This is a genomic window from Mammaliicoccus fleurettii, from assembly GCF_003970575.1.
GTDB classification, from domain to species: domain Bacteria; phylum Bacillota; class Bacilli; order Staphylococcales; family Staphylococcaceae; genus Mammaliicoccus; species Mammaliicoccus fleurettii.
On record NZ_RXWZ01000134.1, the window covers coordinates 1 to 47,052 of the forward strand.

Genomic DNA, 47,052 nt, shown 5'->3' on the forward strand with positions numbered 1-47,052 from the left:
CTATTTCTGATTGACTATATTTGTACGCATTATCTAAGAAAATTGTTATTAACTGATTAAAACTTTCTTTATTAATTTTACCAATTAAAACATTTTCATTTGTGTGTACATTAATTTTTCTTTTATATACTTGTGAAAGTTTTTTAGTTAAATTCGAAACTTGTGAAACAATATCAACATTTGAAAAAACAATATCATGAAATGCACGTTCTATTTTAGCCAAATCTAACATTTGTTCAGTTAAATATTTTAACCTTTTAGCTTCTTCATTTATTGTATCTATTCCCTCATCTAATAAATCGGGTCTTGTTTTGCCAAATCTTTTTAACATTTCGCTATAAGAAGTCATAACAGTAATTGGCGTTTTTAATTCATGAGAAGCATTAAGTATAAATGCTTGTTGCTTTTCGTCATGGTCTTTTAAATTAAGCATCATTTCATTGAAAGTATTTGAAAGTTCTTTCAATTCTTTCATATCGTTATTATTTATATTTATTTTACTGTAATGTTTTGTTTCTCTCGTTTTATTCATTTGTTCAATAAGCTCATTGATAGGCTTCAAAATAATTTGCGTAATGATTCGATTCAATAGAAATATCACGATTAGTATAATGAATGTTGAAACAATTAATATCCACTTTAATATTGAAAAAGTTTCGTACTTAAAATCAATATTTTCAAATATTTGAAGATTATTTACTTCACCATTTTTCAAAATAATCGGTAAAGATACCATTGCAAAATGATTTCCATTTTTATCAACCACTTTTTTATATTGTCTATTTTTGTATGATTCTGCTAAATTTTTATATTTAATGTCAGTTGATATTTGCACAATATTTTTATTTTTTGGATTTACTACAGTAATATATCCATCTGAGAGTAAATAAGATTGAAGAACTGCCTCCGTATTTACATCACTATCTGAAGTGTTTTGGAATTCTTTCATTATATTTATCCCCCTGCTTTCTAACTGGGTCACTTCAGATTCTAGTGAAATCTTTTGGTAGACAAAGTAAACAAATAAATTAATGCAAATAACAACAATAACTATCATAACAGTGGTATAGAGTTGTATTTTCGTCCCAAGTTTCATTGATTTAATCCTTTATCATATATCCAATACCTCTTACGCTAGATATTAAGGATATTTCATTTTGATCTAGTTTTTTTCTTAAATATCTTACATAAACATCGATGACATTTGTATCACCATAATATTCGTATCCCCAAACTTTTTCAATAATCTGTTCTCTAGTCAAGGCTTGGTTTTTATTCTCAACAAAATATAACAATAAATCATATTCTTTCTGCGTTAAGTTTATTAATACTTTATCCATGTATACTTCTCGACTTAATGGATGAATAACTATATGTTTAAAGTGAATTTCACTATTATTCTCATTTGTGACTTCATTATTTTGTTTTAAATGAACTCTAATTCTAGCTAGCAGTTCTTCTATTTCAAATGGTTTTGTCATATAATCATTTGCCCCAGAATCTAAGCCACTTACTTTATCCATAACTGCATCTCTTGCAGTTAACATAATTATTTTAATGTTATTATCTACTTCTCGAATCCTTCTCAGAACCTCTAACCCATTTAATTCAGGAATCATAACGTCTAATAAGACTAGGTCAAAGTCTTTTGATTCAAATAAATCTAAAGCTCGCTTACCAGTATTCGCAATACTAATTTCGTAATTTGCATACTCTAACTCTATTTGTATAACTCTTGCAATTTTCACTTCATCTTCGACTATTAATATTTTTTTCATTTTAGTACTCCTTTATCTAAGCGATAAGCCAGTAAATTGCCACCAAAAATAATAACATGCAATCATCATTAACATATATATTGGCATCAAAATACTGCTAATTTTTGCTAAATCTTTATTTTCAAAAGGCTTATTTTCTTGCTCATAAAATAAAAGTAGTGCTTTCGAACTTACTGGAAAAGTAACACAATAGTTAGTTCCAATCAAAGTTATAAAAACGACCGCAACTGGATTTAAATTAAACATATCACTAAACAATAAAAATAATGGAACAAACACGACAGCTCTAGTAGTATGACTTGTTACATATAAATGTGACGTTACAGTTATTATAACAATAATCAATAATATAACTTGTACATTTATATTTTCGAATCGAGATAGATAACCAAATAAATGTTCTTGTATATATTGAACAACTTTATATGAAACGAGTAATTTTCCAAGTGATGTTGCTCCAGCTACAAAAAATATTAAACTCCATGAAATACTTTGTAATCCTTCTTTCCATGATATGACACCTACATTAGGCGTTACTATAACAATACTCATAACAATTGTTATAAATGCAATATCAAATCCATGTATTGATTCTGTTATCCACAAACTAATAGTAATTAACAAATATAACAAAGTCTTTTGCTCTTTAACACTAAATGCTGAACGATTTCTTTTTAAATAGTTTAAAGTTGTTTGGGTATTGATTTCATTTGTATTAAAATTCATTTTATTTATAATAATTAAGCTTATAATGCCTATCATGATGCCAAAAGGCCCACCCCATAAAAGAAATTCAACATAAGAAATATTTTCATTTGTTTGACCTTTTAACAATCCAATACCTACAATATGACTACCAGCACCTATTAATGTCAGGTTTGCACCCATTAAAATAAGTACAGGTATCAATAATGCAAAATATTTTTGATTGTCTTGAAATCTAATAGCAAAAGCTTTATATATAGGCAACATAGCTGCAGCTCTCCCAGAAGTCGATGGAACCAATATTGATATTACTTGAACTATTATAAATAGAAATAAATTCATTTTATTTTTTGTACGACATTTATCATTTATCCAATAAATTAATCTATCTAACAAACCACTTTTCTCAACAGCAGCTCCAATAATAAATGCCCCAATCATGAGCCACACAACTTGTTCATTTAAAGATTCAAATAATACTTTTTCTGGTAATCCAAGTACAATACCTATTATTAATGCCATAAATGCAGAAAGTCCTGCAGGCATGTTCGTTAATAGAAACAATCCTAAAGATAATACAAATACTATTAAACTAAGTTGTCCTAAATAAGGTAAATCAGTACTTAAAAATACTATTATAGAAAACACAAAATAAATACACAGATATATTAATTGTTTATTACTCATTGTACAGCATCTTTTATTTTATACATTTGATTGCCTAAATTTATACCAATCAAAATATGTCTCAATGCATTTTCAGAACAATTTTCTAACCATTTATCTGCGTCTAAAATTGAATTTTCTAATGTCGTTGGTTCCGGAATAATACTACTAAACGCATCAATACCACTTTGATAATTTATCTTTGCATTATGCCCGATTGTACCTGCAAATGCGATGACAGGTTTTCCATGTATTTTTGCTATTCTCGCAACTTCTGATGGAATTTTTCCATTAGGTGTTTGAAAGTCAATACATCCTTCTGCAGTAATTACTAAATCTGCATTTTTTATAGCATCAGAAATTTCAATATACTTCATGATGATTTCAAATCTAGGGTATAAACGCGCATTAAGAAATCCATATAATCCAGCACCTAAACCACCCGAAGCACCACCACCACTCATTAATGAAACATCCTTGTTTTTAAAGCTTTTTATGAGTCTTGCAAGGTGTTCTAGATTATTAGACAACTTTTCAACATCACGAGGAGATGCACCTTTTTGTGGCCCATACACTCTTGCTACTCCTTTATTACCACATAATAAATTTGTCCAATTTACTGCTACATCTATATTTACTAAGTGAATTCTAGCATCTATATATCTCATATCAACACCATGAATTCGATCGATTTCACCGCCGCCATTTATGAATATTTCATTACCGTGTTTATTTAAGAATTTAACACCTAATGCTTGCGCCATCCCAACGCCACCATCAGAAGTTCCTGAATCCCCACATCCAATTAAAATTCGTTCAGCACCGCTATCTAATGCTTTAATTATAGTTTCACCTACGCCAAATGTAGTTGTATTTATTGGATTTCTCATATCCTTAGGTACTTGTCTTAACCCTGCAATTGCTGCCATTTCTATCACTGCTGTTTTAATACCATTTTCTACAAAAATTCCAAAAAAAGATTCTGTAGGTATACCAACTGGCCCCATCACATGAGTCTTGATTTTGCTTCCTTCTTTCAATTTTATAATCGTATCTACAAAACCTTCACCGCCATCTACCATCGGAATAGTTGTTACTTGATGTGAAGAATCTACTTTTTTTATACCCTTTGTAATTGAATGACCCACTTCCTCTGCACTTAAACTTTCTTTAAATCCTGAAGGTACAACAACAATTCTCATTTTTATTTCCCCCTTATTTATTCTTTGCTATTTTTTAACTTGATTTAACTATACCTTTGCAAAGTTCATAAATAATTAGAGAAAAATTAAAACTTGATTAAAAAGAAAAAACGAAGCTAGGACAAATTAATTGTCTTAGCTTCGCTTTATTCTATTTGCAGTAGATGATTGGTCCACTACATATAAATTCAATCAAATATTCAAACTTTAGTCATTACGATTTAAATCTTGAATCATACGTTCTATCTTATTACCATAATCGATTGATTCATCATATTTAAAATGTAATTCAGGTAGAATACGTAATTTCATACGACTTCCAATCTCAGATTTAATGAAACCTTTACCTTTTTCTAAACCTTTAAATGTATCTTCTTTTTCTTTATCTGTTCCTAATACTGTTAAATAAACAGTAGCATGAGATAAATCACCAGGAAGTTCTACATCTGTAATCGTTAAAAATCCAACTCTTGGATCTTTAAGTTTATTGTTTATAATATCCATTAATTCTTTTTTCATTTGTTCGCCAACGCGTTCAGAACGAATACTCATTTCTTTCACCTCTTAATATTCAAATCTCTATTTATACATTATTAAATTATAACACATGCTTGTTGGCTTAAAAAGACAATCATATCAAAGTTTAGGTAGTTTAAATATTATGATAAATGCGACATTATTTAAACATCATTAATCCTTCTTATCTTTATAAGCATTGATCGTATTATAAATAATACTTCTTGCTTCTTTAGCTTCTGGTATAGGCTCTAATGGAAACACATGATTTTGATTTATATACTCATGATATGCCACGTTATTATTAAATGCTTGTAACTTGTCATTAAACAATTGAATATCCGGTAATAAAATTTCTCTAGAACCTACGAATAATGTAATTGGTGGTAAATCTTGCAAGTCTCCATAAGTTGGTGATAATAGATGATGTTTTTTATCAGTATGTCCACTCCATAATTCACCGACAAATTTTAATGATTCAACTGTTAACATTGGATCACTTTCTTGAAGGAATTCAGTAATATTTTCATTATCCATATTAATATCAATCCATGGAGAAATTAAAAAGACATGAAGCGGTTGTTTAATCTCTTGTTCTTTCAATAACTGAACTAAACCTGTCGCTAATCCACCACCAGCAGAATCACCAATTATCACTATGTCATCGTAGGTTTCAATCATTCTACGATACAAATCAATAATAAGTTCATAAGACCTTAAAAACATTTCATTTGGAGCTTTAGGATATATTGGCAACTCAACAGTAGCATCTACTTTCGTCGCTAATTCTTCTAAAAAATAATGATGAAAAATAGACGGTTGATGAATATATGCACCACCATGTAGGTATAATATACCAATATTTGATTTTGCTTTCACATTATAATTAATTACTTTCATTTCATCAATAAAATAATCATCCATTTCAGTCTTTGGCTTATACATTTTAGGAAGTTGATATTCTTCCTTATTAACTTTATACAACGCATTAACAAAATCACATTTAGAATCATAATCGTCATAACTAGGACGTTGCGTTTTTGAAGCAATAATCCATTCAGCAATTTGACTTCTCATACTTCTTTTAGAAAGTTTCTTGATTACAACTTGGCTAAGTGCTAAAGTACCTCCGACAGTAGCTACACCTTTAAATAATGTTTTCATATCTATCTACCCCATATTTCTTAATACAAATATATTCCCGTTTTTTGGTAGAAGTACACATAAGAAATTACATTTTGTTATTCATCATTTCTATAAATCAACTGTATTACACCTGAATGAAATGTTCTAGTATTGATGAGTTTTAGTTCTTGTCTATCTTCAATATCTATAAATAGCGGTTTTCCTTTTCCGAGAACGATGGGATGTACTGATAATCTAAATTCATCAACTAAGCCGTAATTTACAAATGATGTAATTAAGCTTGATCCACCGTACAACCAAATATCTTTTCCAGGTACTCTTTTTATTTCATTTACCCTTGTAACAATATCATCTCTAATAATATTTACATGATAATCATCAAAATTAAACTTTTTGGAAAAGACATATTTTTCTTTAGAATGTACCTTACTCCACATCGCTTTATCATCTTCAGAATCCGATAAACTTGGTTGAAAATCTCCCCACATTTCATAACTTTTTCTACCATAGAAAATAGTATCTATTTGATCTAGAAAATCATCGAAATTCATTTCAGGATCCATAATACACCAATCAATTTCACCATTTTCACCTTCTATAAATCCATCAAGCGTAACAGCTAAATCTAGAATAATTTTCCTACTATTGTCTTTTTCTATCATAGTCTAACCTCCCAAATGGTCTTTCTCTCATCATACAGGATAAAATAAAACCTTCATATATATCCAATTATATGAAGATTTTTATGTTTATTTATTTGTCGTTTCTTCTTTAAATATTTTGATTTTCAATCCTATTTCATCTCTAACTCGTTGGAATTCAGACCATTCTTTTCCTGCTGGATCGTCAAAACCCCAATGTTCTTTTTGTACATGTGCTGGAATTGTTGTGCAGTTTTGATCTGCATGACTGCATAAAGTCACAACTAAATCAGCTTGGTTAAATATATTTGTATGAATTAAATCAGAAGTTTGGTCAGTAATATCAATGTTAACTTCTTTCATTGCATCTATTGCTTTTGGATTTACGCCATGTGTTTCTATACCAGCTGAATATACATTCCATTCGTCACCTAGTAATTGCTTACCCCATCCTTCAGCAATTTGACTTCTACATGAATTACCTGTGCATATAAAGTAAATTATTTTTTTATTCAAATATAAATGCCTATTTTTCTTTAAAATATTATCAACGTTATATATAAGCCTAATAATGTAATAAATAGTACTGGGATTGTAATGATTATACCTGTTTTAAAATATTTTCCCCATGGTATTTTTACGCCTTTTTGAGAAAGTACGTGTAACCATAGCAAAGTAGCTAATGAACCTATAGGTGTTATTTTAGGTCCTAAATCTGAACCTATAACATTAACATATATCATGCCTTCTTTTAATGTCCCAATTACATTTGATTGATCTATTGCTAATGCATCAATTAGAACGGTGGGCATGTTATTCATAATAGACGATAGAAATGCTGCGATAAATCCCATTCCCATAATACTTGCAAACAGGCCATGTTGAGAAATTGATGTAAGGATATCTCCTAGGATTGTTGTAATACCTACGTTTTAAGTCCAAACACTACGAGGTACATTCCTATTGAGAATATTACAATATTCCATGGCGCACCTTTAATTACTGCTTTTGTATTTACAGCTTTTGATTTTCGTGCAAGTAATATAAATATTATTGCAATTATACCAGCAATAATCGATACAGGTATATGAACAAATTCGCTAATTAAATATCCTATTAATAATATCGCTAACACTACCCAAGAAATATAAAAGAGTCTTTCATCTTTAATTGCAGTTCTAGGATTTTTAATATGACTTGCATCAAAAGTTCTTGGAATTGATGATTTGAACAACAACCATAATACAAGAATACTTGCAACTAAAGAAAATATGTTAGGAATAATCATACGCGTGAAGTATTCTACAAAGCCAATATTAAAATAATCGGCTGAAACGATATTAACTAAATTACTTACGATTAATGGTAGTGAAGTCGTATCTGCTATAAATCCACTCGCAATGATAAACGGGAATATAATCTTTTTATTAAACTCTAAATTACGGACCATCGCTAATACAATCGGTGTTAATATAAGTGCAGCCCCATCGTTAGCGAAAAATGCTGCAACAACAGAACCTAATAACATAATATATAAACATTTTCAATCCATTACCATTAGATGCTTTTACCATATGTATAGCTGACCATTCAAAGAAGCCAATTTCATCTAGAATAAGAGAAATTAGAATAACTGCCACAAATGTTAATGTTGCATTCCATACAATGCCGGTCACTTCTATTACATCAGAAAAACTAACCACTCCCGTTATAATGGAGATGATAGCTCCTATTAGTGCTGTTATACCGATATCCAAGCCTTTAGGTTGCCATATAACAAATATTAGAGTTATTACAAAAATCAATATCGCTAATATAGTCATGCTTTGCACACTCCTGGCTCCATAGAGTTACAAATACAAGATTCACTATTGTGATAAATGCTTTGAAGTTGATTGTTTAATTCATTAAATAATTCTGTATTTAAGCGATACATTCTTTTATTACCTTCTTTTCTAGTAAAGATCAAATTACTGTTAACAAGAGACTTCATATGATGGCTTAAAGTTGGTTAAGAAAACTGAAAATGTTCTAATAAATCACAAGCACAAAGTTCACCACATGATAGTAAATCTATAATTTCTAAACGATTTGAGTCAGATATTGTCTTTAATAATGTTGATAGTGCTTTATAATCCATAAACTCTCCCCATTCCTCTTAATAGATTAGCATCTATATAGATTTTAGATTAAAATCAAGTCAAAACGCACGAAGACTTCAGAGATATCGGGCGATTCAGCTCATATCCAATAAAAAAATGAGGCTGGGACAAATTAATTGTCTCAGCCTCAACTTAATATTAAATATTATTTTCTTTCGATTTCAACCATTTTGAAAGCTTCAAATATGTCGCCTTCTTTAATATCGTTGAATTTCTCAATTGTGATACCACATTCGTATCCTGTTGCTACTTCTTTAGCGTCATCTTTGAAACGTTTTAATGTATCTAATTCACCTTCAAAGATAACGATACCGTCACGTATTATACGGACACTTGAATCTCTCGTAATTTTACCTTCAGTTACGTAACTACCTGCAATTGTACCTACTTTAGATACTTTGAAAGTTTGACGCACTTCTGCTTGTCCAATTACTTGTTCTTCATATTCAGGATCTAATAATCCTTTCATTGCTGATTCAATTTCTTCGATTACTTTATAAATAATACGGTGTAATCTCATATCTACGTTTTCTTCTTCAGCGGCACGTTTTGCACCTGCATCAGGTCTTACGTTAAATCCAATTATTATACCGTTTGATGCTGCTGCAAGTGTAACGTCTGATGCATTGATAGCACCAACTGCTGTATGAATTATACGTACGTTAACACCTTCTACATCAATTTTCATTAATGATGCTGCTAAAGCTTCTACTGAACCTTGTACATCACCTTTAATAATAATATTTAAGTCTTTCATTTCACCTTGTTTCATTTGTTCAAACAAGTTATCTAAAGAAACACTCTTACTATCTTGACGTTGTTTTAGAATATTTTCTTGTTGACGTCTTTCACCGATTTGACGAGCTTCTTTTTCGTTTTTAAATACTACAAAACGATCTCCAGCTTGAGGTACATCATGTAAACCAGTAATTTCAACAGGCGTAGATGGGCCAGCTGTTTTAATACGTTTACCTAAATCACTTACCATAGCACGTACACGACCATATGTGTTACCTACTACTAATGAATCTCCAACTTCTAAAGTACCATTTTGTACTAATAGAGACGCTGCAGGTCCACGTGATTTATCTAACTCTGCTTCAATAACTGTACCAACTGCTGCACGGTCAGTTTTGGCTTTTAATTCTTCGACTTCAGAAACAAGTCCGATCATTTCTAGTAAATCGTCGATTCCATCACCTTGAATTGCAGATAGTTGAACAAAGATTGTATCGCCACCCCAATCTTCAGGGTATAAACCATACTCTCCTAATTCTTGCATAACACGATCAGGATTTGCTGTTGGTTTGTCAACTTTGTTTACAGCTACAATAATAGGTACTTCAGCAGCTTTTGCATGGTTAATCGCTTCAATTGTTTGAGGCATAACACCATCATCAGCAGCTACTACAAGTACTGTAATATCAGTTACTTGAGCTCCACGTGCTCTCATTGTTGTAAATGCAGCATGTCCTGGAGTATCTAAGAAAGTAATTTTTTTGTTATTATTTTCTATTTGATAAGCACCAATATGTTGAGTAATACCGCCAGCTTCTCCAGCTGTTACACGAGTATGACGAATTGAGTCTAATAGCGTTGTTTTACCGTGGTCAACGTGTCCCATGATTGTAACAACTGCTGGTCTTTCAATTAAACTTTCATCATTTTCGTCTTCAGTTTCAAAGTAATTTTCTAAGTCAGTTTCATCAACATGAATTTCTAACTCTGCTTCGATTTCATAATCAGCACAGATCAATTCAACTGTTTCAGTATCTAAACCTTGGTTAATATTAGCTACTACACCAAGTAAGAATAATTTTTTAATAATTTCAGAAGCATCTTTATTAATTTTATCAGCTAATTCACCAACAGTGATGCCTTCTTCATAAGTAATTAAAGATGGTGATTCTTGAACTACTTCTTTAGGTTGTTGCTGTTGTTGATTATTTTGCTTTTTGTTATTTTGCTTCTTATTTTTATTATTCTTTTGTTGATTATTATTTGGTTTGTTGTTGTTTGGTTTGTTATTTGTTTTGCTAGTATTTGCGTGAGTAGTTGGTTGTTCTTTTTTAGCTGTTTCTTGCTTTTTGAATGCTTTATCTAAAATTTTAATGTCGTTCTCCTCTAATGCTTGCATGTGATTTGATACTTCTATATTATTTTTCTTTAACTCATCAATTATATCTTTACTCTTTAAATTGATTTCTTTTGCATACTCATATATTCTTTTTTTACTCATATACTCACTCCTCATGAAAATCATGAATCATCGTTTTTAGCTTTTTGCTAAATCCAATGTCAGTTATGCCCAACACCACTCTGCTTTCTTTTCCAATTGCGTAGCCTAATTCAAAGCGTGTAGCAAAAGTTAAAAGTGTTACATGATAAGTTGCACATTTATTTTTTATTGTTTTTGTAACATTTGCTGCAGCATCTTCTGATAGTATGACAAGTTTTACGTTGCCTCTTCTCATTTCACTTATAACAATTTCTTCCCCTGTTTTAATCTTTCTAGCTCTTGTTGCTAGACCGAGAAGGTTCAAAATTTGGTCTTTCTTATCTATACTCATTTAGGTATACGCTCACGATATATTAAACGAATAATTTCTTTATATACAGGTTCGAGTGTTTCTTTATCGCTGCCGAAATATCGTTCTAATTTACCTTGTTGCTGTGCAGTTTCAACAACGTCTAGATCTTTAGAAACATATGCGCCACGTCCTGGTGCTTTACCAGTTGCGTCAGCTTTAATTTCGTCAGCTTTATTTTTAACTACTCGAATCATATCATTTTTTGGTTTCATTTCATTTGAAAGTATACATTTACGCATTGGTATCTTTTTCTGTTTCATGATAAAAGCACCTACCTTATGATTCTTCAGTTGAAATAATGCCTGCTTCTTTTGCATCAGTTTCTGATTTGATGTCAATCTTCCAACCAGTTAATTTTGCTGCAAGACGAGCATTTTGACCACGTTTACCAATCGCTAATGACAATTGATAATCTGGTACAACTACAGTAGTTGATTGATTAGCTTCATCAACAATAACTTCTACAACTTGAGAAGGGCTCAATGCATTTCTTACAAATACTTTTGGATCTTCGTCCCATTCGACAATATCGATTTTTTCTCCGCCTAATTCATTAACTACAGCTTCAACACGAACACCTTTAGCACCAACACAAGCACCAACTGCATCGATATCTCCGTTTTCAGAAGTAACACTTATTTTAGAACGGTCACCCGCTTCACGTGCTACTGATTTAACAATAACTGTACCATCATAAATTTCAGGTACTTCTTGCTCAAACAAACGTTTTAATAAGCCAGGATGTGTACGTGAAACAAAGATTTGAGGTCCTTTAGTAGTTTGCTCAACTTTATTTACATAAACTTTAATACGTTCATTTGGTAAGTATTGTTCATTTGGACTTCTTTCAGCTTCTGAAAGAACTGCTTCAGTACGACCTAAATTAACATATACATAACGATGATCGACTCTATCAATAACACCTGTTACGATATCATCTTCTTTATCAATAAATTCATCATAAAGAATGCCTCGTTCTGCGTCTCTTAAACGTTGCATTACTGCTTGTTTAGCAGCTTGTGCACCAACACGGCCAAAATCTTTAGGTGTAACATCTTCTTCAAAGACATCACCAATTTCGTATGCTGGGTTCGTTAAAAGAGCTGTATCTAAAGCTACTTGGTCTCTATAATCTTCAACATCTTCGACAACGTCTTTTCTAGAAATAACTCTATAAGTTCCTTCGTCAAGATTTAATTCTATTCTAACATTTTTAGCACTGTCATAATTTTTTTTATAAGCAGTAATCAATGCTGCTTCAATTGCATCTATTAATACCTCACGTGGTATTCTTTTTTCCTTCTCAAGGTATTCAATTGCAAGTAATAATTCATTACCTTTCACAATGTATCCTCCTTTATATTATAAAATTACTGATCGACGTGCTTTTGCTATTTTTTTGCGAGGCAACGTGACATTTTTAGTTCTTGTTTTTATTTTCACTTCAAGCAAAATCGATTCTTCAGTAACTTCTTTTAAAACACCTAACCATTCTTTATCCCCTTCAATAGGTTCATATAATGAAATAAATACAGGTTGATCAATTGCATTCAGATAGTCTTTTTCTTTTTTTAATGGACGTTCCGCTCCTGGAGATGATACATCCATGAAATACGGTTCTTTAATTGGATCTTCTTTGTCCATAACTTCACTAATCTTTTCAGAGGCAATTGTGCAGTCGTTTAAATCAACGCCACCGTCTTTATCAATTGCAATACGTAGATAATAGTCTGGTCCTTCTTTAACATATTCGACATCTACAAGTTCATAATTTAATTCTTCAAGTATTGGTTGAATGATTTCCTCAACGTTTGCTGCAACTTTACTCATAATGACCTCCCTCTTAATACAAACAGAAAAGAGCGGGAAATGTCCCACTCTTTCAACGTCAGAGTATTATTTTAAGCAATAATAGTATATCACATAATGGCGCTATGCTCAAGGATATACGTTACAAATCAAAAATAGAAAGCTGAGCTTTATCTGGCATATTTGGAAGTGAACCAAGTTCATCCAAATAATCTATGATTTTTTGCGAAACTCCAGCCTTTTTATTAAGATCTTCTTTAGCTAAAAATGGCCCTTCTTGTCTCGTTTCAACGATACGTTTAGCTACATTCTCACCCAGTCCTGGAACTGCGATAAATGGAGGGATTAAAGTGTCACCTTCAATTTTGAATTCAAATGCATCACTTTTTTCTAAACTTACCGGTAATAATTTAAATCCACGATGAGCCATTTCATTCGCAATTTCTAATACTGTTAATACATCTTTTTCTTTTTTAGCTAATTCATGGAATCTACTGTAATACTCTTTAATTGCAGATTTAATAGATTCTTTATCTTTAGTCATGACTTTTAAATCAAAGTCTGTTGCACGTACTGTAAAGTAACTTGCGTAATAATACAATGGATAGTGAACTTTGAAGTAAGCAATTCTTAATGCCATTAATACGTATGCTGCAGCATGTGCTTTAGGGAACATGTATTTAATTTTCTTACATGAATCTAAATACCAATCCGGCACTTCATTTTCTTTCATTGCTTCTTCAAATTCATCAGTTAAACCTTTACCTTTACGTACCGCTTCCATGATTTTAAAGGCAAGTGAAGGTTCTAAACCGTTATACATTAAATAAACCATAATATCATCACGACAACCAATAACACTTGATAAGTCACACATACCAGTTTTAATTAATTCTTGCGCGTTTCCTAACCATACGTCCGTACCATGTGATAATCCTGATATTTGAACGAGTTCTGAAAACGTCGTTGGTTTAGTATCTTCAAGCATTTGTCTTACGAAACCAGTACCAAATTCTGGTACACCGAATGTTCCAGTCTTACATAAAATATCTTCTTCTGTAACACCTAATGATTCTGGTGTACTAAATATTTTCATAGTTTCTTTATCATCTACTGGAATAGTCTTTGGATCAATTCCTGATAAATCTTGAAGCATTCTGATCATAGTAGGATCATCATGTCCTAAAATATCAAGCTTCAGAATATTATCGTGAATTGAATGGAAATCAAAGTGAGTCGTTTTCCATGCTGATTTCTGATCATCTGCTGGAAATTGTATCGGTGTAAAGTCGTATATATCCATGTAATCAGGTACAACAATAATACCACCTGGATGTTGTCCGGTTGTTCGTTTAACACCGGTACAGCCTTTCACCAATCTATCAACTTCAGCTGCACGCTTATGAATACCTTGATCATTCAAATATCCTTTCACATAACCGAATGCTGTTTTTTCAGCTACAGTACCAATTGTTCCTGCTCTAAATACTTTATCTTCACCGAAAAGTTCTTTCGTATAATTATGTGCAATAGGTTGATACTCACCACTAAAGTTCAAGTCAATATCTGGTACTTTATCACCTTTAAAGCCTAAGAATGTTTCGAAAGGAATATCTTGTCCTTCTTTTATCATATCTACATGACATTTTTCACATTGTTTATCAGGCAAGTCAAATCCAGAACCGACAGAACCATCATTAAAGAAGTGACTTTCTTTACAAGATGGACAGATGTAGTGAGGTGGCAATGGATTAACCTCTGTAATTTCGGTCATTGTAGCAACAAAACTAGAACCGACAGAACCACGTGATCCTACTAAATATCCATCATTAAGAGATTTCTTAACCAATCTTTGTGAAATTAAATAAATAACTGCAAATCCATTACCAATAATACTTTCAAGTTCTTTTTCTAGTCTATCAATAACAATTTGAGGCAGTTCTTCACCGTATAAATTTTTAGCATTAACATAACTCATTTCACGAATTTCTTCGTTTGCACCTTCCATGTTAGGCGTATATAATTCATCCCTAATTGGAACGACTGTTTCTAGTCGGTCAGCAAGTTCGTTTGTATTTTTTACTACGATTTCATATGCTTTTTCTTCACCTAAAAAGTGGAATTCATCTAACATTTCATCTGTCGTTCTAAAGTGTGCTTTTGGTAACGTTTGTCTATTAAGTGGATTACCAGGTTGAGCTGCAATCAGTATTTTTCTAGCTACAGCATCATGCTCATTTAAATAATGTGCATTTCCTGTTGCGATAACTGGGATATCCAGTTTTTCACCAACGCTCAATATACGAGAATAAATTTCTTCCATTGTTTCATTGTCTTTAATAAGTTCTCTATCAATTAAATCTTGATATAAACTCTTAGGTTGAACTTCTATATAATCATAATATTTGGCAACTTTTTCAACTTCATCTTGGTCTTTCTGCATGACAGTTGTAAATACTTCACCTTCATCACATGCGCTTCCAACTAGAATACCTTCACGGTGCTTATTTAACAATGAACGTGGTATACGCGGCGTACGATAGTAGTAATCAACTAATGATGCACTTACAATTTTAAATAGATTTTTTAATCCTACTTGATTTTGAACAATCAATGTAACATGAGACGGTCTTGCTCGTTTATAAGCTTCATCGTTAGATAAATGTTCATTAATTTGATTGTGATTATGTACACCTAATTCTTCTAATTGTTTCAGCATTTTAATGAATATATGAGCTGTAGTTTCAGCATCATATATCGCTCTATGGTGTTGAGTAAGTTCTACTCCATATTTTTTCGCTAAGAAATTCAAGCCATGCTTACCATATTCAGTATTAACTGTACGAGATAATTCTAATGTATCGATTACAGCATTTGTAGTAGCACCAATACCTATTCTTTCAAAGCCCGTGTCTATAAAGCCCATATCGAATGAAGCGTTATGTGCAATATATATTGCATCTCCAACCCACTCATGAAATTCACTTAATACTGTTTTAATATCCGGCTGTCCTTGTAACATTTCATCCGTGATACCTGTTAAGTTTTTAATTATTTCTGATAAACGTACACCCGGATCAGAAAAGCGTTCGAAAGTATCAATGACTTCTCCATTCCTTACTTTTACAGCTGCTAATTCTATGATTTGGTCATATTGACTTGATAGTCCTGTTGTCTCCACGTCAAATACGATATATGTAGCTGTTTTAAGAGGTATATCCTGTGGTTTATATGCAATTGGAACACCATCATCCACTAACATACCTTCCATTCCATAAATCATTTTAATATCATTTTTCATAGCAGCAGCATGAGCATCAGGATACCCTTGTACACCGTTATGATCAGTTATCGCAATAGCTTTATGTCCCCACTTTGCAGCTTGTTCAACATACTTTCCAATATGACTAATACCATCCATTTGACTCATTGATGTATGCAGATGAAATTCTACCCTTTTATCTGGGGCTTTATCTAGTTTCGGTGATTTCTTAATTTCGTGAATATCAGTCATCATCATTACTAAATCACGAATAAATTGGTCTTGTTCAATTCTTCCTTGTGCTCTAACCCAAGTCCCAACTTTTAAAGCTTTAAAATGTTCTAAATCATCTTTACCTTTTCTAGTGAACATTTTAAGAATCAGTGAATCCGTATAGTCAGTAATTTTAAGTGTAACAATATGTCTACCACTTTTTAATTCTTTCATTTCAATATCAAAAATAACACCTTCTAGTGCTACTTTGTATTCTTCTTCTATAATTTCTTCAATTTTACGGATTGAATCAACTGGAATATCTTTACCAATTTGACAACGTGACACTGCATTTTCATTATCACCAGATTCAGCTTTTTCTTTTTTCATTTTTTCCATTTTCTCAGATGCAATTCGAGCTGCTTCTTCATCTTCTTGTTGTATATGAGCTTCGAATGACTCTAGCTCTCTCTTCATTTGTTCTTCATTATCCATTGTTTCAAAAATGACACGATTTATTTGAAAACCACATTTTTGCAATGCTTTAACTAATGAACCGTTAACCCTTTTATCAAAATAGTCGCGCTCAATATCATTATTAACTTGAACTTTCACTACTTCTTCAGCAAAAATAATTGGTTTTTGTTTTAATTGATGTTTAACTTTATCACTTAAATCCGTACCATCGATACAATGTGGCATATATTTTAGAATATGCTCATCTAATTGTTCTTTATTAGCCACTTCAATTGTCCAATCAACTTCTGCAATACTTTGAAATGCAGATTTTAGTTGATTCGTAAAAACAAGATACATTTCGCTTGATAAGTATTGCGGTAATTTGATGTAGAAATGCCACAATCTTTTAGCTTGAGATACATCAATCCTTGTTAATTCACCTTGTTCAACAATACTATTATCAAGTTCATCTGTAATGTTCATCTGTGTGAGAAGCGTTTGGAATTTCTCTTTCCCTGTCATTGACACTTATACGACCACCTTCATCAAAATGAAAAAGAGGCTAATCTAAAAATAGCCTCTTTAAATATCTTATATTATATCAGAATTAATTGTTTTTATCAGTCTATTTCACTGCATTGTAAAATGATGATAATACATCATTTAATTCATCAATATGCACTTCTTGACTTTCTGAATTATCGCGACATTTTACCTCAACGATTCCTTCAGCTGCTTTTTTACCGACCATAACACGTACTGGCAAGCCAATTAAATCTGCATCGTTAAATTTAACCCCAGCACTTTCTTTACGATCATCATATAACACGTCATATTGATTTTTCAATTGACTATAAAGTTGTTCTGCAAGTTCTTTTTGATCATCTTTTTTAGGATTAATTGCAATTAAATGCACTTCATAAGGCGAGATTGCTTTTGGCCAAATAATCCCTTTATCATCATGATGTTGCTCTATAACAGCTGCTAATGTTCTTGAAATACCAACACCATAGCAACCCATAATTAAAGGTTTCGCTTTTCCTTGTTCATCTAAGAATGTAGCATTCATACTTTCAGAATATTTCGTTCCAAGTTTAAATACTTGTCCAACTTCAATACCTTCAGCAAATTTAGCTTTTCCTAAATTGTCAGGTAATGCTTCACCTTCTAAAATAAATCTAAAATCGCCATATGCTTCAATTTTAAAATCTCTGTCCACATTAGCATTTAAATAATGGAAGCCATTATCATTTGCTCCAACTGCTAAATTATTGATATCTTGAACAAAATTATCAGCATATATCTTAATTTGATCTACATTTACAGGTCCTAAACTACCAGGCTTTGCATTTAAAATATTTTCAATCTCATTATCATTAGCCATCTCGATATTTTCAGTTTTGAAATAAGATTTTAATTTAACATCATTTACTTCATGATGTCCTCTAATAAGTATCATGACATATTCATCTTCAACTTTTATGATCATAGATTTAATAATTTTATCAACTGTTACATTTAAGAAATCAGCTAAAGCTTGAGCTGTTGTAACATTTGGCGTTTCAATCTTTTCTAAATCTTTCAAAGAAGTATGTTCATGATTTGGAGTATAAGCCACTTCTGCTTTTTCTATATTTGCAGCAAAATCACTCGTTTCACTATAAACTATTGTATCTTCACCAATTTCTGCTAGCGCCATAAATTCATGTGTATGGTCTCCACCAATAGCACCTGAGTCTGCTAATACAGGTCTAAAGTTCAAACCAACTCTTGTGAAAATTTTATGATAAGCGTTATACATATCATGATAAGTCTCATCTAAAGAAGATTCATCAGCATGGAAAGAATACGCATCTTTCATAATAAATTCACGGCCACGTAATAGTCCGAATCTTGGACGCTGCTCATCTCTAAATTTAGTTTGTATTTGGAATAATGTTATTGGTAATCGTTTGTATGATTTTAATTCATCTCGTACAAGTGAAGTCACAACTTCTTCATGAGTAGGACCAAGACTAAAATCACGTTTGTTACGATCTTGTAGTCTCATTAGTTCAGGACCATAAGCATCCCATCTACCTGATTCTTTCCATAATTCTGCTTGTTGTAATACAGGCATTAATACTTCAACACCATCAATGACTTCCATTTCTTCACGAACGATTTGTTCAATTTTATTAAGTACACGCTTAGCTGTTGGTAAATAACTATAAATACCACGCGCATTTTGTTTAATCATACCTGACTTTAATAAAAGTTTATGACTAATAGATTCCGCTTCTGCAGGAACTTCTCTTAATGTTGGTATAAATATTTTAGACTGTTTCATAAGTTTCCTCCTATAAATTACATGAAGTAACGTTGAATATCATTCCATGTAACCATAATCATTACAAATATTAAAAATACAGCACCAATTGAAAGCATAACCATTTCTGCTTTCTTATTAATTGGTCTTCTAAATATCATTTCATAAATTACAAATAATAGTCTACCACCATCTAAAGCTGGAATTGGTAATAAATTCATAATACCTAAATTCACACTTAACAATGCAGTGAAGCCCATTAATGTTTCAAAACCTTGTTTCACCACTGTATCAACATTACTATATATACCAACTGGACCATTTAACATATCAAACGAGAAACCACCCGTAAAGATACTGCCAATTAAACTTAGTACAGCTTGGAAGATTACTTGACCAGCTACGATAGTCTTTTCAATTCCAGCTAATAATGGTCCAAATACTGTATGTTCTGTCGGTTGTGCTACACCAATAATGTATCTTGTTTCATATTTACCTTTACTTACTTCTTGTGTATCTTTCTTAGCCGCAACTTTGAAAGTCTTTTCTTTTCCATCTCGATCCACTTTTATTTCGACGGGTTCTGTTTTCTTCTCTTTAAAAATAGGCTGTATATCAGTGAATTCATTTATTTTTTTACCATCAACTGATTTAATTTCATCGCCTTTTTTAATACCTGCTGTTTGTGCTGGAGCACCATCTTGTAAATCTCCAAATACTGGATCATTTGTTGGTACGCCATTCCAATAAGCTAGTCCTACGAATATTACAAGTGCAAGAATAAAGTTAAACAGTGGCCCTGCAAATAAAGTAAGAAATCTTTGATAAGGCTTTTTAGACATTAATTGTCTATCCTTTGGTGCGATTTGAATTAAGTCTCCACCTTGAACAAAATAAGCCTCTCTCGCTAATTTGAAATGGTGTCTTTCATCATCACTGGCAGTAATGCCTTCGATGTAGATTTCATCTTCAAAATCACTATCTTTAATTTCTAAATGCTCAATTTGTTGAAATTTATGTTGATCATCCATAATTACATGTGTTATTTCATTATGGTCATTCAATTTAATTGCAATATGCATACCAGGTGTTAAAGGATTTTGTTCTAAACCATCGCCTGCCATTCTGACATATCCACCAACTGGCAGTAATCTAATTGTATAAAGTGTTTCATTTTTCTTATATGAGTAAATTTTCGGCCCCATACCTATAGCAAATTCCGGACACATAATACCAGCTCTTTTTGCAAAAAACATGTGTCCATACTCATGTACAGTAACTAAAAGACCAAAGACAAAGATAAATGCTAAAATTGTATAAATCACGCTTACACCCCGTAATCCTTAGATTTATAAGCTGCATCAATTTCTAGAATTGTTTCTAAATCTGGATGCTCTATAACTTCATGTTCTTTCATTGCTTCCTCAATCATATCTTCAATTTTTAAAAATGATATTTCATTATTCAAAAATTTGTGAACCGCCACTTCATTTACAGCATTTAATACAACAGGCATCGTGCCCCCAATTTTAATAGCTTCATAAGCAAAGTGTATACATTTAAATCGATTAAAATCCATTTCCTTAAAGTTCAATTGTCCTATTTGAGCTAATTTGAGTCTTTCAGCATCTCTAAATGCTCGTTTTGGGTATGTAAATGCATACTGTATTGGTGTTCTCATATCTGGAGTACCTAACTGTGCAATTACACTTGTGTCGTTAAATTCAACCATAGAATGAATAATACTCTCTTTATGTAAAACTGTTTCAATTTGATCAATATTCAAATCAAATAACCATTTAGCTTCAATCACTTCTAATCCTTTATTCATCATAGTTGCAGAATCAATCGTAATTTTTTGACCCATTGACCAATTAGGATGATTTAAAGCATCTTCAAGTGTTACATTTTTCAAATCTGCTCGTTTTAAGTCTCTAAATGAACCTCCACTAGCAGTGATAATTAACTTGTTTATATCTTTTTGGTGTTCACCATTTAAACATTGAAAAATTGCTGAGTGCTCAGAATCTACGGGCAATATCTTTACATTTTTTTCTTTAGCTTTTTCCATTACAAGCTCACCAGCGACTACTAATGTTTCTTTATTAGCTAAAGCAATATCTTTACCTGCATCAATTGCAGCCATAGTAGGTCGTAATCCAATACTTCCTAATATAGAATTCAATAGCAAATCAGCGTTAGAATATGTCGCAACAGCTAATAATCCCTCTTCGCCATGTACGAGATCTACATCTAGATGTTTAAGTTTATCCATGTCTTCTTCATGTTGTACAGATACGAGCTCTGGATGAAATTCTTCTATTATATTTTGAGCATATGCAATATTTTTCCCTACTGATAATGCCACTAAATTAAACTGTGAGTTGTGTTCTCTTATAACATCTAATGCTTGTTGTCCCACTGACCCACTTGCTCCTAAAATAGCAATATTCTTCATAGATTTCACCCCAATTTACAATTGAAATAAGAAAAGATTTAACAATGGTAACACAAAGATAAAACTATCAAACCTGTCTAGTATACCACCGTGTCCTGGCATTATATTCCCTGAATCTTTAACACCAAAATGTCTTTTTAATCCTGATTCTACAAGGTCACCTAATTGACCAAACATACTTAATAGCATTGTTAATGGAATTAATAACCATAATGATACATCCATATTAAATGATTGTCCAAAAATAACCGCTACTATTAAGCTCGAGAAAATACCACCAATAAAACCTTCTATCGTCTTATTAGGACTAATTAATGGCCATAATTTATGCTTACCAAATAATCTACCAAATATATATGCACCAGTATCAGTTAACCACACTAATAGTAATGCAAATAAGATAAATTGTAAGCCATGTTCTCTCGTTTCATAAAAATACATAAAACCTATACCAATATATGTAACTGACATAACGCAAAAAGATGCATCCATGAAGTTAAATCTATTTTTAGACATGACTGTATAACTCAACATTAAGAAACTCATAATGATTAATAATTGTAACTGTATACGTATATCGTTATTAATCAGTTCTTGAGGTAATAAAATAATGCATAGTGAAATAACAGACAAAAAACCTGGTATAGAAACAATCGATAAATTATTCATATTTAAAATTTCTTTTAATGCAATAATCGCAAGTAGATACGCTAATGCGATGACAGGTAATCCCCCATATATTACGATTGGAAGAAATACAGCCATTGCAACGATTGCAGATATTGTTCTCGTCTTCATTTTTATCTCCTTTACAGCCCACCAAATCTACGTTGTCTCGACTGATAAATTTTCAAACAGTCTATTAAAGATTGTTCATCAAAATCTGGCCACAATGTTTTAGTAAAGATAAATTCACTATATGATGATTGCCAAATTAAGAAATTACTCAATCTTTCTTCTCCTGAAGTACGTATAAGCAATTCAGGATCTGGTATATCAGAAGTAAATAAATGTTTTTTCAAATTATCTTCACATACTTCATCAATAGATAAATGACCCTGTTCGACTTCATGATAAAGTTCTTTAACTGCATTTAGAATTTCAGCTCTACCACCATAATTCAATGCAAATACAAGATTTAATCCTGTATTATCTTTAGTTTTTTCGATAGCTTCTTCAATAGCATTTTTAGTATGCTTCGGCAAAGCCTCTGTAAAACCAATTGTCGTAACTTTAACATTTTTCTCGATGAGTTCAGGCAAGAACGTTTTAAGGAAATCAACAGGAAGTTTCATTAAATATTTCACTTCATCTTTTGGTCTTGACCAATTTTCCGTAGAAAAAGCGTATAGAGTCAAATATTTCACACCTAAATCATTTGCTTTACGTGTGATTTTTTTAACTGTTTGCATACCCTCATAGTGCCCTTTAACTCGAGGCATTTTTCTATTCTTAGCCCATCTACCGTTACCATCCATAATTATTGCTATATGTTCAGGGACTGTTAATTCAATGTCTTGATTATTTATTTGTTGTTTTTGCTTTATAAACTTTTTTATCATAGCGTCCTCCATCAAACAAACGCGAATTTATATGTATAATTAATTAAACATATCGTAATACATTTTATCACAAAAAGAACGGTTCTGTGTACATAAAGAAAAAAACCGTACCAAAGTCTGATTTGGTACAGTTCTTATCTTTAAACTTCCAAAATGTCATTTTCTTTTTGTGCAGTTAAATCATCTATCTGTTTGATGAAATCGTTCGTAATATCTTGAACTTCATCTGTTTGACTTCTTAAGTCATCTTCAGTAATATCGCCATTCTTTTCTTGTTTCTTCAAATCTTCATTTGAGTCACGACGAACGTTACGAATTGCTACTTTAGCACTTTCTGCTTCTTTTTTAGCTTCTTTCACTAATTCTTTTCTACGTTCTTCTGTTAATGCTGGTACTGAAATTCTAATGATTGTACCATCACTTGTTGGATTAACACCAAGATTTGCTGCATTAATCGCTTTAAGAACATCTTCAACTGAAGATTTATCGTAAGGTTGCACGACAAGTAAACGAGCTTCTGGTACAGAAATACCAGCTAATTGTTGAATTGGTGTTGGTACACCATAATACTCAACATTAACTCTTTCTAAAAGATTCGCATTTGCATGACCAGTTCTTATTGAAGCTAAATCTCTACTAAAACTTTCAATTGTTTTTGTCATTTTTGACTTTGTTTCTTGAATAACATCTGCCATGGAATTACACCTCATGTTTATTTTGTAATAATCGTACCGATTTCTTCACCTTGAACAGCACGTTTAATATTTCCTTCTTCCATAATTGAGAATACAACAAGTGGGATATCATTGTCCATACAGAACGATGAAGCTGTTGAATCCATTACTTGTAATCCTTCTTGTAACATTTGAATATATGTTAATCTTTCATATTTTTCTGCATTAGGATCTACTTTCGGGTCAGCAGAATAAACGCCATCTACGTTATTTTTACCCATTAAGATAACATCAGCTTCTACTTCAGCTGCTCTTAAAGCTGCAGTTGTATCTGTAGAGAAATATGGATTACCAATTCCTGCTGCAAATATAACCACTCTATTTTTCTCTAAGTGACGAATTGCGCGTCTTCTAATATATGGTTCTGCAACTTGTTTCATTTCAATTGAAGTTAATACACGAGTATCACATTCTAATTGTTCTAAACTATCTTGTAATGCTAAAGCATTCATTACTGTGGCTAACATGCCCATATAATCTGCAGTACCACGATCCATACCTAAATCGCTTCCTGTTTTACCTCTCCAAATGTTTCCGCCACCAACGATAACTGCAACTTCACAGTCCATTTGAGCAACTTCCGACACTTGTTGTGCTATACTTTTTATCACTACTGGGTTGATACCAAAGCCTGAATCACCGGCTAAAGCTTCTCCGCTTAGTTTTAGAACGACGCGATTATATTTAGAATTCTTAGTCATCTTGATCCCTCTCTATGCTTATAATTAGGTCTTTATATATAACGAAAGAAGACACAAGACGTGTCTTCTTTCTAAAAAGCAAACTTAGTTGCCTTTCATTTGTCCTTTTACTTCATCAGCAAAGTTATCAGAACGTTTCTCGATACCTTCCCCAACTTCGTAACGAACGAAATCTACAAGCACGCCACCTTCTGTTTTTAAGAATTCAGCAACAGTTTGGTCTGGATTTTTAACGAATGCTTGGTCTACAGCACAGATTTCTTCTAAATATTTACGCATTCTACCTTCAACCATTTTTTCAACGATATTTTCAGGTTTACCTTCATTTAAAGCTTGTTGTTTAAGAATTTCTTTTTCGTGAGCTAATTCTTCTTCTGAAACTTGGTCACGAGAAACAAATTTAGGATTTAATGCAGCAATGTGCATAGCAACGTCTTTAGCTGCATCAGCATTAGTTGAACCTTCAACAACAGTTAACACACCGATACGTCCAGCCATGTGTAAGTACTCACCGAATGAATCGTTGTCAGTTTTAGTTTTTAAAGTGAATCTACGTAATGTTAATTTTTCACCAATAGTAGAAATTGCTTCGTTCATTCTTTCGTCAACAGTTTGTCCATTTGCTAATTTAGAAGCATTTAATTCTTCAACATCAGCTGGTTTAACTTCAAGAATATGATCTGCCATTTCTTTAACTAAGTTTTGGAAACCTTCGTTACGAGCAACGAAATCTGTTTCTGCGTTTAATTCAAGAATTACAGCATCGTTACCTTTAGAAGCAACATAAGTTGTACCTTCAGCAGCAATACGGTCTGCTTTTTTAGCAGCTTTAGCAATACCTTTTTCACGTAAGTAATCTACCGCTTTGTCGATGTCACCATCAGTTTCTGTTAAAGCTTTTTTACAGTCCATCATACCTGCGCCAGTTTTTTCACGTAGTTCTTTGACAAGTTTAGCTGAAATAGCCATAATCTAATTCCTCCATTTATATAAGTAATAAGTTGTTTATAGTAAATCTTTCTAAAAAAAGGTGATAAGTTATAGAACCTTATCACCTTTTTGAAATTATGCTTCAGTAGTTTCAGTTGATTCTTCTTTAGGTGCTTGTTCTGTTTCTTTTAAGTCGATGTTTTGCTCTTCAGCTACATCTTCATTTGAAACGCCTTGTTGACCTTCTAAAATAGCGTCAGCCATTTTACCAGTTAACAATTTAACAGCACGAATAGCATCATCGTTTGCAGGGATAACATAATCGATTTCATCTGGATCACAGTTTGTATCAACAATACCAACGATTGGAATGTGTAATTTACGTGCTTCAGCAATCGCGTTACGCTCTTTACGAGGGTCAACTACGAATAATGCTTGAGGCATTGATTTCATATCACGAATACCGCCTAAGAATTTGATTAAACGGTTGTATTCTTTTTTAAGTTCTACAACTTCTTTTTTAGGTAGTACATCAAATGTACCGTCTTCTTCCATTTTTTCGATTTCAGAAATACGTTTTACACGTTTAGAAATTGTTTTGTAGTTAGTTAAGATACCACCTAACCATCTTTGGTTAATGTAGTAATGTCCAGCACGTTCAGCTTCTTCTTTAACTGACTCTTGTGCTTGTTTTTTAGTACCTACGAATAATACTTTACCGCCTTCTTCTGAAACAGATTTAATAAAGTTGTATGCTTCGTCAACTTTTTTAACTGTTTTTTGTAAGTCGATAATATAGATACCGTTTCTTTCTGTGAAAATATATTTTTTCATTTTTGGGTTCCAACGGCGTGTTTGGTGACCGAAGTGAACACCTGCTTCAAGCAATTGTTTCATTGAGATAACTGCCATGATAATTCCTCCTAATTGGTTTTATTCCGCCATATACACTTTTTATAGAAACAACATGATATGTTGCACCACTCTATAATTTACGTGAATATGTGTGAATTTGGCTTTTATAGCCGTTGTTAAATATATCACATCTTATACTGTTCATCAAGTATTTTATTTATTTAAACCTAATTCATCTAAGAAACGTTCTTTTTTGATTCGAATGAATGTACCTTTCATCCCTAAAGAACGTGATTCAATAACGCCAGCACTTTCTAATTTTCTTAATGCATTTACTATTACAGATCTTGTAATACCAACTCTATCAGCAACTTTTGAAGCTACTAATAAACCTTCAGGTGCACCAAGTTCTTCGAAGATATGTTCAATTGCTTCTCTTTCTGAATAAGAAAGTGAATTAATTGCCATAGTAATAGCTGCTTTATCTCTTGCTTCTTGTTCAATTTCGTTATGTTTTTCTCTTAAAATTTCCATTCCGATTACAGTTGCTGCATATTCACCAAGAACAAGGTCATTGTCATTAAAGTCTTGAGAAACACGACCAACTACTAATGTTCCTAAACGTTCACCGCCACCTAAAATAGGGAAGATTGTTGTTTGGCTATCTACGAATAGTTCTTTGTTTTCTGGTGGAAATACAGTTAGAACGTTCTCAATATCAATGTTAGACATTGTTTGTTCAACATGCATTAATTGATCAGTATATTCTTTAGGTATGTGTCTGTCTTCTAACATTTTAATAATACGCTCGTTACTTAATAATTCATTTAAGCTTGAACCTAGAATTTTACCTCTTCTTGACACAATAAATACATTTGTAACTGTTACATCACTTATAGTTTTTGCCATATCTTTAAAATCTACAGCAATACCTTTATGCTTTTGTAGTAATGTATTTAATTCTCTTGTTTTTGTTAATAAACTCATTTAATTTTTCCTCCTTTTTTATAGAATAAATGCACTTAAATCTTTATTTGTTGCAATCGATTCTAATTTTTGATTAACGTATTCTGGTGTAATATCTACTACTGCATTTGGCATATTTGAAGCTTCGAAAGAAAGATCTTCTAACATTTTTTCAAGTATTGTATGCAGTCTTCTTGCGCCAATATTATCTGTTTCTTGGTTCACTTGAAAAGCAATTTCAGCTAATCTATTGATAGCTTCATCAGTAAAGTTGATTGTTACTAATTCAGTTTGTAACATCGCTTTGTACTGTTCAAGTAATGATTGTTTTGGTTCTTTTAAAATTTTAACAAAATCTTCAGTAGTCAAACTGTCTAATTCAACACGAATTGGAAATCTACCTTGTAGTTCAGGTATTAAATCACTAGGTTTAGACATATGGAATGCCCCAGCCCCAATAAATAAAATATGCTCTGTATTGATAGAACCATATTTTGTTTGTACTACGCTACCTTCTACTATAGGAAGAATATCCCTTTGAACGCCTTGTCTTGAAACATCTTGCCCACCATTATTATTACTAACTGCTATTTTGTCTATTTCATCAATAAACACCATGCCCATTTGTTCAGTTAACTGGATGGCTTCTTCATTTACTGATTCTTGATCAATTAATTCGTTAGCAATTTCATCAGTTAAAATTTTTCTTGCAGTTTTAACTGGTAGTTTACGTTCTATTTTTTTCTTAGGCATCATTTGACTTAACATATCTTGCATTTGTGGATTATTTTCCATGCCCATCATGCCTAAAGATTGTTGCTCTTGTTCTACTTTGATTTTAACAATTTCTTCTTCTAATTCACCGTTAGATAATTGATTCTTTATATCTTCACGTTTCGTTTTAATTTCTTCAGTTGGTGCTTCTTCAACTTCTTCTTGTTGGTTAAAGTTTGGAAATTGGCCGCCAAATAAAGATTCAAGTGGGTTGTTACCATTACTTTGTGCTTTTTTCTTCATACTTGGTACAAGTAATTTAATTAATTTTTCATTCGCTTTCTTAGTAGCGTCATCATGTACTTCTTTTTTCTTTTCCTCTTTGACTATACGACGACCTACTTCAACTAAATCTCGAATCATACTTTCAACATCGCGTCCTACGTAACCTACTTCAGTAAATTTCGTAGCTTCGACTTTTACAAACGGTGCTCCAACTAACTTAGCCATTCTTCTAGCTATTTCAGTCTTACCTACACCAGTAGGGCCAATCATAAGAATATTTTTAGGTATAATTTCACTTCTTAGTTGATCGTCTAACAAACTACGTCTATAACGGTTTCTTAGTGCAATAGCAACTTTACGTTTTGCATCTTGTTGACCAATGATATGATCATTTAATCGATCAACAATGTCGTGCGGTGTCATTTTCAATTGATTTTGTGACAACCTTAAACCCTCCATTTATATTTCTTCTACTTTTATTTCATGATTTGTAAACACACAAATATCTGCAGCAGTATTCAATGAAGCTTCCGCTATCTCTTTAGCTGATAAATGTGGTGCATATGACTTAAGCGCTCTTCCAGCACTTAATGCATAGTTACCGCCAGAACCAATAGCGATTATACCATCATCTGGTTCGATAACTTCGCCTGTACCACTTACAACTAATAAATCTGTCTCATTCATAACGATTAACATCGCTTCAAGTTGGCGTAGCATTTTATCTCCTCGCCATTCTTGAGCAAGCTCTACAGCAGCTCTCGTCAAATTCCCACTGTATTCTTGTAATTTGACTTCGAACTTTTCAAATAATGTAAAAGCATCTGCAACACTACCAGCAAAGCCAGCGACTACTTTATCATGATACAGTCTTCTAACTTTTCTTGCAGTTTGTTTCATGATGACTTGTTCACCTAATGTAACTTGGCCATCACCTGCCATTGCAGAATGTCCATTATGTCTAATAGCAAAAATTGTTGTTGCATGTAATGATGAACTCATTATAAATTCTCCTTTACGCACGTGGATGTGCAGATAGATATACTTTTCTTAACTGATCTTTCGTTACGTGTGTATATTGACTAGTCGTCGATAAACTTTCATGTCCTAATAAACTTTGAACACTTCTCATATCAGCACCTTGATTTAATAAATGTGTAGCAAATGTATGTCTCAATTTATGAGGATGAATATGATATACCCCTTGAGTTCGCTTCACTATTTCATTTAGTGCATAGCGCACACCACGTTCAGTAATCGCTTGACCTCTCATATTTACAATTAAATAGTCATGATCAATATTTAATTGATTTCTGAAGCTTTCAAGATAATCCGTAATAGCACTTTGACAATATTCACCAAAAGGAACAATACGTTCTTTATTTCCTTTTCCTAAAACTTTTACAAATGAATAATTTAAGTCTATATCATTTATCTTTATATGCACTAACTCCGACACACGTATGCCTGTTGCATATAGCAACTCTAAAATTACTCTATCTCTAATATTTGTTTTCTTACCATCATCTAACGTTTTAAATAGCTTTTCCATTTCTTCTTCATAGAAAAAACTTGGTAAATGATGTTCTTTTTTAGGATGTACGAGCTGAACAAATGGATTTTGTATTTCACCATCTACGCTCATCCAATATTGGTATAAAGATCTTAGTGTCGAAATTTTTCGTGATACACTTGTTCGCTTATGTCCCTTATCATATAAAAAAGCAAGGTATCTCCTTGCATCTTTATACTCAAAAGAATCTAAAGATAAATGTTCGGATTGTAAAAATGCGTTAAACTCGTTTAAATCTAGCTGATATGCATTTAAAGTATGATTAGAAAATTGCTTTTCATACGTTAGCATATCAATAAACTGCTGTTCAATTGTATGCATCATTACTTATTCCTCCCAATTTATCTGAATTGTATCACAATTATAATAAATCTTAAAATATTTACTATAGCATTACTTTAAATGAGTTTAAGTGCTTAAGAGCGCGATTAGCTAATGTCTCGTAACGTACTTTTTTATCTTTAATTCGTTTTTCTAATGAAGGTAATAATCCAAAGTTCGCATTCATAGGCTGGAAATTTTTCTTATTAGCATGTGTTATATAATACGCCATACTTCCAATAATAGTTTCTCTTGGGAATTTAATAGGCTCTAAATCAGAAACTAATTTACTCGCATTAATACCCGCAATTAATCCACTTGCTGCACTTTCTACATACCCTTCAACACCTGTCATCTGTCCTGCAAAGAATAAATCATTTCTAGAGTTTAATTGATATGTTTCTTTTAAAGCGTTTGGTGAATTAATGAATGTATTTCTGTGCATAACACCATAACGCACGATATCTACATTTTCTAATCCTGGAATTAATGAAATAACTTCTTTTTGAGCACCCCATTTTAAATGAGTTTGGAAACCTACAATATTATATAAAGTACCTGCAGCGTCATCTTGTCTCAATTGAACAACTGCATATGGTCTTTTACCAGTTTTCGGATCTTCTAAACCTACAGGCTTCATTGGACCAAATAATAAAGTTTTCTTCCCTCTTTCAGCCATCACTTCAAAAGGCATACATCCTTCAAAATAAATTTCTTTTTCAAATTCTTTTAAAGGAACAACATCTGCTTTAATTAAAGCATTATAAAATGTATCAAATTCTTCTTCTGTCATAGGACAATTTAAGTAAGCTGCATCACCTTTATCATAACGTGATTTCAAATACACTTTATCCATATTGATTGATTCTTTATCAATAATTGGTGCAGCTGCATCATAAAAATACAATTGCTCCTCACCAGTTATATCCATAATTTGCTTCGTTAAACTTTCTGTTGTTAAAGGACCAGTTGCAATTATTGTTGGACCTTCTGGTATCTCAGTAATTTCTTCGTTTTTCACAGTTATATTAGAATGATTTTTTAATGTATCTGTAATGTATCCTGCAAAATCATGTCTATCTACTGCAAGTGCCCCTCCCGCAGGAACACGAGCATTATCTGCAGCTTTGATAATAAGTGAATCAAGTTGTCTCATTTCTTCTTTTAAAACACCTACTGCATTTGTTAACTGATTACCACGTAGAGAATTCGAACATACTAGTTCAGCGAATTGATCTGTATGATGTGCAGGTGTTTGCTTAACCGGTCTCATCTCATATAAATTAACATGTATTCCCCTCTTGGCTATTTGATGAGCCGCTTCGGAACCAGCCAACCCAGCTCCTATAACGTTAATTGAAGTCATTTTATATGCCTCCTTGATTTTCCAATTTTTGCTCCACATTGAATTGTATAACAAATCTGAATTTAATCAAATGATAAAGTAATAATAATTTTTAAAATTTAGTGACGTTTTACCTTTAAATCATTAAAACAAAAAACAAGTGCAAAAAGTTATCCTTAAAAATAACTTTTTGCACTTTATATTTCTATTTTTGTTCTTGTTCTTTATAATCACAATTTGGACACACTACTTGAGCTGACTTTCCTTTTTTACGCTCAACTAATACAGTTTCACATTTAGGACATGAACGATCTAACGGTTTATCCCATGATGTGTAATCACATTCAGGATATCTAGAACAACCGAAGAATATTCTATTTTTTTTAGATTTACGTTCTACAACTTCGCCCTCTTTACATTTAGGGCACTTCACGCCGATTGTTTTAATGATTGCTTTTGTATTTCTACAATCTGGGAAGTTGGAACATGCCATAAACTTACCATATCGGCCCATTTTATAAACCATTGGAGAACCACATAATTCACAATCTTCACCAGCTGGTTCATCTTTAATTTCGATTTTTTCCATTTCTTCTTCTGCTCTAGCTACATCTATTTTGAAATTCTCATAAAACATATCTATTACTTTCTTCCACTCAATTTCACCATCAGCTACTTTATCTAGAAGTGTTTCCATATTAACAGTAAAGTCTACATCTATGATTTCAGGGAAGTACTCTTTAACAGATTCATGAACGATTTCTCCTAGTTCAGTTGGAACAAATCTTTTTTGATCGACTTTTACATAATTTCTCTTTTGTATTGTGTCGATTGTTGGTGCATAAGTCGACGGTCTACCAATTTTAAGTTCTTCTAAAGTCTTAACTAAACGTGCCTCAGTGTATCGAGGTGGTGGTTGAGTAAAGTGCTGTTTTGGATCAATTTTCTCAGCAGTTACAAGGTCACCTTTTTCTAACGGTGGTAACTTGCCTTCTTTTTCTTCATCCGTATCATCTTTAGTTTCAACATAAACTTTCATGAAACCTTTAAATTTGATAGTTTGACCATTTGCTCTGAATTTCAAATCACCTTGCGTAATATCAGCTGCAACAGTATCTGCGATTGCTGGAGCCATTTGACTAGCCATGAAACGTTCCCAAATCAATTTATACAAACGATATTGATCTCTAGATAAGAATGCTTTCATTTGATCAGGAGTACGTTCAACGCCTGTTGGTCTCACAGCTTCGTGGGCATCTTGTGCGCCTTGTTTACCTTTTGTTTCTTTTGATTTTGATAAATATTCTTTACCATATTGATTCTCAATAAATGTCGCAGCTTCTGCTTTTGCACTGTCAGCAATACGTGTAGAGTCTGTTCTCATATAAGTAATTAAACCAACTGTACCTTGGCGTTTCAAATCGATACCTTCGTATAATTGTTGTGCAAGCATCATTGTTTTTCTCGCTTTAAAATTCAATTTACGAGAAGCTTCTTGTTGTAAAGAAGAAGTGGTAAATGATTTAGCTGGATATCTCAGTTTTTCTTTTTTAGTTACTTGAGTGACTTCGAATTTATCTCCATCTAATTGAGTTGTTATTTTTTTAACATCATTTTCAGTTTTTAATTTAACTGGTTTACTTTTTTCATGTAAAAACTTCGCACTAAATGATTTTGTTTTATGTTTAAATAAACCTTCAATTGTCCAATACTCTTCAGGCTTGAAATTATTAATTTCATTTTCACGATCTATAACTAGTCTTAATGCTACAGATTGTACACGACCAGCTGATAAACCTTTTTTAACTTTTTTCCATAAAACAGGAGAAATATTATAACCAACTAATCTATCTAAAATTCGACGTGCTTGTTGAGCATCTACTAATTCATGCTCGATTTCTCTAGGATGCTTAAAACTATCTTTTACTGCATCTTTTGTAATTTCATTAAATACTACTCTTGATTTTTCATTTTTATCTATATCTAATATATGTGCTAAATGCCACGCAATCGCTTCGCCTTCACGGTCCGGGTCACTTGCAAGATAAACGTTCTTTGCTTTTTTAGCATAACGTTTTAAATCTTTGACGACTGGTCCTTTACCGCGAATAGTTATATATCTAGGTTCATAATTATTTTCAACATCAACGCCCATTTGACTACGAGGTAAATCTCTTACATGCCCCATAGATGCAACGACTTTATATTTTTTTCCTAAATATTTTTCAATGGTTTTTGCTTTTGCAGGCGATTCAACAATGACAAGATTTTCTGCCAAAGTAAGTCCCCCTTGCTTTTCTATTGATTACAAGTGTAAATGATAAACTGATAAATTCAGCTTTGTCAATTAAAACATTTTATAAAATTAGTTTTTGTTCACTAAATGTACAATAATCTTCTATAATATCTTGAGCATTTTGTACAAGCTTTGCACCTTCTTTAATTCTGTTATTACCACCCTTACTTAACGTCTGAAAAATCGTCCCCGGGCAACAATAAACATTTCGATTTTGTTCCAAAGCTAAATCGATTGTTATTAAAGATCCACTACGTTCATCAGCTTCTGTAACAAGTACACCTTGAGACAATCCACTTATAAGACGATTCCTTTCTGGAAAACGCCACTTTTGAACTTTTGTAGTCGGGTAATACTCAGATATAACAAGATGATATTTTCTCATTAATTCATTTATATATTTTGTAGCGTTTGGATAATGATAATCTAAACCAAAAGCAGCAACACCTATTGTTTGACCACCATATTCAATTGTTTTTAAGTGCGCAAAATAATCTGCACCCATAGCCATACCAGAGACAATTGCTATTTTTGTATTTATTAGCTTTGGAATAATAGCATTACATATTTGTTCAGAATAAGTTGTAGCCTTCCTTGAACCGACTATAGCTAATTTCTTCTCATTATTCAATATTGACATATCACCGATGCCAAATAAAACTAAAGGATAATCATAAATTTCTTTCAATAGCCTTGGATAATTTTCATCATCACTAAATAATAATTTAATGTTTCTTATATGCATTGCTTTGAGAATTTTATCAATATCGCTACTCACATATTTAGTATACATTTCTAACATATTGTTATAATTTAATCCACTTTTATAAATAAAATTTGAAAACTCTCTTCGATAAGCTACAAAACTTAAGGTTGAATCATATCGAAGCATTTTATGAATATGATTTGTCGTGTAACCTGCATAAATTAGTTTCAAAATCGTTTGTTGATAATTATTCATAATAGTTATGCTCCTTACAATGTTAATTTAATAATTGTTAGAAGAAGAAAGTGTTAACGAGCTTGTTTTATGAGTCTTGCACGTTAGAATTTCTAACGTGCTTGTTTACTATTTCTTGCTCGTTAGAGCTGATTTTTATAGCTTTTTTGTGTGATCCTTCACTTTTAAAACCTTAATTTGTGCCCTAACGTGCTTATTTTGTGAGTCTTGCTCGTTAGAATTTCTAACGTACTTGTTTACTATTTCTTCCTCGTTATCAACTCTCCCTCTAACTTCTTTCTATGTTTTTTAAATAATATCTCTTATATCTTTGTCCTTCACATTCTAAATACTCATTACATATCCTCCTTACTGAATATACATTTTCTGCTTCACACCATTGAATTGCCTCTTGTAAGGTAAACCCTTCTTCCCCTTTTATAACTGCTAATTCCATTATGTTGAAATAATAAACCGTCCTTCGTTTGAAAGTATTCTTGCATTGTATGCATATCGTATACTTCTTATTTTTTTCAATTGAAATAGTATAAAGCTTTTTGCAATTTGGACATTTAATACCTTTCTTTATAAGTGAAAAATCAAGTTTAATTCTCTGTTTAAATTTATGTGAAAAAAATTGTTGTTTTTGCATGATTTGCTTAAGAATCAACTTGTCCCTAGTAATCTGTTTTGATTGAAATAATTTTGGGAATTTATGAAATTCTGATTTCAAAAGTACTTGTGAGCGTTTTGGAATTGAAGATTTTGCTGTAAATGTTGAATTTGAGAATATTAAATATTCATTTATTGGAAGATTAATATCTAATTCGAGAAGAATTTGTTGGAGATTTATTTTTCCTTTTTTTAGTTGTATAAACGGTGAGGGATAACGATTATGATGAGCACTTTGTATATATTGATCAAAAAATTCAAAGTCCCCGTAATAATGTTTTACTTCTAAAATACTAATTTGATTATTATGTACTATTAAAAAGTCAATTTGGAATGGATTCGTAGCTATAAATTCAAGATTATGCTTATAAACGATATCTCCATGAAGTTTTAAATGGTTATCAACAATACGTTCACCTTCATAACCATGTATCTTATTTATTATTTCATAGTTGCTATTATTAGCTTCAAATCTTGATTGTAAAGCATTGTAATATAAAAAATCTGAGTTAAAATTCATCTTTCACTCCTATTTTGTAAATATTTTACATATATTATATTATATGAATTTAATTTAGTCCATAAAAAATAAGAGGTGAGAGACAAATTAATTGTCCCTTTCCTCTCAAAATTAAAACACCAAATAAGCACAGTGTTTACTACTCGTAAAAACACTGCACTTATTCTTATAAACTAAATTATTTGATTGTTAAACATTTTTCATATAAACCGTCTTCTTTTTTAATACGGTTGATTAATGTTTCAGCAATAACAGATGGTGTATCTGCAGTATCTACGCCACAGTCATTAAGTGTTTTGATTTTTTCAGATGCAGTACCTTTACCGCCTGAAATAATCGCACCAGCATGACCCATACGTTTTCCTGGAGGTGCTGTTTGACCACCGATGAAACCAACAACAGGTTTAGTCATATTAGCTTTGATCCATTCAGCAGCTTCTTCTTCTGCTGTACCGCCAATTTCACCAATCATAACAACAGCATATGTGTCGTCATCTTCATTGAATGCTTTTAATACATCAATAAAGTCTGTACCGTTTACAGGGTCGCCACCAATACCTACTGCTGTCGTTTGACCGATACCAGCTTGAGTTAATTGATGTACTGCTTCATAAGTTAAAGTACCAGAACGTGATACTACACCTACATGACCTTTTTTGTGAATGTAGCCTGGCATAATACCAATTTTACATTCGTCAGCTGTAATAACACCTGGACAGTTTGGTCCTACTAAACGCGTTTTTTTGCCTTCTAAATATCTCTTAACTTTTATCATATCAATAACTGGAATATGTTCAGTTATACAAATCGCTAAATCTAATTCAGCGTCTGCACATTCAACAATTGCATCTGCTGCAAATGGAGCTGGAACATATATTACTGATACAGTAGCGCCAGTTTCTGCAACTGCTTCTTCTATTGTATTGAATACTGGTACGCCTTCAACTACTTGGCCACCTTTACCAGGTGTTACCCCAGCAACGATTTGAGTACCATAATCTAGCATTTGTTTCGTATGGAAAAGTGCTGTTGCACCAGTAATACCTTGAACTAATACTTTTGTATTTTTATCGATGTATACACTCACGTAACTCTCCGCCTTTCTTATCGTTCTTGAACTAATTTAACAATTTTTTGAGCACCATCAGCCATGATTGATGCAGGTTCGATTGCTAAACCAGATTCTTTTAAGATTTGTTTGCCTTGTTCTACATTAGTACCTTCTAGTCTAACAACTAAAGGCATATCTAATGAAACTTCTTTGACAGCTGCTACAATACCTTCTGCAATAACATCACATTTCATAATTCCACCGAAGATATTTACAAATATACCTTCTACTTGTGAATCACCTAAAATGATTTTGAATGCTTCAGTAACTTTTTCTTTAGTAGCGCCGCCCCCCACGTCAAGGAAGTTAGCCGGATTACCGCCGAAGTGATTAATTGTATCCATCGTAGCCATAGCTAAACCAGCTCCGTTTACCATACAACCAATATTTCCATCTAAAGCAATATATGATAAATCATATTTAGAAGCTTCGATTTCTTTCTCGTCTTCTTCTTCTAAGTCACGCATTTCAACGATATCTTTATGTCTGAATAAAGCATTATCATCGAAGTTTACTTTTGCATCAAGTGCTAAAACTTCACCTTCACCAGTTGTAACTAATGGGTTAATTTCAACAATTGAACAGTCTTTTTCTACAAACACATTATATAAAGACATCATTAATTTAACAGCTTTATTCACTGATTCTTTAGGGATGTTAATATTAAATGCAATTCTTCTAGCTTGATAAGGCATTAATCCAGTTACAGGATCAATTACTTCTTTGAAGATTTTTTCAGGAGTTGCTGCTGCAACTTCTTCAATTTCAGTTCCGCCTTCTTCTGAAGCCATTAAAGTAATTCTATCTGTTGCTCTATCAATAACAAAACCAATGTAATATTCTTTTTGAATATCGCATCCTTCTTCAACTAAAAGACGTTTAACTTCTTTGCCTTCTGGACCTGTTTGGTGTGTAACAAGTACTTTACCTAATAATTCTTTAGCGTACTCACGAACTTCATCAATTGATTTAGCAATTTTAACTCCGCCAGCTTTACCACGGCCACCAGCATGGATTTGTGCTTTAACTACATAAACATTTGAATCTAATTCTTTTGCTTTTTCTACTGCTTCAGCAGGTGAAAAAGCCACTGAACCATTAGGTACAGCTACGCCCATAGAGCGAAAAATCTCTTTACCTTGATACTCATGGATATTCATTCTCCATCCTCCTATTACATACAATATGTTTGCTTACTTCTCAATTATAGAAAATGTAAGCGTTATTGTAAACAAGGAGAGTCTATTTTTAAGAATTGTTAGAATAATATTTCACTTTTGATTTGATTGGCTCAAAAGATTTCCTATGAATAGGCGTTATTCCGTAATTTTCAATACCTTCTAAATGAGCTTTAGTACCATAACCTTTATTTTTATCAAAATCATATCCTGGATATTCTGAATTCAACTTTACCATCAATCTATCTCGGTACTCTTTTGCAATTACACTTGCTGCAGAGATAGAAACACTATTCAAATCACCTTTAATAATTGATGTTTGGGGAATACCATTATCTAGCTTCATAGCATCTATCAATAAATGGTCTGGCTTGTAATCCAATTGGTCAATCGCTCTTTGCATAGCAACTTTAGTAGCTTCATATATGTTTAATTGATCGATTTCTTCAACTGTAGCTATTCCAATACCTACTGATAATGCTTTATTATAAATTTCTTGTTCAAAAAACACTCTTTTACTTTGTGATAATGCTTTAGAATCTGTAATACCTAAATAATGATGGCCTCGTTCTAAAATGACTGCACTTGCTACAACAGGACCAGCTAATGGACCTCGACCTACTTCGTCTATTCCACATATCAGTGCTTCTTCTTTATCAGCTAATATTTGATTCTCATATTGATTCATTTTAATATATTTCAGATTAAGATCTTCTATTTTTTCTAATTGTTTTAATCTTTTTTTAAAAGCGGTTTGAACCCCTTTTCTTTCATCTTCGTAATAAATCGATCCTTTTATTTCATCAATTGATTCATAAAGATTAATCTCAGATGTAATATCTTTAATGCTCTTTTGTTTCATAAAGTCCATCCTTCATTTCTTCATAAATATCGAAGCAATAGTTGCCTATTTTAGCATTTCTTAAGTCTCTAATAATCAATTCTGTTACTGATTCATAATCTATTTCATTTCCTCGTTTCAACATACCTCTTCTTCTACCAATTTGATCGAATAAATCTACAACTTCATCTTCTTCATTTAATTCTATTTGATAAAATTGTTTTAGCTTTTCAGGATCATTATCAATTAAGAAGTTCAATCCATATATCGCAACTTCGTCTAAATGAACGATGCTATCTTTTATAGCACCAGTTAAACTAAGTTTTTTTCCTATCGTTTGGTCTTCAAACTTCGGCCATAAAATACCTGGTGTATCTAATAGTTCTAATTCTTTTCCAACTTTAATCCATTGTTGTTTTTTTGTTACACCTGGCGTATTTCCAGTTTTAGCAATAGATTTTTTGGCTAATTTATTAATAAGGGTTGATTTTCCAACATTAGGAATCCCTACAATCATGGCTCTAATCGCTCTTGGGCGAAGTCCTTTACTCTTTTCTCTATCAAATTTCTCTTTAGTTGCAGCTTGTGCAGCCTTCATAAGCTCACCTAAATGTTTACCATGTTTAGAATCAATTTGTACTGGATAAAATCCTTGATTCTTGAAATATTGCATCCATTTATCTGTTTCACTTTGTTTAGACATATCTTTTTTATTGAGTATTACAACTCTCGGTTTTTGCTTAACGATATCATCAATCATTGGATTTCTAGAAGATAACGGTATTCGAGCATCTACAAGCTCAAAAACTACATCTACCATCTTTAATTGTTCAGTTACTTCTCTACGTGCTTTAGCCATATGGCCAGGGAACCATTGAATTGTCATTTATATTTATCCTTTCTTATCTTAAACTTATGAAATATGATATATTTACCATATCTATATAGGAGGTTTGTTATGTTCTTATCAATTATAGTTCCTCTTTATAATGAGGAAACTAACATCTCTATTTTACATGAAAAAGTCTCGAACGTCTTTTTAAATTTGTCACATCAATTTGAATTAATATTTATTAATGATGGATCTACTGATCACTCTCTTCAAGTCTTGAAATCTTTATCCGAAAAAGATGCGCGAGTTAAATATGTTTCTTTCTCTAATAACTTTGGAAAAGAGTCAGCTATGTATTGTGGAATGGAGCATTCTATTGGAGATGCCATTATTATTATGGATTCTGATTTGCAGCATCCTCCTGAAATAATTCCAAAATTGATTCAATTACACGAAGAAGGCTTTAGCCAAGTCGTCGCTTTAAGAAATCGTAAAAATGAATCATTTATTAAAAAAATTCCTGCTAAAGTATTTTATAAACTATCTCAATATATGATTGATGTTAAATTAAAAAGTGGTGAAGGCGACTTTCGTTTAATATCGAAAGAAGTTGCAAATTCAATTTTAAAAATGACTGAATATAATAGGTTTTCAAAAGGAATATTTGAGTGGGTTGGTTTTAGTAAGACAACAATAACTTTTGACCATCAAGAAAGAAATGATGGTTATTCAAAATTTTCCATATTTAAATTAATAGATTATGCAATAGATGGCATAATTAGTTTTAATAACAAACCGCTTCGATTATGCTTTTATTTCGGTGGCTTTACGATGTTTATATGCCTGTTATATATTTTTATAACATTTATTAATATCCTCTTACATGGTATTGAAGAACCTGGTTATTTTACAATAATTTCAGCTATTTTATTCTTAGGAGGACTTCAATTATTTAGTTTAGGTGTAATCGGAGAATATATTGGTCGTATATATTACGAAACAAAAGATAGACCGAAATATATAATAGAACAATCAAATTTAAAAAAACATGAATAATTAAATAATGATATAGGTGAATGAGATGGTAAACAAATTCAAAAATTACATAAATAACAAGGTTAAAATTAAATATATTTTCCTATTCATTATTTTAGCAATATTAGGTCATAGTTATGTGCTTTTCAGATATTTTAAAGATGGTGTTATCTTCACAGGTCCTAATGATGGCATTGAACAAATGCTCCCTATTCAAATGTATTTATATGAACATTGGACGAGTGGTTCATTCTTCTATTCAACTGATTTAGGACTCGGTGGAGATATGTTTATGGATTTTGCATATTATTTTTCTACAAATATTTTATTTATAATAAACGTAATTTTGATTTGGTTAGGCTCATTCATTTTTAATTTTAATACTGAACAAATGATTTTTTGGGCACAAAACGCAATATTTATATCTATCGTAAAATCATTTTTAATCATGACTTTTACATTTCTACTATTTAAAAAACTTGGATTAAATCACATATCCTCTATTGTTGTGTCATTTTTATTTGCTGTATCTCCTATTTATTTTAGATTTACAGTTTACTGGCCATTTTTTAGCGATGTATTTATGCTTTTACCTCTTTTAATTCTAAGTATTGAAAGATTTTTAAAAGATAAAAAAATAGGTTTGGTCATTATTGTTGTTGCAATTACTTTTATTAATAATTTCTACTTTGCATACTACCAGTTATTAACAGGACTAATTTACTTTTTATATCGATTTATATTCACTCATAAAGATGATATTGTTCCTAGAATCCAGCAATTAACGTTATTAATTATTGCCAGTGTTCTTGGTTTAGGTAGTAGTTTGTTTGTATTTTTCCATTCTGCTCATAGTTTTATAGGTAATAATAGAGAAGTATATCAAGGTAGAATACCATTACTTTCAGATTTTACGAAGCACGACAATATTTTTTATGACAACTATTTATTCGTTGTACTATTTATTACGATACAAGCATTACTTACATTTAAATTATATAAACATTATTATTATCGTCTATTCAGTATATTTACGATAATGTTAATCGTCTTTAGCTTTATACCATACGTCGATAGTGTATTTAATGGTTTTTCTGCTCCACAAAAAAGATGGCATTACTTATTAACATTTTTCTCTAGTGGTTTAATTGGTTTTTATGTTTATTATTTTAAAACAATTCCACTTAAACATTATATTTTAACTACTTTACCAACTTTTGTTGTTATATTTGCAAGTTATTTCATAACTAAAGATTATGTCATATGGATATGGATGGTTCCGATTTTATTCATTAGTGGTTTGCTTGTTTTAACTTTAAATGTAACACGTAAGCTACCAATTATAATTTATGCATTGTTGATTTTGTTATTATCTTTTCTTGTATCAAAAGAGCATAGTAAAAATCAAATCTATCATGATGACCACGAAAGAAGAGCAAATGATTTTTATATACAAGCAAGCACATTTGATAGTGGCCTTCAACGTAAGCATATATCGAAATTAAAAAATCAAACTGATGATGATGAAAGAATTGGATGGAGAGTATTAACACAAGATAATACGCCGATGTACCAACATTTTAAAGGTATGAGTTTATATTCAAGTATTTTTGATGGTCAATTAAATCAATATTTATTTAGCGATGTAAAAGTAAATTTACAAGACGAATCTTTAAGTCGCTATAGCAATATGCAAGGCAGATCGAATCTATATAGTTTATGGTCTACTAAATACATTATGAAAAAGAGTTATCAAAAAGAAACACCTGCAAACTTTAAAATCAAAAGCGATGATGGCAAATATCAAATATTAGAAAATGAGGAAATGTTACCTGCTGTTAAAGTTACAAATCAATATTTTGATAAGAAACAGATAAGTAATCCATTAGATTTAGAACATGCCATGATTAAAGGTGTTGCTACTTCTGACTCTTCAAAAGAGTATGCACAATTAAACAAGACACAAAATTTATTAAATCAAACAAAAATTACAGAACGAGATGCTAACTATAATAATAATACTTTAACAGTTCCAAATAACGGTGATGGTATAACAATAAATATACCTAAAAAAGTAGCAAGTAAGTACGAAGACATGTATTTAATGATGCATTTAGAACGGAAATTACCTCAATCCAATTTTACAATTCAAATTAATGATTATGAAAATAATCGTCTGTTTGAAGACTCTAAATATAGAATGAATCAAGATGATTTGTTGTACCGTATTCCAGTACCGAAAGACGGTAAAATTTTTATAGGATTAACAAATGGCAAATATAACTTAAAATTACAAGGGTTGTATGGCGAGAATTACAATGCATTGAAACAAGCTGATAAGCGCAAACAATACACTTATCTAGAAGAAAATGGCAAAATAGATATACATTTAAAAGCACACCATAAAGGAACGGCGGTTATCAATATCCCTTATAGAAATGGTATGAGAGCTAAAGTTGATGGAGAGAAAACACCTGTTCAAAAGGTAAACCATATTATGACTGCTGTTGATGTCGATAAACAAGATAAACATATAGAATTGTCATATACGCCACCCTATTTTAAAACAATGATCATCATTTCAATCCTATTCATAGGACTGAGCATAATATTCACAAGAAAAGTTAATCGAAAGCCATAATTCAACTTATTATTTTAGAGGTTGAGACAATTTAAAAGTCTCATCCTCTTTTCTTTATTAATAATTTATTACTGTTAAAGTTTAACAATCCATATAATTGGGAATAATTAACTAATTATACAACAACATATTAAAAGGATAAAAGGTACCAATTATGTTAAAGAAATTTAAACACATCCTATACATATTACTTCTATCAGTTATTATTTCAATCCTATATTACATACCAACCATTTATAGATTTATACACTTTGGTGATTTATATACAAGTGTTGGCGACGGTTTAAAACAAATGATACCTTTTCAAATGTTTCTAATAGAGCATGCTAAACAATTTACAATGTTTTATGACATTGGATTTGGTCTTGGTGGAGATTATTTTTCTAATTTAAGTTATTATTATTCAACTTCTCCTTTTGCTTGGATCAGTATTTGTTTTGTATTAATATATCAATTTTTTGCAAACTACGAACACTTAGTCTATATTGTTATTGCAAATCAAATAGCCATAGCAATCTTTAAATGTGCGTGTATCATAGTTGTAACTTATTTCTTATTTTTAAAGTACAACATACGTAAAATTTATGCCTTTATAGGTAGCATACTTTACGCTTGCTCAACAGTTTATTATTATTTTACATTCACTTGGTCGTTCTTTAGCGATGTTATGTTCTACCTACCACTCGCTTTATTAGGTATTGAACTACTCTTTAGACAAAAGAAAATTACGATACTTACACTTGCAGTAGCGGTAACGATTACGTCTAATTTTTACTTTACATATTATGAATTTATTATTTTAGCTTGTTATGCAATATATAGAATTATTTTTAAATATAAAGAAGACATTTTGACAGTTAAACAAAAATTATTGTATCTCATTTTATGTATTACGATTGGTTTTTTAATTGGCAATTTTGGTTTTGTACAAGGTGTTTTATCTTATATCAATAACGATAGAAGCTTGATTAACAATCATGTTGATGCAATTATTCCATTTAAAAAGCAATATAATATGCTATATGGTGGATTTTATATTACGATTTCATTCCTATCTATTACAGCTTTATTTTTAAAACCATTATATAAGAAATATTATTTTATATTATTAGCGACATTCACCATTTTATCTTTAATTGGATCATTTTCACCTTATTTTGATTCGTTTTTCAACGGCTTTTCAATGCCTGAAAGAAGATGGGTTTATGCATTAGCTCTATCTACAGCTGGCCTTACTGCAATGCTTGTTCAACATATCCAAATGATCACAGTAAAACAATTTCTTTTAGCATCTGTACCACCTATTTTATTCATTACTATTTCAGCATTTTGGCAACAATCTTTTTATAGTTGGCTCATTTTCATACCAATAATGCTCGTTCTATTATTATTTAAAATAAAACATCCGTTTAAATATTTGAATATAGCTATTTGCTGTGTACTTATTGCATACCAATTTACGCTTATACAAAACTACCAAGATAAAGTTATTAAAAAGTATACACCAAATATTAAAACTGTCAGTAAATCAAATATATATTCACAACAAACATCCTCAAAAATTCAAAAACTAAAAGAAAATCAAATTGATGATTTAAGACGTATTGATATGTTAAGACCACTTTCTATCAATTCAGCAATGTATTATAATTTTAATGGGACTAAACTTTATAGTAGCATTTACGACGCAGAAATACTTAAATTTTATGAAAAAGATTTATTAGTCAGTATGCCAAGAAATAGTAATAGTTATTACGCTAGCTTTTCTGAAAGAACTAACTTAAACAGTTTATTTAATGTTGATTATACTATTAAAGCAAAAGATGATTTACATTATCCAGCACTTTCAAAAAGAATTGACTCCTTTAAAGACCAAGATGAGTATTTCCACATATATGAAAATACAGAAAAATTGCCTAGCGCAAGAGTTGTTAATAACATTTATAATGACACACATTTAGACAGTCCTTTAGAAAAAGAACATGCCATGTTAAACGGCATAATTACAAATGATAAAAAATCAAACAAACAAATTAAACCACCTAATGACTTACTTAAATCAGCAAACATTTCATACAATAACGCAAGTTATAATGGTAAACGTTTAACTGTAAATAAAAATGGTGGTGGCTTAACGATTGATTTACCAAAAAATACTGCTGAAAAATATAAAACATTATATTTAATGATGGACGCTAAAATAATAAAACCTAGAGATATGAACTATTATATTTCAACTAATGAAAATAAAATATTTAGATATAGATTAAACTCTCGTTATATTAGACCACATCACACTACAACAGCAAATATAAAATCAACAAATACCGTTCATATAAAATTTAAAAAAGGAACATATCATTTCAATTTAAAAAACATACAAGGTGAAGATTATTCAACATTAAAAAATGCTACTAAAGATGCTCAATCTCAAAATATTAAATTTCATAACAAACACACACATTATGAAATAGATTTAAACAAAAATCCTTCAGGAAATCTCGTTATGCCAATTATTTATAATAAAGGATTAAAAGCATCAATTGATGGAAAACTAGTTAAAATAAATAAAGTGAACTATTTAATGTCTAACATCAAAGTCGATAAAAATGATAAAAAAGTAAAAATAACATATGAAACACCATTTTTCAAAACGAGTATTTGCGGAATGTTGATAGGACTGATATTGCTAGTATGGTTAAGAAAAAAGTATAAATTATAAAAGCATAGATGAATAATCGTTGGAAGAGGCTGAGACAAATTAATTGTCTCAGCCTTTCATTGTGCGGTGTTGATTTTGAGGATGTCTTCGATTAACTTTCGACTTAATCTACAACTTGGTCAATCTCTTAGATTAACTTCCGACTTAATCTACAACTTGATCGATCTCTTCGATTAACTACTGACTTAATCTACAACTTAGTCGATCTCTTCGATTAACTCCTGACTTAATCTACAACTTAGCCGAACTCTTCGCTTAACTTCCGATTTAATAGTCAAGTCCATAATTTTGTGTAATATCTTTAGATGTAATCAACCATTGGTTTTTCTAGGGTATTAACAAAATATATATGCTTGGTTTTT

38 protein-coding genes and 2 pseudogenes are annotated in these 47,052 nt (G+C 31.5%); 3 read left to right on the forward strand and 37 right to left on the reverse strand.

What is annotated here, in order from left to right; translation table 11 throughout:
- The 37 genes and pseudogenes from CD129_RS09650 to ylqF form a co-directional block, all read right to left on the reverse strand.
- On the reverse strand, window positions 1-949 hold a 949-nt coding region (locus CD129_RS09650), incomplete at its 3' end, for a histidine kinase dimerization/phospho-acceptor domain-containing protein (RefSeq protein ID WP_256681909.1).
- A gap of 151 nt (window positions 950-1,100) precedes the next feature.
- Window positions 1,101-1,778 carry a response regulator transcription factor gene (locus CD129_RS09655; RefSeq protein WP_078356167.1) on the reverse strand — a complete coding sequence of 226 codons (678 nt, stop codon included), beginning with the start codon at window positions 1,776-1,778 and terminating at the stop codon, window positions 1,101-1,103.
- A 12-nt stretch (window positions 1,779-1,790) separates the two neighbouring features.
- On the reverse strand, window positions 1,791-3,170 hold the full coding sequence (locus CD129_RS09660; protein ID WP_115337523.1) for an SLC13 family permease: 1,380 nt from the start codon (window positions 3,168-3,170) through the stop codon (window positions 1,791-1,793).
- Window positions 3,167-4,351, reverse strand: a complete 1,185-nt coding sequence (locus tag CD129_RS09665) for a glycerate kinase family protein (RefSeq protein WP_115337524.1) — start codon at window positions 4,349-4,351, stop codon at window positions 3,167-3,169. The genes CD129_RS09660 and CD129_RS09665 overlap by 4 nt, the downstream gene beginning before the upstream one ends.
- 207 nt (window positions 4,352-4,558) lie before the next feature.
- A complete protein-coding gene (gene rbfA / locus CD129_RS09670; RefSeq protein WP_078356164.1) occupies window positions 4,559-4,903 on the reverse strand; it encodes a 30S ribosome-binding factor RbfA in 345 nt (114 codons plus the stop codon).
- A 138-nt stretch (window positions 4,904-5,041) separates the two neighbouring features.
- Window positions 5,042-6,031 (reverse strand): alpha/beta hydrolase fold domain-containing protein, encoded by a 990-nt coding sequence (locus CD129_RS09675; RefSeq protein WP_115337525.1) that lies wholly within the window; start codon window positions 6,029-6,031, stop codon window positions 5,042-5,044.
- Between the two features lie 77 nt (window positions 6,032-6,108).
- A complete protein-coding gene (locus CD129_RS09680; protein ID WP_115337526.1) occupies window positions 6,109-6,675 on the reverse strand; it encodes a dihydrofolate reductase family protein in 567 nt (188 codons plus the stop codon).
- Window positions 6,676-6,762: 87 nt separating this feature from the next.
- Window positions 6,763-7,170, reverse strand: a complete 408-nt coding sequence (gene arsC, locus CD129_RS09685; RefSeq protein WP_115337527.1) for an arsenate reductase (thioredoxin) — start codon at window positions 7,168-7,170, stop codon at window positions 6,763-6,765.
- 20 nt (window positions 7,171-7,190) lie between these two features.
- Window positions 7,191-8,477 (reverse strand): annotated as a pseudogene (gene arsB / locus CD129_RS09690) (arsenite efflux transporter membrane subunit ArsB).
- Window positions 8,474-8,794: pseudogene (locus tag CD129_RS09695) on the reverse strand (ArsR/SmtB family transcription factor). Before CD129_RS09695 ends, arsB begins: the two co-directional pseudogenes overlap by 4 nt.
- Before the next feature lie 167 nt (window positions 8,795-8,961).
- Window positions 8,962-11,055, reverse strand: coding sequence for a translation initiation factor IF-2 (gene infB / locus CD129_RS09700; protein WP_115337528.1), 2,094 nt, complete (start codon window positions 11,053-11,055; stop codon window positions 8,962-8,964).
- Between the two features lie 4 nt (window positions 11,056-11,059).
- Entirely contained in the window at window positions 11,060-11,386 is a 327-nt protein-coding gene (locus tag CD129_RS09705; RefSeq protein WP_078356157.1) for a ribosomal L7Ae/L30e/S12e/Gadd45 family protein, read from the reverse strand.
- Window positions 11,383-11,667 (reverse strand): RNase P modulator RnpM, encoded by a 285-nt coding sequence (rnpM, locus tag CD129_RS09710; protein WP_078356156.1) that lies wholly within the window; start codon window positions 11,665-11,667, stop codon window positions 11,383-11,385. Before rnpM ends, CD129_RS09705 begins: the two co-directional genes overlap by 4 nt.
- 16 nt (window positions 11,668-11,683) lie before the next feature.
- Window positions 11,684-12,751, reverse strand: coding sequence for a transcription termination factor NusA (gene nusA / locus CD129_RS09715; protein WP_078356155.1), 1,068 nt, complete (start codon window positions 12,749-12,751; stop codon window positions 11,684-11,686).
- Window positions 12,752-12,769: 18 nt separating this feature from the next.
- Window positions 12,770-13,237, reverse strand: coding sequence for a ribosome maturation factor RimP (gene rimP, locus CD129_RS09720; protein WP_078356154.1), 468 nt, complete (start codon window positions 13,235-13,237; stop codon window positions 12,770-12,772).
- Between the two features lie 121 nt (window positions 13,238-13,358).
- Entirely contained in the window at window positions 13,359-17,678 is a 4,320-nt protein-coding gene (locus CD129_RS09725) for a PolC-type DNA polymerase III (protein ID WP_115337529.1), read from the reverse strand.
- Window positions 17,679-17,775: 97 nt separating this feature from the next.
- Window positions 17,776-19,479 carry a proline--tRNA ligase gene (locus CD129_RS09730; protein ID WP_115337530.1) on the reverse strand — a complete coding sequence of 568 codons (1,704 nt, stop codon included), beginning with the start codon at window positions 19,477-19,479 and terminating at the stop codon, window positions 17,776-17,778.
- Between the two features lie 17 nt (window positions 19,480-19,496).
- A complete protein-coding gene (gene rseP, locus CD129_RS09735; protein ID WP_078356151.1) occupies window positions 19,497-20,783 on the reverse strand; it encodes an RIP metalloprotease RseP in 1,287 nt (428 codons plus the stop codon).
- 2 nt (window positions 20,784-20,785) lie between these two features.
- On the reverse strand, window positions 20,786-21,916 hold the full coding sequence (gene dxr / locus CD129_RS09740; protein WP_115337531.1) for a 1-deoxy-D-xylulose-5-phosphate reductoisomerase: 1,131 nt from the start codon (window positions 21,914-21,916) through the stop codon (window positions 20,786-20,788).
- 15 nt (window positions 21,917-21,931) lie between these two features.
- Window positions 21,932-22,714, reverse strand: coding sequence for a phosphatidate cytidylyltransferase (locus tag CD129_RS09745; protein WP_078356149.1), 783 nt, complete (start codon window positions 22,712-22,714; stop codon window positions 21,932-21,934).
- An 11-nt stretch (window positions 22,715-22,725) separates the two neighbouring features.
- Entirely contained in the window at window positions 22,726-23,478 is a 753-nt protein-coding gene (locus CD129_RS09750) for an isoprenyl transferase (RefSeq protein ID WP_078356148.1), read from the reverse strand.
- Window positions 23,479-23,618: 140 nt separating this feature from the next.
- Window positions 23,619-24,173 (reverse strand): ribosome recycling factor, encoded by a 555-nt coding sequence (gene frr / locus CD129_RS09755; protein WP_078356147.1) that lies wholly within the window; start codon window positions 24,171-24,173, stop codon window positions 23,619-23,621.
- Between the two features lie 17 nt (window positions 24,174-24,190).
- Window positions 24,191-24,913, reverse strand: a complete 723-nt coding sequence (gene pyrH / locus CD129_RS09760) for a UMP kinase (RefSeq protein ID WP_078356146.1) — start codon at window positions 24,911-24,913, stop codon at window positions 24,191-24,193.
- Window positions 24,914-24,997: 84 nt separating this feature from the next.
- Window positions 24,998-25,885 carry a translation elongation factor Ts gene (gene tsf, locus CD129_RS09765; protein ID WP_174221880.1) on the reverse strand — a complete coding sequence of 296 codons (888 nt, stop codon included), beginning with the start codon at window positions 25,883-25,885 and terminating at the stop codon, window positions 24,998-25,000.
- A 93-nt stretch (window positions 25,886-25,978) separates the two neighbouring features.
- Window positions 25,979-26,755, reverse strand: coding sequence for a 30S ribosomal protein S2 (gene rpsB / locus CD129_RS09770; RefSeq protein WP_078356144.1), 777 nt, complete (start codon window positions 26,753-26,755; stop codon window positions 25,979-25,981).
- A 156-nt stretch (window positions 26,756-26,911) separates the two neighbouring features.
- A complete protein-coding gene (gene codY / locus CD129_RS09775; RefSeq protein ID WP_078356143.1) occupies window positions 26,912-27,685 on the reverse strand; it encodes a GTP-sensing pleiotropic transcriptional regulator CodY in 774 nt (257 codons plus the stop codon).
- An 18-nt stretch (window positions 27,686-27,703) separates the two neighbouring features.
- Window positions 27,704-29,086, reverse strand: a complete 1,383-nt coding sequence (gene hslU, locus CD129_RS09780; RefSeq protein ID WP_411815039.1) for an ATP-dependent protease ATPase subunit HslU — start codon at window positions 29,084-29,086, stop codon at window positions 27,704-27,706.
- A 36-nt stretch (window positions 29,087-29,122) separates the two neighbouring features.
- The gene (gene hslV / locus CD129_RS09785; RefSeq protein WP_037560086.1) at window positions 29,123-29,665 is read right to left on the reverse strand and encodes an ATP-dependent protease subunit HslV; all 543 of its coding nucleotides are present in this window, start codon (window positions 29,663-29,665) and stop codon (window positions 29,123-29,125) included.
- A 13-nt stretch (window positions 29,666-29,678) separates the two neighbouring features.
- Window positions 29,679-30,557, reverse strand: a complete 879-nt coding sequence (xerC, locus tag CD129_RS09790) for a tyrosine recombinase XerC (RefSeq protein ID WP_107509531.1) — start codon at window positions 30,555-30,557, stop codon at window positions 29,679-29,681.
- 64 nt (window positions 30,558-30,621) lie between these two features.
- Window positions 30,622-31,923 carry an FADH(2)-oxidizing methylenetetrahydrofolate--tRNA-(uracil(54)-C(5))-methyltransferase TrmFO gene (gene trmFO, locus CD129_RS09795; RefSeq protein WP_115337533.1) on the reverse strand — a complete coding sequence of 434 codons (1,302 nt, stop codon included), beginning with the start codon at window positions 31,921-31,923 and terminating at the stop codon, window positions 30,622-30,624.
- A gap of 184 nt (window positions 31,924-32,107) precedes the next feature.
- Complete coding sequence (gene topA / locus CD129_RS09800) at window positions 32,108-34,180, reverse strand: type I DNA topoisomerase (protein ID WP_078356140.1); 2,073 nt, start codon at window positions 34,178-34,180, stop codon at window positions 32,108-32,110.
- A 79-nt stretch (window positions 34,181-34,259) separates the two neighbouring features.
- Complete coding sequence (gene dprA, locus CD129_RS09805; protein ID WP_115337534.1) at window positions 34,260-35,159, reverse strand: DNA-processing protein DprA; 900 nt, start codon at window positions 35,157-35,159, stop codon at window positions 34,260-34,262.
- A gap of 268 nt (window positions 35,160-35,427) precedes the next feature.
- On the reverse strand, window positions 35,428-36,330 hold the full coding sequence (locus CD129_RS09810) for a nuclease-related domain-containing protein (protein WP_115337535.1): 903 nt from the start codon (window positions 36,328-36,330) through the stop codon (window positions 35,428-35,430).
- A 178-nt stretch (window positions 36,331-36,508) separates the two neighbouring features.
- On the reverse strand, window positions 36,509-37,417 hold the full coding sequence (sucD, locus tag CD129_RS09815; RefSeq protein ID WP_078356137.1) for a succinate--CoA ligase subunit alpha: 909 nt from the start codon (window positions 37,415-37,417) through the stop codon (window positions 36,509-36,511).
- Between the two features lie 17 nt (window positions 37,418-37,434).
- Window positions 37,435-38,601 carry an ADP-forming succinate--CoA ligase subunit beta gene (sucC, locus tag CD129_RS09820; RefSeq protein ID WP_078356136.1) on the reverse strand — a complete coding sequence of 389 codons (1,167 nt, stop codon included), beginning with the start codon at window positions 38,599-38,601 and terminating at the stop codon, window positions 37,435-37,437.
- Between the two features lie 88 nt (window positions 38,602-38,689).
- Window positions 38,690-39,481, reverse strand: coding sequence for a ribonuclease HII (locus tag CD129_RS09825; protein ID WP_115337536.1), 792 nt, complete (start codon window positions 39,479-39,481; stop codon window positions 38,690-38,692).
- The gene (gene ylqF / locus CD129_RS09830; protein ID WP_078356134.1) at window positions 39,462-40,346 is read right to left on the reverse strand and encodes a ribosome biogenesis GTPase YlqF; all 885 of its coding nucleotides are present in this window, start codon (window positions 40,344-40,346) and stop codon (window positions 39,462-39,464) included. Before ylqF ends, CD129_RS09825 begins: the two co-directional genes overlap by 20 nt.
- 72 nt (window positions 40,347-40,418) lie before the next feature.
- Here ylqF and CD129_RS09835 point away from each other — a divergent pair, with 72 nt between their 5' ends.
- The 3 genes from CD129_RS09835 to CD129_RS09845 all read left to right on the forward strand — a co-directional run bounded on the left by CD129_RS09835 (window position 40,419) and on the right by CD129_RS09845 (window position 46,690).
- On the forward strand, window positions 40,419-41,348 hold the full coding sequence (locus CD129_RS09835) for a glycosyltransferase family 2 protein (protein ID WP_115337537.1): 930 nt from the start codon (window positions 40,419-40,421) through the stop codon (window positions 41,346-41,348).
- 25 nt (window positions 41,349-41,373) lie between these two features.
- The gene (locus CD129_RS09840) at window positions 41,374-43,968 is read left to right on the forward strand and encodes a YfhO family protein (RefSeq protein ID WP_115337538.1); all 2,595 of its coding nucleotides are present in this window, start codon (window positions 41,374-41,376) and stop codon (window positions 43,966-43,968) included.
- A 154-nt stretch (window positions 43,969-44,122) separates the two neighbouring features.
- Window positions 44,123-46,690 (forward strand): YfhO family protein, encoded by a 2,568-nt coding sequence (locus CD129_RS09845; protein WP_115337539.1) that lies wholly within the window; start codon window positions 44,123-44,125, stop codon window positions 46,688-46,690.
- Window positions 46,691-47,052: the final 362 nt, after the last annotated feature.

What these genes read in the sequence shown, in the direction of transcription:
- ylqF (WP_078356134.1), bottom strand. Translation starts at nt 40,346, where the DNA reads ATGACAATTCAATGGTTCCCTGGCCATATGGCTAAAGCACGTAGAGAA.
- CD129_RS09675 (WP_115337525.1), bottom strand. Translation starts at nt 6,031, where the DNA reads ATGAAAACATTATTTAAAGGTGTAGCTACTGTCGGAGGTACTTTAGCA.
- CD129_RS09665 (WP_115337524.1), bottom strand. Translation starts at nt 4,351, where the DNA reads ATGAGAATTGTTGTTGTACCTTCAGGATTTAAAGAAAGTTTAAGTGCA.
- rpsB (WP_078356144.1), bottom strand. Translation starts at nt 26,755, where the DNA reads ATGGCAGTTATCTCAATGAAACAATTGCTTGAAGCAGGTGTTCACTTC.
- CD129_RS09655 (WP_078356167.1), bottom strand. Translation starts at nt 1,778, where the DNA reads ATGAAAAAAATATTAATAGTCGAAGATGAAGTGAAAATTGCAAGAGTT.
- trmFO (WP_115337533.1), bottom strand. Translation starts at nt 31,923, where the DNA reads ATGACTTCAATTAACGTTATAGGAGCTGGGTTGGCTGGTTCCGAAGCG.
- CD129_RS09810 (WP_115337535.1), bottom strand. Translation starts at nt 36,330, where the DNA reads ATGAATTTTAACTCAGATTTTTTATATTACAATGCTTTACAATCAAGA.
- CD129_RS09745 (WP_078356149.1), bottom strand. Translation starts at nt 22,714, where the DNA reads ATGAAGACGAGAACAATATCTGCAATCGTTGCAATGGCTGTATTTCTT.
- rbfA (WP_078356164.1), bottom strand. Translation starts at nt 4,903, where the DNA reads ATGAGTATTCGTTCTGAACGCGTTGGCGAACAAATGAAAAAAGAATTA.
- dprA (WP_115337534.1), bottom strand. Translation starts at nt 35,159, where the DNA reads ATGAATAATTATCAACAAACGATTTTGAAACTAATTTATGCAGGTTAC.
- dxr (WP_115337531.1), bottom strand. Translation starts at nt 21,916, where the DNA reads ATGAAGAATATTGCTATTTTAGGAGCAAGTGGGTCAGTGGGACAACAA.
- pyrH (WP_078356146.1), bottom strand. Translation starts at nt 24,913, where the DNA reads ATGACTAAGAATTCTAAATATAATCGCGTCGTTCTAAAACTAAGCGGA.
- hslV (WP_037560086.1), bottom strand. Translation starts at nt 29,665, where the DNA reads ATGAGTTCATCATTACATGCAACAACAATTTTTGCTATTAGACATAAT.
- rimP (WP_078356154.1), bottom strand. Translation starts at nt 13,237, where the DNA reads ATGAGTAAAGTTGCAGCAAACGTTGAGGAAATCATTCAACCAATACTT.
- CD129_RS09680 (WP_115337526.1), bottom strand. Translation starts at nt 6,675, where the DNA reads ATGATAGAAAAAGACAATAGTAGGAAAATTATTCTAGATTTAGCTGTT.
- codY (WP_078356143.1), bottom strand. Translation starts at nt 27,685, where the DNA reads ATGAGTTTATTAACAAAAACAAGAGAATTAAATACATTACTACAAAAG.
- CD129_RS09835 (WP_115337537.1), top strand. Translation starts at nt 40,419, where the DNA reads ATGTTCTTATCAATTATAGTTCCTCTTTATAATGAGGAAACTAACATC.
- CD129_RS09845 (WP_115337539.1), top strand. Translation starts at nt 44,123, where the DNA reads ATGTTAAAGAAATTTAAACACATCCTATACATATTACTTCTATCAGTT.
- CD129_RS09750 (WP_078356148.1), bottom strand. Translation starts at nt 23,478, where the DNA reads ATGATAAAAAAGTTTATAAAGCAAAAACAACAAATAAATAATCAAGAC.
- sucC (WP_078356136.1), bottom strand. Translation starts at nt 38,601, where the DNA reads ATGAATATCCATGAGTATCAAGGTAAAGAGATTTTTCGCTCTATGGGC.
- CD129_RS09825 (WP_115337536.1), bottom strand. Translation starts at nt 39,481, where the DNA reads ATGAAACAAAAGAGCATTAAAGATATTACATCTGAGATTAATCTTTAT.
- xerC (WP_107509531.1), bottom strand. Translation starts at nt 30,557, where the DNA reads ATGCATACAATTGAACAGCAGTTTATTGATATGCTAACGTATGAAAAG.
- CD129_RS09840 (WP_115337538.1), top strand. Translation starts at nt 41,374, where the DNA reads ATGGTAAACAAATTCAAAAATTACATAAATAACAAGGTTAAAATTAAA.
- CD129_RS09730 (WP_115337530.1), bottom strand. Translation starts at nt 19,479, where the DNA reads ATGAAACAGTCTAAAATATTTATACCAACATTAAGAGAAGTTCCTGCA.
- hslU (WP_411815039.1), bottom strand. Translation starts at nt 29,086, where the DNA reads ATGACACCGCACGACATTGTTGATCGATTAAATGATCATATCATTGGT.
- rnpM (WP_078356156.1), bottom strand. Translation starts at nt 11,667, where the DNA reads ATGAAACAGAAAAAGATACCAATGCGTAAATGTATACTTTCAAATGAA.
- infB (WP_115337528.1), bottom strand. Translation starts at nt 11,055, where the DNA reads ATGAGTAAAAAAAGAATATATGAGTATGCAAAAGAAATCAATTTAAAG.
- CD129_RS09660 (WP_115337523.1), bottom strand. Translation starts at nt 3,170, where the DNA reads ATGAGTAATAAACAATTAATATATCTGTGTATTTATTTTGTGTTTTCT.
- CD129_RS09705 (WP_078356157.1), bottom strand. Translation starts at nt 11,386, where the DNA reads ATGAGTATAGATAAGAAAGACCAAATTTTGAACCTTCTCGGTCTAGCA.
- frr (WP_078356147.1), bottom strand. Translation starts at nt 24,173, where the DNA reads ATGGCAGATGTTATTCAAGAAACAAAGTCAAAAATGACAAAAACAATT.